This window comes from Sphingomonas sp. ABOLE (genome assembly GCF_003950455.1).
Classification (GTDB): domain Bacteria; phylum Pseudomonadota; class Alphaproteobacteria; order Sphingomonadales; family Sphingomonadaceae; genus Sphingomonas; species Sphingomonas trueperi.
The window spans coordinates 112,663-155,541 of sequence record NZ_QQWY01000007.1 but is presented as its reverse complement, the minus strand read 5'-3'; the positions used below and the strand labels follow the sequence as shown (position 1 = coordinate 155,541).

At 65.3% G+C, this 42,879-nt stretch carries 34 protein-coding genes, 1 tRNA gene, 3 pseudogenes and 1 other annotated feature (1 of these 39 only partly in view); of the genes and pseudogenes, 26 read left to right on the top strand and 12 right to left on the bottom strand.

Features of this window, described 5'->3' with window-relative positions; all coding sequences use genetic code 11:
- Nucleotides 1–117: 117 nt before the first annotated feature.
- A pseudogene (locus tag CA234_RS06655) lies at nucleotides 118–1,020 on the top strand (IS3 family transposase); the annotation flags it as partial.
- A 167-nt stretch (nucleotides 1,021–1,187) separates the two neighbouring features.
- On the opposite strand, the pseudogene CA234_RS06650 reads toward CA234_RS06655, so the two are convergent.
- Both CA234_RS06650 and CA234_RS24570 read right to left on the bottom strand, forming a co-directional pair.
- Nucleotides 1,188–1,301, bottom strand: a pseudogene (locus tag CA234_RS06650) (transposase domain-containing protein); the annotation flags it as partial.
- Nucleotides 1,302–2,077: 776 nt separating this feature from the next.
- Nucleotides 2,078–2,419 carry a hypothetical protein gene (locus CA234_RS24570; RefSeq protein WP_125976787.1) on the bottom strand — a complete coding sequence of 114 codons (342 nt, stop codon included), beginning with the start codon at nucleotides 2,417–2,419 and terminating at the stop codon, nucleotides 2,078–2,080.
- Between the two features lie 239 nt (nucleotides 2,420–2,658).
- Between CA234_RS24570 and CA234_RS06640 the strand changes: the two genes are divergently transcribed.
- From CA234_RS06640 to CA234_RS06605, 8 genes are all read left to right on the top strand, one after another.
- Complete coding sequence (locus tag CA234_RS06640; RefSeq protein WP_241213311.1) at nucleotides 2,659–3,171, top strand: sigma-70 family RNA polymerase sigma factor; 513 nt, start codon at nucleotides 2,659–2,661, stop codon at nucleotides 3,169–3,171.
- Between the two features lie 110 nt (nucleotides 3,172–3,281).
- Nucleotides 3,282–4,283 carry a FecR domain-containing protein gene (locus CA234_RS06635; protein ID WP_125976785.1) on the top strand — a complete coding sequence of 334 codons (1,002 nt, stop codon included), beginning with the start codon at nucleotides 3,282–3,284 and terminating at the stop codon, nucleotides 4,281–4,283.
- A 166-nt stretch (nucleotides 4,284–4,449) separates the two neighbouring features.
- Entirely contained in the window at nucleotides 4,450–7,497 is a 3,048-nt protein-coding gene (locus CA234_RS06630; protein WP_241213310.1) for a TonB-dependent receptor, read from the top strand.
- A 118-nt stretch (nucleotides 7,498–7,615) separates the two neighbouring features.
- A complete protein-coding gene (locus CA234_RS06625; protein WP_125976784.1) occupies nucleotides 7,616–8,380 on the top strand; it encodes a Slam-dependent surface lipoprotein in 765 nt (254 codons plus the stop codon).
- 158 nt (nucleotides 8,381–8,538) lie between these two features.
- Nucleotides 8,539–9,999, top strand: a complete 1,461-nt coding sequence (locus tag CA234_RS06620) for a surface lipoprotein assembly modifier (protein ID WP_241213308.1) — start codon at nucleotides 8,539–8,541, stop codon at nucleotides 9,997–9,999.
- A 34-nt stretch (nucleotides 10,000–10,033) separates the two neighbouring features.
- Nucleotides 10,034–10,816 (top strand): energy transducer TonB, encoded by a 783-nt coding sequence (locus CA234_RS06615; protein WP_164521731.1) that lies wholly within the window; start codon nucleotides 10,034–10,036, stop codon nucleotides 10,814–10,816.
- Between the two features lie 26 nt (nucleotides 10,817–10,842).
- On the top strand, nucleotides 10,843–11,451 hold the full coding sequence (locus tag CA234_RS06610; RefSeq protein WP_125976782.1) for a biliverdin-producing heme oxygenase: 609 nt from the start codon (nucleotides 10,843–10,845) through the stop codon (nucleotides 11,449–11,451).
- A gap of 51 nt (nucleotides 11,452–11,502) precedes the next feature.
- A complete protein-coding gene (locus CA234_RS06605; protein WP_125976781.1) occupies nucleotides 11,503–11,847 on the top strand; it encodes a YbaN family protein in 345 nt (114 codons plus the stop codon).
- 209 nt (nucleotides 11,848–12,056) lie between these two features.
- Here the strand turns inward: CA234_RS06605 and CA234_RS06600 are convergent, their stop codons facing one another.
- From CA234_RS06600 to CA234_RS06590, 3 genes are read right to left on the bottom strand one after another with little or no spacing between them, the layout of a single operon-like run.
- Nucleotides 12,057–12,383 carry a DUF3325 family protein gene (locus tag CA234_RS06600; RefSeq protein ID WP_164521730.1) on the bottom strand — a complete coding sequence of 109 codons (327 nt, stop codon included), beginning with the start codon at nucleotides 12,381–12,383 and terminating at the stop codon, nucleotides 12,057–12,059.
- Nucleotides 12,373–13,953, bottom strand: a complete 1,581-nt coding sequence (locus CA234_RS06595) for a PepSY-associated TM helix domain-containing protein (RefSeq protein ID WP_126001179.1) — start codon at nucleotides 13,951–13,953, stop codon at nucleotides 12,373–12,375. Before CA234_RS06595 ends, CA234_RS06600 begins: the two co-directional genes overlap by 11 nt.
- Entirely contained in the window at nucleotides 13,950–14,252 is a 303-nt protein-coding gene (locus CA234_RS06590; protein ID WP_206431103.1) for an iron transporter, read from the bottom strand. Before CA234_RS06590 ends, CA234_RS06595 begins: the two co-directional genes overlap by 4 nt.
- Nucleotides 14,253–14,343: 91 nt before the next feature.
- Here CA234_RS06590 and CA234_RS06585 point away from each other — a divergent pair, with 91 nt between their 5' ends.
- The 8 genes and pseudogenes from CA234_RS06585 (at nucleotide 14,344) to CA234_RS06555 (ending at nucleotide 26,535) form a co-directional block, all read left to right on the top strand.
- The gene (locus CA234_RS06585; RefSeq protein ID WP_164521729.1) at nucleotides 14,344–16,665 is read left to right on the top strand and encodes a TonB-dependent siderophore receptor; all 2,322 of its coding nucleotides are present in this window, start codon (nucleotides 14,344–14,346) and stop codon (nucleotides 16,663–16,665) included.
- 798 nt (nucleotides 16,666–17,463) lie between these two features.
- Nucleotides 17,464–18,117, top strand: coding sequence for an ArdC-like ssDNA-binding domain-containing protein (locus tag CA234_RS06580; RefSeq protein ID WP_346962887.1), 654 nt, complete (start codon nucleotides 17,464–17,466; stop codon nucleotides 18,115–18,117).
- The gene (locus CA234_RS25325; protein WP_346962886.1) at nucleotides 18,023–18,364 is read left to right on the top strand and encodes a zincin-like metallopeptidase domain-containing protein; all 342 of its coding nucleotides are present in this window, start codon (nucleotides 18,023–18,025) and stop codon (nucleotides 18,362–18,364) included. The genes CA234_RS06580 and CA234_RS25325 overlap by 95 nt, the downstream gene beginning before the upstream one ends.
- Nucleotides 18,365–18,639: 275 nt before the next feature.
- A pseudogene (locus CA234_RS06575) lies at nucleotides 18,640–19,169 on the top strand (nucleotidyltransferase domain-containing protein); the annotation flags it as partial.
- Between the two features lie 65 nt (nucleotides 19,170–19,234).
- Nucleotides 19,235–21,619: a Ti-type conjugative transfer relaxase TraA gene (gene traA / locus CA234_RS06570; protein ID WP_126001176.1), complete on the top strand. Its 2,385-nt coding sequence runs from the start codon at nucleotides 19,235–19,237 to the stop codon at nucleotides 21,617–21,619.
- A gap of 79 nt (nucleotides 21,620–21,698) precedes the next feature.
- Nucleotides 21,699–22,331, top strand: a complete 633-nt coding sequence (locus tag CA234_RS06565; RefSeq protein ID WP_125976775.1) for a DUF6118 family protein — start codon at nucleotides 21,699–21,701, stop codon at nucleotides 22,329–22,331.
- Nucleotides 22,332–22,707: 376 nt separating this feature from the next.
- Complete coding sequence (locus tag CA234_RS06560; RefSeq protein ID WP_206431102.1) at nucleotides 22,708–24,036, top strand: hypothetical protein; 1,329 nt, start codon at nucleotides 22,708–22,710, stop codon at nucleotides 24,034–24,036.
- 192 nt (nucleotides 24,037–24,228) lie between these two features.
- Nucleotides 24,229–26,535: a hypothetical protein gene (locus CA234_RS06555; RefSeq protein WP_206431101.1), complete on the top strand. Its 2,307-nt coding sequence runs from the start codon at nucleotides 24,229–24,231 to the stop codon at nucleotides 26,533–26,535.
- A 276-nt stretch (nucleotides 26,536–26,811) separates the two neighbouring features.
- On the opposite strand, the gene CA234_RS06550 is transcribed toward CA234_RS06555, so the two are convergent.
- Together CA234_RS06550 and CA234_RS06545 are read right to left on the bottom strand one after the other, a co-directional pair.
- Nucleotides 26,812–27,396 (bottom strand): class I SAM-dependent methyltransferase, encoded by a 585-nt coding sequence (locus tag CA234_RS06550; protein WP_241213305.1) that lies wholly within the window; start codon nucleotides 27,394–27,396, stop codon nucleotides 26,812–26,814.
- 17 nt (nucleotides 27,397–27,413) lie between these two features.
- Complete coding sequence (locus tag CA234_RS06545; protein WP_126001173.1) at nucleotides 27,414–28,241, bottom strand: methyltransferase domain-containing protein; 828 nt, start codon at nucleotides 28,239–28,241, stop codon at nucleotides 27,414–27,416.
- Nucleotides 28,242–28,283: 42 nt separating this feature from the next.
- On the opposite strand from CA234_RS06545, the gene CA234_RS06540 reads away from it, so the two are divergent.
- The 9 genes from CA234_RS06540 (at nucleotide 28,284) to CA234_RS06500 (ending at nucleotide 35,485) form a co-directional block, all read left to right on the top strand.
- Entirely contained in the window at nucleotides 28,284–29,015 is a 732-nt protein-coding gene (locus tag CA234_RS06540; protein WP_126001172.1) for a ComF family protein, read from the top strand.
- Nucleotides 29,016–29,050: 35 nt separating this feature from the next.
- Nucleotides 29,051–29,308: a glutaredoxin 3 gene (gene grxC / locus CA234_RS06535; RefSeq protein WP_126001171.1), complete on the top strand. Its 258-nt coding sequence runs from the start codon at nucleotides 29,051–29,053 to the stop codon at nucleotides 29,306–29,308.
- On the top strand, nucleotides 29,305–30,129 hold the full coding sequence (locus tag CA234_RS06530; protein ID WP_126001170.1) for a carbon-nitrogen hydrolase family protein: 825 nt from the start codon (nucleotides 29,305–29,307) through the stop codon (nucleotides 30,127–30,129). Before grxC ends, CA234_RS06530 begins: the two co-directional genes overlap by 4 nt.
- Nucleotides 30,126–30,563, top strand: a complete 438-nt coding sequence (locus CA234_RS06525) for a DUF1178 family protein (RefSeq protein ID WP_125973521.1) — start codon at nucleotides 30,126–30,128, stop codon at nucleotides 30,561–30,563. The genes CA234_RS06530 and CA234_RS06525 overlap by 4 nt, the downstream gene beginning before the upstream one ends.
- 34 nt (nucleotides 30,564–30,597) lie before the next feature.
- Nucleotides 30,598–30,674 (top strand) — tRNA-Arg (locus CA234_RS06520).
- Between the two features lie 373 nt (nucleotides 30,675–31,047).
- Nucleotides 31,048–31,338 carry a hypothetical protein gene (locus CA234_RS06515; RefSeq protein WP_125973519.1) on the top strand — a complete coding sequence of 97 codons (291 nt, stop codon included), beginning with the start codon at nucleotides 31,048–31,050 and terminating at the stop codon, nucleotides 31,336–31,338.
- 158 nt (nucleotides 31,339–31,496) lie between these two features.
- On the top strand, nucleotides 31,497–32,609 hold the full coding sequence (locus CA234_RS06510) for a serine hydrolase (protein WP_241213301.1): 1,113 nt from the start codon (nucleotides 31,497–31,499) through the stop codon (nucleotides 32,607–32,609).
- Nucleotides 32,610–32,681: 72 nt separating this feature from the next.
- Nucleotides 32,682–34,247: a DUF389 domain-containing protein gene (locus tag CA234_RS06505; RefSeq protein ID WP_206431100.1), complete on the top strand. Its 1,566-nt coding sequence runs from the start codon at nucleotides 32,682–32,684 to the stop codon at nucleotides 34,245–34,247.
- 38 nt (nucleotides 34,248–34,285) lie between these two features.
- Nucleotides 34,286–35,485 carry a cation:proton antiporter gene (locus CA234_RS06500; protein ID WP_126001169.1) on the top strand — a complete coding sequence of 400 codons (1,200 nt, stop codon included), beginning with the start codon at nucleotides 34,286–34,288 and terminating at the stop codon, nucleotides 35,483–35,485.
- A gap of 1 nt (nucleotide 35,486) precedes the next feature.
- Here the strand turns inward: CA234_RS06500 and CA234_RS06495 are convergent, their stop codons facing one another.
- From CA234_RS06495 to CA234_RS06475, 5 genes are all read right to left on the bottom strand, one after another.
- Nucleotides 35,487–37,046, bottom strand: a complete 1,560-nt coding sequence (locus CA234_RS06495; protein WP_241213299.1) for a L,D-transpeptidase family protein — start codon at nucleotides 37,044–37,046, stop codon at nucleotides 35,487–35,489.
- 37 nt (nucleotides 37,047–37,083) lie between these two features.
- Nucleotides 37,084–38,991 (bottom strand): BCCT family transporter, encoded by a 1,908-nt coding sequence (locus CA234_RS06490; RefSeq protein ID WP_126001168.1) that lies wholly within the window; start codon nucleotides 38,989–38,991, stop codon nucleotides 37,084–37,086.
- Nucleotides 38,992–39,060: 69 nt separating this feature from the next.
- Nucleotides 39,061–40,557: a SulP family inorganic anion transporter gene (locus tag CA234_RS06485; protein ID WP_126001167.1), complete on the bottom strand. Its 1,497-nt coding sequence runs from the start codon at nucleotides 40,555–40,557 to the stop codon at nucleotides 39,061–39,063.
- 57 nt (nucleotides 40,558–40,614) lie between these two features.
- Nucleotides 40,615–40,670 (bottom strand) — a sequence feature (sul1 is cis-regulatory element that is thought to sense ions involved in sulfur or methionine metabolism; They are found in Alphaproteobacteria).
- Between the two features lie 243 nt (nucleotides 40,671–40,913).
- Complete coding sequence (locus CA234_RS06480; RefSeq protein WP_241213296.1) at nucleotides 40,914–41,996, bottom strand: putative sulfate exporter family transporter; 1,083 nt, start codon at nucleotides 41,994–41,996, stop codon at nucleotides 40,914–40,916.
- Nucleotides 41,997–42,201: 205 nt separating this feature from the next.
- On the bottom strand, nucleotides 42,202–42,879 hold the 3' portion of the coding sequence (locus CA234_RS06475) for a LysR substrate-binding domain-containing protein (protein WP_125973513.1). 213 nt of this gene lie beyond the right edge of the window; the window shows 678 of its 891 coding nt (coding positions 214–891); its start codon lies off the right edge, out of view; the stop codon is at nucleotides 42,202–42,204.

Sequence of the window (42,879 nt, the reverse complement as noted above, 5' to 3'; positions counted from 1 at the left end):
AATCGTCTCTTTATGGACATCGAGACCGACAAACTTGCTGATCGACATTGTCCTTCTCCTTCCTGACAAGCTGAGCTTACGCCCCACCTGCCTCGAAGCGCGAGGCGAATGACGGTCATTGGGTCTAAGATCGGCGAACTGACGCTGGCGAATGATTTTTGGCCGGTGCGCTCGGTAAGGCAGGTCTGTTGCCGAGCGCAAAGCGATGATCGACCGTGGTCATGCGCTGCCGCTGACGGCTCAGGCGGGCAGCTCGGGATCAGCCGGGGCAGCATCTACTATAAGCCGCGGGCGGTATCCGCAGCCGACCTGGCGATCATGCGACGGATCGACGAGTTGCACCTGCTCTACCCGTTTGCCGGCAGCCGGATGCTGCGCGATCTGCTTCGGCAGGAGGGCGTTGCGGCGGGGCGGCTCCACGTGGTGAAGCGGATGGGGCTGGAGGCGCTCTACCGGTGCCCGAACACGTCGAAGCCGGCACCCGAGCACAAGGTCTATCCCTATCTGCTGCGCAATGTGGCGGTGATCCGGCCCAACCAGGTCTGGGCAACCGACATTACCTATGTGCCGATGGCACGCGGCTTCGTCTACCTCGTCGCCATCGTCGACTGGTTCAGCCGGCGGGTGCTGGCGTGGCGGGTATCGATCTCGCTCGATGCAGCGTTCTGCATCGAGGCGCTGGAGGAGGCGCTGGCGCGCCATGGCAAGCCGGCAATCTTCAACAGCGATCAGGGTTCGCAGTTCACCAGCTCCGCGTTCACCGCCGTCTTGCACCGCGAGAAGATCGCCATCAGCATGGACGGAAAGGGGCGCTGGCGTGACAATGTGTTCGTGGAGCGCCTCTGGCGCTCGGTGAAATACGAGGAGGTTTACCTCAACGCCTATGCCTCCGTCCCCGAGGCTCGCGCCGGCATCGGCCACTATCTCGGCTTCTACAATGCCGTCAGACCGCACTCCGCGCTTGGCGGCCGCACGCCTGACCAGATATACCTCGACCAGCCGCTACTCGCAGCGGCATGAACAACCAGCGGTGGTCCACTTATCCAAGCCGCGAGCATGTGCAGACAAACCGAGCCACCTCTGTCACTCCCAGTGGCAGTGCGACGAAGGCGGGCCAAGCATTTATCCGTTCATGGTAAGCGTACGCCGAAGGCCGCGGCGTAGTGGGATCAAGCGAAGATTTCGCGCTAAACAGCGCGCCCGTGCCACGGGAGCAGTTCGTCGAGGCGGCTGTTAGAGCCCTCGGCGATGCGGGCGAGGACGTCGACGAACCATGCGTGCGGGTCGACATGGTTTTCCTGCCCCTTTTCTTCGAAACCGGCCTTTCCTGAGCACACAAGGATGGTCGCGTATGGGGGTGCAGATATGTTTCGCTCGGAATGAGCGCTTTGGGCCGAACTCCCCATTTAAGGAAGGCCGCTCGAATGGCGGAAATGTCCCGGTCCCAGTCATGAGCGGACTGGCCGCTCATAGGCGAGTTGCTTTTCCAATTGAACGACATGGATGGGCGCATAGCCGATCGGCAGCTGTCAAAATTAGGAGTGAGCAGTTCGATGTAAGCCGACGTACGCGCGGTCGTGCCGGAATGGCGGCAGGTGGTCGCCAGCTGCCGGGAGCGAGCCCATTGGCGATGGCCCGCGACTGCATCGAAGAAAGGTGGAAAGGTTGAGCTTTCGGTGCGAATCAGACGCTCGCCAGCGCTTCACCAAGTTCGGATGCAAACGCCACTGACCCTAGAACAATCCGTGAAGTCCGCCGATTTCCAGCTACGGTTTTGCAGTAAATTTGCAGTCAATTGCACGTTTGTGCAACTATTCGGCAGCTAAGCGATTGAAATCGCTGGTGACCCCTACGGTTGCCGAGAAACGTATGTATCTATCTGTAGAAAAAGTATAATATTCTTATGGAGTTGCTTGATGCCATCAAAAGTACCATCATCATTCATATCATGTTCTGCCATCCGATGGGGCAGGGAGGGAGCCCAAAGGTTGGGCGGGACACAGGCCTGCACGCCTGACCTACTTGCCCCGGCTGCCCAGGTCGGCCCGTATCGCAGGGTACTCCGAGGGCGGCAGGTCTACCATCTTGGGCGCAGTGCGCATCCTGCGATGGCCAGCAGCAGGATGCCGACAAGATGCCAAGCGGCGGTTCGGTGTGAATCGGTGGCGGGTAGTGTGCGCATCGAATTTGCGGTCGTCAGCTCATAACCGGAGATCCGGTTTCCGGCGGCAAGGCGCCCCATTGCAGTCATGCCTCGGCCCGGCCCCCTGCCTGGCGAGCCGTTCCGCAGGCTCTGCGCGTTTGAGGTTTGGGAAACCTTTGATCCCCGTTGCAGCACCGCTGGACGGTCCAGCCGTTCGAGTTTCTCGCGGGTCGCGGCGTCCGCGTGCCAGTCGCCGCGATCGATTGCGTTCAGCATCGTCCGGATAAGGTTGATTCGCGCCGCCGGATTGTTGCGCGCGAAGAACCGGTCCAGGCGGGGTGGTTTGCACTTCCATGACCGACTCAAACCTCGACAGCCGCCGGGACCTCCACCGGTGTGCAATGGCTTGCCTCTGCGACTATCCGGCAGTATTTGCGAATCGATCGCAGGAGTCGCGGGCGCTTACCTCCCAGGCAGATAACCAGGGGCATCAATAGCGACATATGGTGGTAGGCTTGTCCCAACAGTCCGAGACCCTGCAACTCTTTCTTTCCTACCGATCCGAACTTCTGCGGCAGGCGAATCGTATCACGCGCGATCGCGCGCAGGCCGAGGATGTGCTTCAAGAAGCATGGCTGCGCTTTCGTGCCGCTCTTGCCGAGCGCCAGATGGATGAACCGCTCGGCTATCTCTCGCGGATCGTGCGCAACTTAGCGCTCGACAGCGCACGCCGCAGCGGTCTGGAGAGTCGGCTTTTCCAAACTGAAGGCGACGCGGATCCGCTGCAGGTGCCGAGCGAAACGCCATCGCAGGAAGCCGCCGTCATCTCCGGATTCGAGTTGCGCGCCGTGGAGAATGCGCTGGCGCGGATGCCCGAACGCATGCGGGCCGCGGTCCGGATGCACCGGATCGAGGGCATCAAGCTCAAGGACATCGCGAAGCAACTCGGGATATCGGTGACAAGCGCCCATGGCTTGGTCGCCGAGGGCGTTACCCGCTGCCGCGCAGCGCTCCGCGACAGGCAATAGGTGGTGGCGCCTGTCACCCACTCGAAAAAACCGACATCCGGATCGTCGAGCAGGTAAGAACCCTTCGATCGTGCGACGGGCGATTGGCCGCGGGCAATGAGGACGAGCTAATGGACAGCCGCAAGGAGGGCGAAGCACGGGAGGGCGACGCCATCGAGCAGGCCCGTGCCTACCGCGAGGCAACAGACTGGCTCATTCGTCTCGACGAGGAACCGGAATCGCCCGCGTTGCGGATCGCCTTCGCAGCGTGGCTCGCAGCCAGTCCCGCCAACGCGCAGGCCTGGGGCGATACCGCGCACGCGTCGGATGTCCTCTCGCTCGCGTTCGCGCCGTCTCCCAGGGTCGTACCAATCGAGCACGCTCTCGATCGCCGGCGCCAGCGGCACCGTCTCGTCCGAGGCCTGTTTGCGGGCGGCGCGGTGGCCGCCGCCGCGTGCATTCTGCTCTGGGCCGGACCAAGCCTCCTCACCAATTTGCGCGCCGACCATGTTGCGCCGACCGGCGAGGTGCGGACAATCCACCTCGCCGATGGCACGCTGGTCAAGCTGGCGCCGGGCGGTGCGCTGGCGGTCGACTATTCGGACGGGCAGCGCCATGTGCGACTGCTGCGCGGCAAGGCTTTTTTCGACGTCGTGCATGACCGGTCCCGGCCTTTCCGGATGGGCGCATCGGGCGCCACCGTCACTGTTCTGGGGACTGCCTTCGAGGTGCAGGCCCGGGAGGATGGCGTGGGCGTGGCGGTACGGCGGGGGAGGGTGCGTGTCGCCTGCGCTACTGCGGCACCCGACGCGATCCTGTCGGTCGGCCAATCGGCTGACATGGCGTGCGACGCCGGCAAGGCGCTGCGCGCCGATACCCCGCCCGAGCGGATCGCGAGCTGGATCGATGGCCAATATGTTGCGACTGACCGTCCGATCCGTGACGTCGTCGATGCGCTGCGGCCCTGGTACCGTGGGATCATCGTCGCGCGCGGCGAAGGCCTGGAGACGCGGCGCGTCACCGGCGTCTATGATCTCCGCCACCCCCAGGAGGCCCTCGCCGCGCTTGCTGCCGCCCATATGGTGCGCGTGACGCAGGTTACGCCCTGGATCACCATCGTCACCTCGGACTGAGCCCCCAAGCCTCCTCGAAAAAAACTCCGAAAAAACCTGAAGCCGATCCGTTGACTAAACAGAGGAATGCAAATGACTCGCATTTGCATTCCTCATAGGCAGAAGGATAGGGGTCAGCTTGGTGGTTTCCGGGGGTTCGTGGGCGCGGTCAAGGCGCCGGTCGATTATGGGGAGCGTCCTTCTGGCAGGCGCGGCGACGACCCTGTCGCCGGCTGCCGCCATGGGGCAGGCGCAGGTCGAGACACCGTCGCGCAGCTTCGACATCCCGGCGACGTCGTTGGCCGACGCGCTAGCAAGTTTCGGGCAGCAGTCGGGTCTCCAGATCAGTGTCGATGCCGCCATCGTGCGCGGCCTAAGCTCGCCCGGCGTGCGCGGCCGGCTTTCGATCGCCGAAGCGCTGCAGCGGCTGCTCGCGGGCAGTGGGTGCAGCTGGCATCTGTCGGGCAATCTCGTCACGCTCGAGCGCATTCAGGCCGCCGACGGCGGCGATGGACAGCAGTCCCCAATCGTCACCGAAGCGCTCAAGATCGAAGGCGCCGCCGGCGCGCAGGATACGGGCGCGGAGCGCGATGCCCGGCGGCACGACGCGGTTTTCGACCGCGACCTCTCTTCGGCATTCGCCGGCAAGGACGAGGTCGAGCGCTACAAGGGTGTCAACCCGGCCGACATTCTCAAGGGCATGGTCAACGTGTTCAGCGGCGACTCCCGCAACAGCGGTGCGCTCGATCCGAGCATTCGCGGCATTCAGGGCCCCGGCCGCGTGCCGGTCATCATCGACGGCACCGAACAGGCGTTGACAGTGTGGCGCGGCTATAACGGCGCCAGCAACCGCAACTATATCGATCCCAGCCTGATCGCCGGCGTCGAGGTGCTGAAGGGGCCGGTCTCGGCGCGCGGCGTCAACGCCTCGACCGGCGGCGCGGTGGTGATCAACACGCTCGACGTGGCCGACATCCTCAAGCCGGGGCGGAAATTCGGCATCGAGCTGCACCTTGAGGGCGGCAACAATGCGGTGTCGCCGCAGCTGCCGACCCTGCGCACCGGGCAGGACTATCGGACCATTGCGGGTTTCCCCGGCAGTCCGGGCACGCCGGGCCTGCCCAACTTTCCCTATAACGATCCCACCGTCCGCGTGCCGATCCACAAGGCGGCCGACAATGACGCCTTCTCGATGGGCGACAAGGCGGTGCGGCTCGCGGCGGCCGGGCGCCTCGGCGATTTCGACCTGATCGCCGCCTATGCCTATCGTCAGCGCGGCAACTATTATTCGGGCGAAAACGGCGCGGGCTATTATCAGCAATCCGGGCTCGAGCTGGCGCCGGACACCTATGTCCGGCTGCTGGGGCTGAACTACAAGCCCGGTGAAGAGGTGCCCAACACCTCCAGCGAAATGGAGTCCTGGCTGGCCAAGGGCACCTGGCACATCGCCGCCGACCAATATCTCCAGCTGGGCTTCCGCGACAGCAAGTCGACCTATGGCGAGATCATCCCCTCGCGGATCATCTCTACCTCGACCTCCACCTTCGGCAACATCCAATGGCCGCTGAGCAAGGTCCACGCCCAGGCCTATAATGCTGAGTACAAGTGGCAGCCGGACAGCAAATGGATCGACCTGAAGGCTAGCCTGTGGGGGACGCACACCGTCAGCGACACCTATAGCGCCGGCGGCTTCCCCAACGCCGCTTCCACGGTCGATCCCATCCTCATCAACACGGCGCTGGGCAACAGCCACAATGATCGCATCGGCTTTACCGCCAGCAATCAGGTGAAGCTCAGCCGCCGCCTCGACGTGATGCTCGAGGGGAGCTGGCAGCACGAGAAGCTCAGCTCGGAGGACCAGTATAGCGACGCGATCGCCAATGGCTGGCGGCAATATCCCCGGGCCGGGCGGCGCGAGGAATATCGCCTCCATCTGCGCGGCGACTGGCGCCCGACCAGCTTCCTGAAGCTCAATGCCGGCGTTACCTATTCGGGCTATTGGGCCCATGACGATTTCCTCGACGACCTGCTGCAGATTCGCGGCGGTTCCATCGGGCAGTCGATCATCTCGGGCTACAATGCGAGCTATCAGACTACCGAGACGGGGGCGGCGGCGTACGAGGCCTGGCTGCGAACCCAGTTCACCAATCAGAACATCATCCAGCGTCGACTGGCGGCCTATATCGCCAATCCGGTGCCGTTCACCGTCACCCACAATGCCGTCTGGTCGCCCGATGCGCAGGGCGATTTCCGGCGCGCCGACAATCCTTGCATCAACGGCTCGCTGACTGCGATGTCCAATTATGTCGCGGGTTCGTGCGCGATGACGCCGGTCATGACAGACGCCGCCGTGACGCAGTCCGCCGACAAGCGCGCCCACGACTGGGCGCCGAACGCCTCGGCCACCGTCTATTTCAGCGGCGCGAGCAGGGCCTATCTCCGCTACGCCGAGGCGTATCGATTCCCCAGCATCTTCGAGAGCACGATCGGCTTCTCGGCGTCGCTCAACCCGACCCAGGTGCTGAAGCCCGAGCATATGTATGCGATCGAGGCGGGGTTCGTGCAGGATCTGAAGAGGGTCTTCGGCCTCAACGACGCCGACCAGCGCGCCGATATCAAGCTCACCTGGTATAACAACCTCACCAGGGACGTGATCGAGCGCTCGACGCAGCTCCTGTTCTTCAATCTCGACCGGCAGGAGATCCAGGGTCTCGAGCTGCAGGCCCGCTATGACAATGGCCGGTTCTTCACCGAACTGGGCGCGGCGCACATGACGAAGAACAAGGTGTGCGACGAAAGCTTCGCCATCGAGCAGGATCCGGTGCAGGGCCGCGTTCCCAACTGCGTCAAATACGGCTTCGTCTCGAGCTACCTGCTCACCCAGGCGACGCCCGAGGACCAGATCAACTGGAGCCTGGGCGGACGCTTCCTCCGGAAGCGGCTGGAGGTCGGCAGCCGCCTGACCTGGTACAGCGGCTACGATAATCCGCAGCTCGACGCGTTCATCAGCGGCCCGGTCGCCGATCGCATCAGCGGCTATGGTCTCAACGTCCCCTATAGCTGGGGCGAGATCCTGACCGTCGACGCCTATGTGAAGTTTCGGCTCAATGATCGCTACTCGGCCGAGCTGGTCGCGACCAACCTCAACGACCGCTATTATCTCGACCCGCTGTCGCGGTCCCTCATGCCGGCCCCAGGCCGGACAGTCCGGCTCAGCCTCACGGGCCGGTTCTGATGACGGAGATTCAGGGCCGCCGCCCATCCCGACAAACCCTGCAAGACCTGTGGGATGGCGACGCGCCCTGGAAGAAGGCGCCTGAAGGTTCAGGCGCTCCAACTGCAGGAGCACTATCATGAAGATCGTACATCGCAAGGCGCTTGCGGCCGCCGCCGTCGCATCGCTTGCCTGGTGCAGCGCTGCCAATGCGCAGATCGTCGGGGTATCGACCGACACGAGCAAGGTCGTGGTCGGCACCAGCACGGTCAATGGCGGTCCGCACGCCTCGGGCCGTCCGGGCATCGCCGTCCCGTCGACGGGCCTCGGCCGCCTCGTCGACTTCCAGGGCCTCCAGTCCTCGGTAAGCGTCGACGCCAACGCGGTCTCGACCGTAAACGCGCCATCGGACGCACCATCGAACCACAGCAGCCTGGGCGTGTTCCACTTCGCCAAGGTCGGCACCGCCAACCTCTATTTCGGCGAATGGGCGCAGACGTCGAGCGTCGGCGACGGCACGCACACCGTCTATTATGCCGGTGACAGCGCCGGTACGACCGTACCCACCAGTGGCACGGCAACCTACTCGGTCAAGGGCATCAGCGATTATGCGAACAAGGGCCTGCTGACCGGCACGTTCACCGCGAATTTCGGCGCGGCGACGCTCACCGGCAGCATCGCCAATGCCGGCACCGGCTTCGGCGTGAACATTGGTACCGCCGACATCGATGGCACCAACATCATCGGTGGCGGCGACGCGACCGCAACCCAGTCCGGGGTGCAGGTTGCCTCGGGAGGCCAGGTCAGCGGCCGCTTCTACGGCAGCAACGCCGCGGCGCTTGCTGGCGTCGTCGCGTTCGGTAGCCGCCAGTATGACACGGCCTTCGGTGGCACCAAGAACTGACCTTCCCCGTCGGTTCCGCCATTCGGGCGAGGGGATCTTCGGATCCCCTCGTTTCCCTTCGCTTGCAACGAGCGTTCCTTCGACCGCCAACGGAAAGCCTTTCGGCCGTGCAGCGCGTACCTTCGCTTCTTCGACAGCGCCTTGCCGGTGCGCTGCTCGTGACTAGTGCGGCCATCGCGGCGGGAGGAACTGCCCGCGCCCAGACCATCGGTGGTGACGACACGCGCCTGCGCCTCGACCAGAGCATTGATCGACGCTCCGACGCTGCCGAGCTACAGCTGCTGGAAGGTGTCGAGGATCTCGGCACCGGACCGACAACGATTAGCATCGACGGGCGAACCTACACAGTCGCTCGCAATGCCAGCGAAATGGGGGAGGCGCTCTATATCGCGGTGGCACGGCGGCAATGGGCCGACGCGCGCCGGTTTCTCAAGGCCTATCTGGCTCTGCCCGAGCGCGATCGCATGCTGGTCTTCTATGCCGAGGGCGCGCTGGCGCGGCAGGCCCGGGATCTCGCCTCTGCGGAGCGCTACTACCGCGCGTTGCTGGCACTTCAGCCCGATTTTCTGCCCGGTCTGCTCGAACTGGCCCGTGTCCTGTTCGAAAACCGCAAGGATGGGGCAGCACTCGCCGAGTTCCGGCAAGCCCAGGCCATGCTAGAATCGCAGGGCGACAAGGCCGCCGGCATCCGCCAAACGGTCGATACCTTCGTAAAGGTGCTGCGGCGGCGGAGCGCATGGCAGGGATCTCTCGCGATCGGCCCGGGCTACAGCAGCAATCTCAACCAGAGTTCGGCGAGCTATGCCTGCCTCCTAAAGGGCGACGATGGCACGTGCCTGATCGATCGCAAGGTGCCCGACGCGATCCAAGCTGCCGGTATCAACTTCGAAGGCATGCTCAGCCGCCGCGTGCCGATCGGCGGCAATGGCGGGATCGCCGGCCGCGCCCTGCTCTATGGCGATATCTATCCAGGGAACGTCAGCTATAGTCAGGCAACGCTCTCCACCCAGATCGGCTATGACCACCAATCGGCGCGCGGTAGCTTCGCCCTGGCCCCCACCTTCGACATCGGAAGCCTGGGATCGGCGACGCTTTATACCGCCTGGGGCGTGCGGGGCGAGGCGGTGGTCAACGCGAACGACCATACGGCGCTCCGCATCGAGCTGAGCCGCAAGATTCTCGACTATCGGCTGCCGGCATATCGCAATTTCGACGGTGCCCAGACGGAAGCCTATCTAACCGGCTGGTATGGCGTGTCGCGTGGCCTGTCACTGTTCGGCGGACCCGATTTCGTCGACAAGACGGCGAGCAATGCCGCCAATGCCTATCGGCAACTCGGCTTCCGTCTCGGCATGAACAAGTCCTTCGGCAAGGCCGTTGGTCTGCTTATCTTCACGTCGCTCCGCTGGCGCGACTACCGCGCGTACAGCGAACTCCTCGAGGCGAAGCGCCACGATCGCGAGCAGAACATCGTCGCGATCGTCAAGCTGCCAGCGCTGCGCTTCGCAGGGCTGACCCCGAACTTCCTCGTCCAGCGAAACCGGGTCGAGAGCAATGTCGACTGGCTCTACTCCTACAAGCGCACCACCGCCGCACTGAGGCTTGAATATGCCTTCTAACCCTCGCCCGTCGCGGCTTGGCCGCGCGCCGCTGTTGCTCGACCCGCGCTGTTTCCACCCGTCGCTGGCAACCGTCGAGGTGGCGTGGCAGCGGTCCCGCTACGAAGTACCGCCTGCCTGCCGCGGGCTCGGTGTCTCCGGCACGGCTTTTGTCTTCGGTGCCGTGCTCGCGATCCTCGCCTGGGTACCCCAAGCACCGTTGGTTCCAATCGCGCCATCGTCGCGAATGGCCGTCACGTTTGAACTCGCCCCAATGGCTGCCGCACCACCCGCGCCGCCGGTCGAGGTAGCTCCGGGCCCGCGCCAACAGGAACGGGAAGCCGCCAGCGTCAGCCGGTCGGTAACCCCGCAGCAGCAGCGCGTGTTGACGCCGGTGCCTAGCGAACTGCCTGCTGCGGCAGCGGTTTCAGCAGAAGAGGCATCGAGCCCGACGCGGCGTGTCGATCAGACCACCGCGCCGCCGGTGATCGCGAACCAGGCTTCGACCGCCGCCGCGCACGTAAACAGCGCGTCGAACGCGCAGGCTGCGCTCGCCAATTGGGAGAGCGAATTACTCGGGCATCTCAAGCGGTTCCTGCGGTATCCGCGCCCCTCGCAGAGTGCCCGCGAGGAAGGAATCGCACAGGTGACGATCACCGTGGACCGCCAGGGCCATGTGCTCGGCGCCCGTATCGCGCGCGGCAGCGGCTATCCGATGCTCGACAGCGAAGCGGCGGCGATGACCCGTCGGGGATCGCCGGTGCCGCCACCCACCGCCGACATTCCCGGAGACCCGGTGATGGTCACGATTCCCATCCTGTTCTCGCTCCGACACTGACACCTCCTCTAAAGAAAGGGCGTTGCATGACCACCACCATCCTAAACAATCCCGCGGCGGCCGAGTTGAGCCGCGCGAAGCGGTTGAAGGCCGCCACCAGTCCGGTCCACGCAACGCTGGATCATCGGATCATGGCGGCAGAGCCGTTTCGGGATCGCGATCGGTACGGCCGCTTTCTGCACATGCAGTATCGGTTCCACCGCGACATCGATGCGCTTTACCAGCACCCGGTGCTCGATGCCCTGCTGCCGGATCTTGCGGGTCGCCGCCGGCTTCAAGCCATCGCCCGGGATCTTGATCATCTGGCGATACCGATCCCCGATCATAATGAAGCCCCGGCCTTTGGGTCCGCACCGATCGACCTGCCGACCGCCTTCGGTTGGCTCTACGTGGCCGAAGGGTCAAATCTCGGCGCGGCCTTCCTCTACAAGGCGGCCGCAGCATTGGGATTGGATGCCAGCCACGGCGCGCGGCATCTTGCCGGCCATCCGGACGGCCGCGCGCAGCATTGGCGGGAGTTCACCGCCGCCCTCGACACGCTCGATCTTTCGGAAGAGGAGGATGCGCGCGTAATCGCTGGAGCGCGGGCCGCGTTTTCCCGAGTCCACGAACTCGCCGGAGCTACCTTTGGCTGAGCCGCGTCATCGCCGAGTTGTCGCCCATCTGTCGCGGGGGCCTGGGCGGCAATCGGCTTCTTGTTCGTGACGCTGGGTTTCATCGGCGCGCTGCTTCCGCTGATGCCCACCACGATTTTCCTGATCCTGGTGACGGGCTGCTTCGCGCGCTCCTCGCGGAGGCTGGAGGCGTGGCTGCTCCGCCATCCGCGGTTCGGGCCGACGCTCCGTGCTTGGCGGGAAGACGGCGCGATCGGCGCCCGCGCCAAGGGCATGGCGTGCGCAGGCATTGTGCTAGGCTATGCGCTGTTCTGGTGGGGCGCGCGGCCGACGCTCCTGCTCGACCTTGTCGTCGGTCTTGGATTGGTGGAGTGCGCGGCATTCATCATCAGCCGACCGGCGCCACGCAGGCCGTAGGATCGGTAAGTACCCAGTGCTGTGGCCCCGACAGGTAGCCGCGCACCTTCAAGAATCACCTAGCCACGGAACGGCAGCGCCAGATCATGTATGGGGCATCCTTCAATGAGCAAGGGGCGCGAGCGCAAGGTCCGCAGAAGCGGGCATGCTGCCATCGTAGGTCCGCGGGGCGCCTGCCCCGGCCGCCAAGGCAATGGGGCCTGTTCGGCTCAGGAATTGGGCACGATCGATAAAGCGATGCCAGCCGCGATACAGGCTGCACCTAAAGCGAGTGCTGCCCGCGAACTTTTCGATAGCGCCAGCACGAGCAGGATGCCCATAACGCTCGCAATACCCAGCATGGCGACCGTCCCCAGCGCAACGCCGTAGCGCGTCGACGCTCGCGTCCAGGCGAGCACCAGCAGGAGGATAGCCGCCCGGCGCCATCGCATCCGCCAGAAAGGGGCGGACCATGGCGCGCTCAACGCGTGCTTCCGGGTGGAGAAGGCAAGCGCGGCAAGGCCCGCATAGGATAGTGCGACGACATCAACCGGCATGGGCGAGGGCATTCTGCGCTTCGGCACGACGCGTGGGAGATGCCGATACCGTTCGCCTCGCCTTTCCCGTCTTGCGGGCGGCGAAGAAGAGAAGGGCGGCCAGCGCAAGGCACGCCAAGTCGAAGGATGCGAACAGGCGGTCGCCCGCCGCCAGCGCGTGCGGCAGGCCCCGATCGGTCGTCAGGGCGTTCACCACCGGAATTGCTGCCCAGGCAGTGCCTGCGATGGCGAAGGACTCGCGCCATGCCCGCCAGGCCGGGCGCAGGCATCCGAGCAGGGCGAGGCCAAACCAAGTGTAGAACATTGCGGCGACCTCCAGGTCGGCGCGTCCCGGAAGGTCGGCGGGAAGTAGCCGGTTGGCGAGGAGATAGGCGGCCATGCCTGCGGGCAGGCATGCGATCACCGCGACATTGAGCCGCTCGACCAGCCTTTGCCCCCATACGCCGCTGCGCGCCTCGACCCGCTTCCTGCTCCACAAGACCAGCCCGGTGCCGACCATTGCCGCACCGCTCGCGCCCAGCAGGAAATAGATCCAGCGCAGGCCGGTATCGGCGAACCAGCCCAGATGCAGCCCCAGCAGCACCGCCGCCGTTCGCGCTGCGGGACCGGGGGGCGGGGAGGATGCGATCGTGTGGCCGTCGACGCCGGAGAAGGTGATCGCACCGCCCCGCGCGCTCAGCCGGTCGGTGGCGGTGCGGAACAGGGTGATGCGGGCGTTCGCGTCATTGGGGTTGGTCACCACGATCTGCGCTGGCGGGCTGCCGTCCCAGGCCCGGGTCGCGGTTGCCACCAGCGGCGCGACCGGAGTGAGCGGCGCGGGGGTACCGCTGCGGGGCGCCTCGGGCGCGGCGCCGACCGCCTCGCTCGCGAACAGGGCGGGCTTGGCGTAATTGGCGACGATCGGCCAGGGCATGTACATCACCATCAGCGTGACCAGCCCGGTATAGGTGATCATCGCGTGAAACGGCAGTGCGACGACCGCCGATACGTTGTGCGCGTCCAGCCAGCTGCGCTGCCCCTTGCCCCAGCGCAGCGTGAAGAAGTCGACGAAGATGCGCTTGTGGGTGATCACGCCCGAGAGGATCGCGCCGAGCATGCACATCGCGCAGGCGCCCGCGAGCCAGCGCCCCCAGGGATGCGGCAGCTGCAAGTGGAAATGAAAGCGGTAGAAATGTTCGCCGCCGCGGGTGTCGCGGGCGTGGAGCGGTGTGCCCTGCACCGGATCCAGTCGCACCTCGCGGCGCGGGGGGCGCTTGGCGCGGGGCTTGGCTTTGACGACATCGCCGTCGCGGACGAAGACACGGGTCGCGATCGTCCGCTGGTCCGGCAGGTACAAGGTCCATCGCGCGGCCTGCGGGGCGGTGCGCTGGAGATAGGCGAACGCGCTGCCTGCCGCGACCGGCGGTGTCGCCGGCGTCGCGCGCACCTCTGGTTGCATCCAGCGCGTGATTTCCGGCCGGAAATAGCTGGCGGTGCCGGTGAGGAACATCGCGAACAGGATCCAGCCGGCGATCAGGCCCATCCAGCCATGGATCCGGGCCATGGATTGGCGGAACGACGGCGTCCTCATGGCCGCACGCCCAGCAGGAAGAGCGCGGCGGTGCAGGCTGCCGCTAGGCCCCAGACCAATGCCATCGCCCGACCCGGGCTGCGTGTATGAAACGCCCATAGTGCCAGCGCTGCATAGACGGGGAAGGAAGCCAGCATCGCCCACAAGGTCGCTTCGACGCGGGGCAGGGGAAGGATGCGCGCGGCGAGGGCGCAGCCTGCGGCCGCCGCCGCATAACCGCCGATCGCCGCCGTGACGCCCCGGCCGGCCAGCGCCATGCTTCCCCGTGGAGGGCGTGTCCTGTCATGTTCGTCGTGCATCCACGCTTGCTCCCCGCATCGCTTGCCATCGCCGCGGAACGTCATTAACCGCAACTGCGAATCGGTATCAATAACAAAACGGGGAACCCTCATGCGCATTTCGGCCAGCCGCCTTCGCGGCCGCCTCTCTCTGCTCGCACTCACCGCTGCCGCGCTCACCTCCCCGGTCGGCGTGCTGGCGCGCACCGCTGCGGACGAAACCAAGGAGGAGGATGCGCAGCAGCGTGCGGGCGAAGCGATCGTCGTCACCGGGGTGGCAGCGAAGGGCACGGCTTCCGGCACCAAGACCGATACGCCGCTGATCGAGACGCCGCAGACGATCACGGTGATCACCGAAGAAGAGCTGACCCTGCGCAACGCGCTGTCGATCAACCAGGCGCTCGGCTATGTCGCAGGCGTCGCCGTCAACCAGCGTGGCGGCACCGTCAGCCGGTACGACCAGCTGCTGCTGCGCGGCTTCACGCCGGGCGTCTTCCTCGACGGGATGCGCCTGCTCGCCGGTCCCTATTCGATGCCGCAAACCGACTTCAACCGCATCGACCGGATCGATATCGTCAAGGGGCCGGCATCGGTGCTCTATGGCAATTCCACACCGGGGGGGCTGGTGAACCTGACCAGCAAGACACCAGAGGCGTCGGCATTCGGGCGCGTCGAGCTGCAGGCGGGCAATTATGGCGCGCTGCGCGCCGTGGCCGACGTGAACCAGCCCCTGACCAAGGATGGCAAGCTGCTGTTCCGTCTAGTCGGCGGCTGGCAGAAAGCCGATGGGTTCACGCGCTACACGGAGAGCGAGCGCTACCATGTCAGCCCCTCGCTGACCTTCGCGCCCGATGCCGCGACGAGCCTGACGCTGATTGCCGCCTATCAGCATGCGCCCAGCGGCGGCGGCTATTCCGGGGTGCCGGCGTATGGCGCGGCGCTGCCCAGCTCGGCAGGCGCATTGCCGCTTCACGTCAATACCGGCGATCCGAACTACGAGCGCTACAATCACAAGCAGAAGGCCATCACCGCGCTGTTCCGGCACGATTTCGACGCGCATCTGACCTTTCGTTCGAACCTGCGCTACCAGAATAACACGCTCAGCTATCGCCAGCTCTATGTGGCGGGCTTCGCCACCACCGGCACGGGCGCCAGCCGCAACACCGATTTCACCACCCTGATCCGCGGCGGCGGCGGCGCCGACGAGGATTTCGACACGCTGACGATGGACAACCAGCTGAATGCGAAGTTCGCCACCGGACCGCTGCGGCACAATGTACTGGCCGGCATCGACTATCAGTTCATCTCCGGCGAGAATTTCCAGCAGTTCAACACCGGCCAGACCAGCAATCCGCTGACCAGCATTCCCAATCTCGATCCGTATCGGCCGGTCTATGGCGGCACCCTGCCGACGCTGGACCTGACCCAGCTTTCGTCCGGCTACGTCAATACCTACAGCAAGCGCGACCAGGTGGGCGTCTATCTGCAGGACCAGGTGGCGATCGGCCGTCTGCAACTGATCGCCAGCGGCCGTTGGGACTGGTACGAGCAGGCGACGATCAACAAGAAGCTGGCGGCCAACAACCTGACGCGTCTTTCGCAGACGGCGTTCACGATGCGGCTGGGTGCGCTGTACGAGCTGGCCGACGGCCTCTCGCCCTATGTCAGCTATTCGGAATCGTTCGAGCCGCAGACCGGCACCACCTATCTGGGCGTGCCGTTCGATCCCGTGACCGGCAAGATGATCGAAGGCGGCGTGAAGTGGCAGCCGCGCGGCACCAACGCGCTGCTGACGCTGTCGGTCTACGACCTGCGGCGGCAGAAGGTGCCGGTCACCGACCCGCGGGCCGGGACGGCCGGCATTCCCGCCAATGCGCAGATCCAGATCGGCGAGGTGCGGGTGCGCGGCGTGGAAGTGGAGGGCCGGGGCGAACTGGCGCGCGGGCTCGATCTGATCCTCGCCGCCAGCTACACCGATGCAATCATCACCCAGGGCGCGCCGGCCGTCGCCGCCACCGCCACCAACAGCGGTACGCCTACGACCACCGGCACGCGCCAGCTCGGCACGCCGGAATGGCAGGCGTCGAGCTTCCTTTCCTATGATTTCGGCAAGGGCGGACGATCGGGGCCGCTGGGCGGGCTCACGATCGGCGGCGGCGTGCGCACTGTCGGCGGCTCGGACGGCACGACGACCTATCTGGTGCGCAACGGCGTCACCACCTTCCAGCGGTTCACGACCGAGGATTTCACGCTGGTCGACGCGCTGCTCGGCTACGATCTGGGCTTTGCCACATCGCGCCTGCGGGGATGGAGCCTGGCGGTCAACGCCGCCAACCTGCTGGACAAGCGCTACATCAGCGCCTGCCCCTTCTCGAACTCCTGCTATTTCGGGGCGTCGCGTACGGTCACCGGATCGGTTCGGCTGCGCTGGTGAGCGTGGTCGGTTCCCCGACCTGCGCAGGCGGGGGCGGGACCCGCCTGATCGGGATTGAGCGGGGTGCCTCGAATATCATCGCTCTCGACGCATTGGTTGTGCGATGAGGAACGACGTGAAGACCTTAGCGAGGCGAAGGCGGGACCTGCCGCCCGCTTCTGGCTGGAAGCTGCATTCGCGGAACACGACCAGAATGTCGGGTAGTTAAGGTCGTCTCGGCGTGACCGCGCTCGCACGCCGCTGGTGCGGCGCCGAATCGGTATGCCGTCTCGGCCCTTCGGGTTTTGATCGCGGACGCGGAGCCGATCCGGCGGATCAGCGGTCGGCAGGTGCCGGCAGCGGAACGCGGGTGCGGTGCGCGAGCTGGCGCACGCCTTCAGCGACACCAGGGCGCGCGGGTTGTTGGTGCACGCGTGGCACACTTGCCCGGGCGGGAGGCACGGGCGGCGGCTGGCGCACGTGCTGGCGCGCGCACGCTGCCCGCGCGGCCCGCCCGGTTGCAAGAGTGCGGTTCTTGGCCGGGCGCGGGTGGCCCCCGGCAGCGCGGTTGCGCTGACAGGATGGTCGCCGCGCTGGGCGCGGCGGCGTTGTGCAGCCGGCACGCGGACGGGCGGGGGGGAGCGTCGCTTCCCTGTAGTCCTGCCGCGACATGCCGCAAGCCGGGCGGTGCCCGACTCCTCCACGCTGTTTCGGCCCTGCGGGTGCAGCCTGCCTCCCTCGGCAGGACTATCGGTTCGCTCCTGCCGCTCCCCCCGCCCTTCCGGCGCCGGTTGCGGTGTTTTGGAAGGAGCAAGGATCATGGGTGTTGGACACGAGAACCGGGCGAGCCCCTATGCCGAGGTGACTGGACGGGTGATTGCCGAGCTGGAGCAGGGGCGGCTGCCCTGGGTGCAGCCTCGGGATGCTGCGGCGTGTGGCTGTGCGATGCCGGCCAATGCCGCGACCGGGCGGCGCTATTCGGGGATCAATGTGCTGATCCTCTGGGCGGCGGTGATCGAGGGGCGGCATGTCTCGCAGCGGTGGCTGACCTTTCGACAGGCGCAGGCGGCGGGGGGAAGCGTGCGGCGCGGCGAGCGGGGAACGACGATCTGCTATGCGGATCGCTTTACCCCGAAGGACGAGGCCGAGCGGGCCCGTGACGAGGATCGCGAGGCGCGGCAGCTGGTCTTTCTGAAGCGGTTCACCGTGTTCAATGTCGACCAGTGCGAAGGCTTGTCCGAGTGGCTGACGGTGACGAAGCAGCGCGCGCCGGTGGCGGAAGCCGACCGCATTCCGGCCGCGCACGCACTGATGGAAGCGTGTGGGGCCGATATCCGGATTGGAAGCGGCGAGGCCTATTATAGTCCGGCGGGAGACTATGTCGCAGTGCCGCGCAGCTCGCCTTCTACGACCGCATCAATTGGTATCGCACCGTGCTGCACGAGCTGGGGCACTGGACCGGGCCCGCCTTGACCGCGACCAGTCAGGGGCTTTTGGCAGCGCCGCCTATAGCCGGGAGGAGCTGGTCGCCGAAGTGGCAAGCGCCTTCACTTGCGCGTCGCTGGCGATCCGGCCGACCGTGCGGCACGCCGATTATGTCGGCAGCTGGCTGGCGGTGTTGCGCGAGGATGAAAAGGCGATCTTCCGGGCGGCGAGCGCTGCTAGCAAGGCGGCGGACTTTCTGCTTAGCTTCGTCTCGGACGAGGAGGTGGGGCAATGATGCGCTGGCTTCGTCTGCGGCGGATGCGCCGCGCCTTTCGTGCACTGCCCGAGCGCGATCAGGCAATCTTCGGATCGGTTAGGTCGACGATTTGGACTACGTCGAAACGGCCAGGCGGCATGGCTGCACGGTAGCGGAGGTGGAAGAGACCATCACCCGCGTGCTGATCGCGCTCGGTCGAGCAGAGCGGGGCGAACAGCCATGAGCGATGCGACACCTCGCCCGAGAAGTCGGGCGAGGTGTACGCCGCGGCATCAGCGCGTTAGGATCGATCCATGAGGACCAGCCTCGACCATCTGCCCCCAGCCAAGCAACGCGAGCTGGAGCGTGTCGTCCAGATCCTGTTCGAGGAGTTTGGCGACGCGATCGCCATCGCCACGTCGGACTGGAAGAAGCCGGCGCGCATCTGAAGGTCCTTCTCTACGGCAGCTATGCGCGCGGCGGCTGGGTCGACGAGCCACATACCGCCAAGGGCTATCAGTCGGACTTCGATCTGCTCGTGATCGTCAACAGCCCGAAGTTGACCGACCGAGTGGATTTCTGGGCAACCGCAGAGGATCGACTCAACCGTGAACTCGGGATCACCAAGACGCTGCGCACGCCGGTGAATTTCATCGTGCACACCATGCAGGAAGTGAGCGATGGGCTGGCGCATGGCCGCTATTTCTTCATGGACGTCGCCCGCGACGGCATCGCGCTGTACGAGAGCGAACCCACCGAGCTGCACCAGCCGAAGCCGAAGACCCCACCCCAGGCGCTCGCAATGGCCAGGGAATATTTCGACGAGTGGTTTCCCTCTGCGATGAAGCCTTTCGAGATTGCCGGATTGGACCTGTCAAAAGGCTTCTTGAAAGCCCGGCAGCGGCCCGGATGGCCGAACAGGGCCTAACCTCCGAGCGGCTGGAAGAGCATCACCAGATCACGCGCGCCAACGGCGAGAAGCTGCTTGCCAACCCTGCGCTCGCGCTGGATGCAATTACCCGCACCCAGGCGACCTTCACCACGCGAGATCTGGTGATGTTCGTGCATCGCCACAGCGAAGGGAAGGAGCAGTTCGACCACGTGATGGCGGCAGTGCGCGCGTCACCTGAACTGGTGAAGCTGGGGAAGGATGGACGCGGCGAAGAACGCTTCACCAGCCGTGAGATGATCGAGACAGAAGCGCGGCTGGAGTGCGCGACCGTGAAGCTCGATGCCCGTCGTGGGCATGGCGTGGACGAGCAGCGTCGCAAACTGGCTCTGGTGCGCGCGGAAATACGCGGGCTCGTTCTGTCGAGCGAGCAGCGCAGTGCGTTTGATCATGTCACCAGCGGCAGGGATCTGGGCGTGGTGGTCGGATATGCCGGTACCGGCAAATCGGCGATTCTCGGCGTCGCCCGCGAAGCATGGGAGAGCGCCGGCTATCAGATGCAGGGACTGGCGCTGTCCGGCATCGCTGCCGAGAATCTCGAAAGCGGTTCGGGCATCGCGTTGCGCACCATCGCCAGCATCGAGCATCAATGGGGGCAGGGGCGCGAACTGCTGACCGACCGGTCGATCCTCGTCATCGACGAAGCGGGCCTGATCGGCACCCGCCAGATGGAGCGGGTGATCGCCCAAGCCGAGAAGCGCCGCGCCAAGGTGGTGCTGGTCGGCGACCCCGAGCAGCTTCAGGCGATTGAATCAGGTGCGGCGTTCCGTTCGGTCGCCGAGCGGCATGTTGCGATCAAGATCACCGACATTCGCCGGCAGCGCGAAGACTGGCAGCGACTGGCGACGCGCCAGCTCGCCACCGGCCGCATCGCCGAGGCGCTGGATGCCTATGGCCAGGCCGGCATGGTCGTCGACTTGGACACGCGAGTCGAGGCGCGATCGGCGCTGATCGATCGTTGGGATCGCGAGCGGATCGCCGATCCGGCGACATCGCGCATGATTCTCACCCACACCAACCAGGAATGCGATGAACTGAATGCACTTGCCCGGGATGTGATGACGCGCAGTGGGGCATTAGATACTGATATTGCGGTCGAAACCACCCGCGGAGAACGCTTGTTCGGGGCCGGTGACAGGGTCATGTTCCTGCGCAACGAACGCAGCCTGGGTGTGAAGAATGGCAGTCTCGGCACCATCGAACAGGTCGATCACGCCCGCATGGCCGTGCGGCTCGACGATGGCCGCCAGGTCGCCTTCGACCACAAGAATTACGGCGACATCACCCATGGCTATGCCGCTACGATCCATAAGGCGCAGGGCGTCACCGTTGACCGCGTCCATGTGTTGGCGACGCCGGGGCTCGACCGGCACGCTGCCTATGTCGCGCTGTCCCGGCACCGCGATGCGGTGGAGCTCCATTATGGCCGTGACGACTTCGCCGACCAGGGCAAGCTGGCCCGCGCCCTGTCGCGTGACCGGCCGAAGGACAATGCGCTCGACTATGATGCTGCTGCCGACCGCTTCGCTTCGCGGCGCGGCGTCGAGCGGTCGCGCATCCTCGATACGCTTGCCAAAGAGCCACTCGCCGAACCCGAGCGCAGCGCGCCTGCACCTGCCCGGCGGCAGGGCATGTTCGACGGGTTGCGGCTGTCCATCCCCGAGCCCGAACGGGTCCAAACCAAGCTGCGCTTCGATGGGCTCAAACTGTCGGTGTCAGCGGCAGCGCCGGAGGTGTCCGCTACCCGGAAGCTGGAGCGGGCGGTCGAAGGCTATGCGCGTGCGGTGCAGGATGCAGGCCGCATGACCGGTCAGGGTCGTGCGCCGCTCGAAGTTCAGAAGGCGGCGCTTGCGCGCACTGCCGAGGCGGTGAACGCGCTGCATCCCCACGGTGCCCACGATCTCGACATGGCCTTCGAGCGGACGCCGGGTCTGGTCAGCGAAGCGGCCAATGATCGCACCGCAAACGCGATTCGCCAGATGCAGCTGGAGGCGGAGGTGCGCGCCAATCCCGAGCTGCGCGCGGACCGGTTTGTTCAAGCCTGGCAGCAGCTTCAGGCGCGTCGGGGCAAGCTCAGCGGATGGGAGAATGAAGAGAAGCGCGCCGGTGTCGAAAGCGCCATGCGATCGATGGCGAAGGGGCTGGAGAAAGACCCGGCGCTAGGCGCCGCGCTCAGCCGCCGGGGCAGCGAGCTGATCGGCCTACAATGGTCGCCGGAATGGTCGCCGGGCAGCCGCGATGGCGGTGTCGGTCGGGCGCTTGGCGATGATGCCCGCACCCGTTCGATCATCCGTCAGCTCACCTTCTCGATCGATCGCGACCGAGGCCTTGGGATTGGAATGTAGCCATGGGTATCCACGAACCTCCCGTAGAAGCAGACCAGACCGTCCAGGCGTTCAACGACATGTCACGCAAGCTGGGGGGGTGACTGCTGCGGTCGACGGCTTTGCCGCGCGGCAGCAAGAATTGCATGCGCGTGACTATGGACCAGACCTGGAGAAGATCCGCGACGGCTACGATAAGGTGTGCGGTGCAATCAACATCCTAGCCAAGCGCCCGGCGATGACGTTGACACCCCAGGATGTCGCGAAGCAGATCGAGGCAGCTGGCACGCAGTGGCGTGCGGACGGTCATCGGGCGTGGACCGCCGCCAGCCATGCCCTTGCTGGCACAGTCCAGGAATTGAAGGGGATGGTTGCGTCGGCGCATTCCGCGGAGACCCAGCAGCTTTGGATCGCGGGGGCAGCCGTTTTAGCACTAGTGGTAGGCTTCGCTTCCGGCACTTTCGTTCCATCGCTAGTCGCTCAACTCGCGCCCGAGAGCTGGCATTGGCCAGAGGAGCGGGCCGCCGCATTGCTCAGGCGCACGCCTTGGGACGCGGGCATGCGGCTTTTAGAGATTGCTGACCCGCAGGAGGCGCAAGCGCTGGCCGATGCGGTGCGACTTTCGAAGGACAATGCAGATGTGCTTGCGACGTGCCGGAAACGGTCCGAGCAGCTCAATACCCCAGTGAAGTGCTCAATCTCGAATATGCCCGTGGCGAACGGCCATTCATAAAACTGTCCCTCCGGGGAAGCTAACCACGATAGACTTGAAGGGCTGGCTTTGGGACATTCCTGCCGTTCCGGTAGGTCATGCCGAACGGCAGCTCATTTCAGAAGGCGACATTCAACCTCAAGTCGCGGGCTGCAGGCAGATAACCATGGGTCGTGATGTGCTATGCCGCGTTGAGGCCCGAGCATGCCGGGTGTGGCCCGCCCCCGGCTCACCCTCGCATTATTCCGCAAGATCAGGTTGGCCGATGGTCCCAAAAGAAATTCGTCACGCAGCGTGAGTGTTGCATCTCCACGCTTTTCCTCGACCCCTCTTGAGCTCGACACCTTGACGGAGGCGATCCGATTGCTGACGAGTAAGCCCCGAAGAGGAGTGAACATTGGCAACCCGGCCCTACGAGCTAACCCGCTTAGATCCAGACACCTTCGAACACATGGCGAACATGCTCGCGCTGCGTGTGCTAGGGGCAGGGCATACCGGCTTCGGCCCAGGCTCCGATGGCGGCCGAGACGGCTATTTCGAGGGACGAGCACCTTATCCCTCGGCGGTGGATTGCTGGTCCGGATCCTGGGTGATTCAATCAAAATTTCATGCTCCTCATTTGTCCACCAATCCTCAAAAGTGGCTGTTAGCGGCAATCAGTGCCGAACTAGAGGCGTTTGACGACGAGGAAAAAAACCGAGACTGGCCAGATAACTGGATTGTCATCACAAACGTTGAGCCGAGTGGTCATCCTAAAACCGGATGCTTTGACGCAGCTAAAGAGCTTGTCAGGAAAAAGCGGCCTGAATTAGCCGAACGATTCGATATCTGGGGCGGCCAAAAGGTTTTAGATCTGCTCGTGTCCCACGAGGACGTTGCATCTCATTACGCTGGATTTCTGACGTCTGGAGACCTTATATCATCGATGAAGCGCGCTATCGAAGATCAAAACGCATCATTGAAAGATATATTACACTATTTTATAGTTACTCAGTTCGGCGAGCAACAGTTTACTAAGCTCGAGCAGGCCGGCTCAAGTTCCGACAGTAGGACAGGGATACATAAGCTTTACGTTGATTTGCCATTTATTTACGAGGGCGATCGTAGCCCGGTAAAGGCGCTCAGGGCTCTTACAGCAACATCAGCAGAAAATCAACAGTTGCGACCGCAACTCGCACCTCTGCCGGGCCTTGAGGCTTGGATTATGCAGCCGAAACGCTCAAGGACTTGGTTCGTGAAAGGAGGGCCGGGTCAGGGTAAATCGACGCTGACGCAATATATCTGTCAAATCCAAAGAGCGAGCTTTATCGTTAAGGGGGATTTCAACGTTCATCCAACATTGGCTACTCTGGCTAGCGAAGTGGTAGAATGTGCAAAGAATATTGAGTGCCACCCTATTCGGCCCCGTATTCCCGTGCTACTTGAGCTAAGAGCTTACGCTCAGTGGTTTGGTGAACAAAATGCCGATCAGCCTAACGGTCTATTGACGTACATCGCTAGTATACTTTCTCGAAAGATCGAGCACTCCGTTGCAATTGGAACATTAAAGCGCGCCTTCTCAAGTGGCGCCTGGCTGTTTATTTTCGACGGCTTGGATGAGGTTCCCGGTGATGTGAAGGATGAAGTAGCTTCCCAGGTCAGGTTGCTATGTGACGACGTGCTTGTTCAGGCAAATTGTGACTCGTTGATCGTTTGCACTTCCAGGCCACAGGGCTATTCAGGTTAATTTGACTCATTGGCGGCTTCGCTTATTGAGCTGGCTCCTCTTGAACCAGAGGAGGCCCTGGCCTGCGCAAAGACTGTTCTAGATCATGATCGCTCGCATGAGGAGGCTGCGAACCATTTTGCCATACTTCAAGAGGCAATAGGCTCGCCGGCGGTGCGGGAAATAATGACAACTCCACTCCAGTCGCACATCATGGCTGTCGTTGTTCGTGATGGAGGGCCGCCACCGGAACGGAAATGGGCACTCTTCTCGAATTTTTATCAAGTGATAAAAAAGCGGGAAGCAAACCGGAACCTTCCTGATAAACGTATCGCGCAGTTACTCAGGGAGGGTGACAAGCTTATTAAGGAGTTACACAATAAGCTTGGATTTGAACTTCATTATAGGGCGGAGCGGAGCTCTGGCGCATCTACATCGCTTTCGAAAGAGGAGCTGCATAAGGTTATTGCAACTGTGGTTGAATCTCTTCAGGAGGAGAAGGTAGAGGAGACTATAGAGCTTCTCATGGAAGCAACGACAGAGCGCCTAGTATTGGTGAACACTCCTGAGAGCGGCTCCTTTGTTCGTTTTGATATCCGTCCTCTACAGGAATTCTTCGCGGCAGAATATTTATATGAGTCGGCGAGCGATGAGGGGTTTCTCGAGCGGATTCGCACAATCGTGGCGGACTCGCATTGGCGGGAGGTGATGCACTTTCTTATAAGTGCGCTAGTAGAGCAGCAGCGGCGTTCGCACCTAGCAATGGTGCTTCAAGTCCTGTACGAGATTGATAATCCTGAGAACGAAGAGGTTCGCCTTCTGAGTCGGCGTCTTGCGATCGGCGGAATAATTAGTGCTAGAATTCTCCGTGAAGGAGTTCTCGAGTCTGACAAAAGAACTAGGCTTATTTTTCGCTCATTATTCTCGGCTCTACTTGCTTCGACCGACGCCAGGTTATTGTTGCCTGATGTGGAGCCGTCGCATTCTCGTAAATGGTTTTTATCTCTTTTGCATTCTGTGGTAGTCGAGCAGTCGCCTTCTGAAAGTATCGGGGCGGTATCAATTGCGTTCGATTTACCTTATCTCGTGGATGAGGTTCAGCGGGAGCTGATCGATATCATAAAGCGGCAGGGTTCAGATTACTTCTCGTGCTTGATCGAGCATTCTGCAGTTCAATATGCCCCCGAAGATGCCCCGCGCTGGATTTTTGACCTCACGTTAAACTGGCTCATGCAGAATGATTGGTGGTCGCTAAGCCACGGAGCTCTGGTAGGCCTTTACCGGCTTGTAGCCTCACAAAAGAGTTGGTTCACAGAGTTTGCGGTCTCGTCAGGGCTTACTGATATCCAAGCTGCTATGGCCCACGCAATATTCACGGGCTTCGAGGGCAATGAGGGTTCAGGCCGAACGGTGGTTGGAACACTTTACGGTTTGCTTGAGGTTTCGGAGATACGATGTACTGAACTACTTGATGCTAAACACTGGGACGCTGACAACGCGCTAGCTATTGCGAAGTTGGGCGGGGCCTTTGAGGCTGCCGTCGGCGTTATTGCATCTGCGTACCAAATTGATTTACCGGAGATAGGCAATGCAGCAGGCCTGACTGAGCGGAACAAGCTGCCCTCTTCACTGCTCCCGTTCTTCGAGAAAGCTGACTTGTGCAGTTTTTCGGTGAATCCCGGAAGTCTACTGAATTTTCGCTACCTTGATGAACCTGAAGAACACCAGGATTGGGCAGGGCTCATTTTGCGTTTTCCATCGGTGGTGCAGGCTCAAGCTTTCGGGCCCAATATCAAAAGCGCGCGCAAGGGCTTAGATGAGTTTATGATGACGCCTGAAGGCGCGCGCTCTTACGTCGATGCTTTACGGAACGCGCCACAGCATTTTAGTGCTTTGGTAGGTGATCTATCTCGCTTGATTTCGAAGTACCCCCTTATAAACGAAGGCGTTATTGACCTAGCATCAAGCATCGAACCCCAACTTCAGCGTAGCAATGGACGGGTTCGCTCTGAACCTTTTGCGGTTAAACTACCATCATGCGCAGCATTATTACCCCACATTGTCTCACATGTCGTGATGGCGAGAAGGGACAGGCATGTCTTCTACGGATGGTCGCGCCCGCGGGATACGAGTGAGGAAATAAAGAAATACTGTTCTGATTTGGATGCGCTCTTAGAAGTATTGCACGGTGATTGTTTCCCCTCTTACGTCAGAGCGGCAGCCGGCCTTTTCGTCCTCAGTCTAAGCGCCGACGCCCATGTCGTCGAGCAAGTGATAGGTCAGCTGGCGGCAATGAAAAGTGCCGTCAACGAGAAATGGCTTGCAATCGGCATAGTCGCGTTCTCCGGGCCACTTATTCGTAGAAGGAATCGCGCAGCGGAAACGTTCGTCGATCAGATACTGCGCGATTCCAGGGACGAGTACGCGGTGCGTGCAGCAATGGAGTTGTACATCCGAGAGTGGCGAGAGTTCACCCGTTCTCCTGTATCAGAGTCGATTGATTCAAATATTTGGTTGTAATCAGTGGTAAATGAGCAACGTGCCTCGGTCATAGTTCAAGTGCTTTAGCCCTTATAAGTGATGATCCGACGAGGAGGAGCCTGTTGTTGTGAGAGGCAGTTACCGTGTGGTTGGCCGCCAAGCGGCGATCGACATCGCCCTTCAATTTCGGCATTCTGCAGCCTTAGCTGAGCCGTGCTGATGGTAGGTGTCGTCCTGAGCGGTCAATTCACACAGTTGTGGCGAACGACGCATGCTGGTCGAAAACGGAAGGTTACACATCCGTGACCGCGAACCTCACGCCTCGCCTGCCGCGGCTTCGAAATAGTCGTTGCCCCCAGCATCCCGACGGCACCCCACCATCTCCAACCCCGCCCGCCCCAGCAACGCACCGTACCCCGCTTCCCCCAGCGACCACGAACGCCGCCCGGTCAGGCTGTCCTCCCAGTCGCAGCGCTCGCGGGGCGCGCTGAACAGGAAGCGGCCGCCGGGGTGCAGCGCGCGGCCTACCTGCGCGATCACCGCCGCCTGCGCCGCCTCCGGCAGCAGGAACAGCAGCCCGATCGCGACCACGCCGTCGAAGCGACGGTCGAAGAAGCGGCTGGTTTCCGCCGGCTCGCAGGCTGCGGTCGCCTCGGGCACGTTGGCGCGGAAGGCGGCGATCATCTTCGGCGCCGGGTCGATGCCGAACAGCGTGAAGCCCTGCGCCGCCAGGCAGGTGCCGATCGGCACGCCGGTGCCGCAGCCGATGTCGAGCACCGCGCCGCCGCGCGGAAGCTGGCGGGACCAGTGGAGGACGATGTCGGTGCCGACCTCCGAGCGGAGCGCCGCGAACCGCTCGGCGACCGCGTCCCAGCCGGCCGAGGCGTCGTCGCTGGTCACCGACGCCCCGCCACCGCCTAGCCCTTGGGCTTGAGCGCGTCGGCCAGCGAGGCGGTCGCGCTGCCCGGGCGGGCGGGCTTGGGCTGCGAGGGATCGGGGGCCCAGCCGGTGAGATAGACGATCGAATATTTTTCGGGCGTGCGGCCGTCGGGATCGGCGCGCTCGGCAAAGGCGGCGGCGGTGCCGAGCAGCGTTTCGCGGCGGAGCGGCGGTGTGTTCGGCAGCAGGTTGGTCGCCGCCATGCCGCGCAGGTCGCGGATCAGACCGCCCAGGCCGCCATAGCGCACCGTCAGCGTCTCGACATCGGCCACCGGCAGGGTGAAGCCGGCGCGCGACAACAGGTCGCCCGCGGCGCGCACGTCGATCTGCGGGTGGAAGCGCGCCACCGGCCGGTCGGCCTCGGCGGCGAGCAGGCAGGCGCGCAGCGTCGCCAGGCTGCCCGCGCCCAGGAACGCGCCGAGGAACAGCCCGTCGGGCTTGAGCGCGCGGCGGGCGAGGGCGAGCGCGCCGGGCACGTCGTTGACCGTGTCGAGCACGCCGGCGGAGATCACCAGGTCGAAGCGCGCCTCGGGGAAGGGGTGCATGTCCTCGTCGGCATGGATCGCGCCGCTGGCCGCGGCGAAGGCCGCGCCGGCCTCCAGCCGGGTAATGGTGGCGCCGGGCCAGACGAAGCTGCCGTCGGCGCTGCCCAGGTCGAGCACGTTGTGGAACTCGCGCTTCACGCCCTCCAGCCGTTCGTACAGCCCGTCGAGCATATGATCGCGCAGAAAGCTTTCATAGCTGCGGGCGGCGCGATCCCGGCGCTTGCGGCGCAGCGCGCGGTCGAAGATTTCGGAGTCGGACACGGCGCGCTTGTGCAGCGGCGCGGGGCTTGGAACAAGAGGGGCGTGGATCCGCGCGCGCCTTTCCTCCGCATCCTCGACCTGGCGCTGCCGCCGCGCTGCCCGGGCTGCGGCGCGATCGTCGAGGCCGATCATCGCTTCTGCGCAAGCTGCTGGGACAGCCTGCAATTCCTGGGGCCACCCTGGTGCGCGACCTGCCATCTGCCGTTCGAATACGACCGCGGGGCGGGGGCGCAGTGCGGCGACTGCCTCGCCCATCCGCCGCCGCATGACGGGGTGCGCGCGGCGGTGGCCTATGGCGAGGTCGCGCGGCGGCTGGCGCTCAAGCTCAAATATGGCGGGCGGCTGGCGGTGGCGGAGACGATGGCGCGGGCGATGGCGCGGCTGGTGCCTGAGGGCGCCGATCTGGTGGTGCCGGTGCCGCTCCATCGCTGGCGGCTCTGGTCGCGCGGGTTCAACCAGGCGGTGCTGATCGCGCGGGGCGTGGCGAAGCGGCACGGGCTGCCGGTCGAGACCGATCTGCTGCGCCGGGTGAAGGCGACGCCCAAGCTCCAGGGGCTGGGCCGGCGCGCGCGGGCCAAGGCGGTCGCGGGCGCCTTCGCGCTGGCGCCTGGGGCGCGGGCGCGGCTCGCGGGGCGGACGGTGCTGCTGGTCGACGACGTCCATACCAGCGGTGCGACGGGCGATGCCTGCGCCCGGCTGCTCAAACGCGGCGGGGCTTCGCGCGTTGTGGTTCTTTGCTGGGCACGCGTCCTCGCCGAGGACGCCATGGATTGACAAGCCGGGGGCCCGCGCACACCTCAGGAGGCATTATGGCAAAGGTCGAAATCTACACCAAGGCGTTCTGCCCCTATTGCACGCGCGCCAAGCAGCTCCTCACCACCAAGGGCGCGGAATATGAGGAGTATGACATCACCATGGGCGGGCCCAAGCGCGCCGAGATGCTGGAGCGCGCGCCGGGCCGCACGACGGTGCCGCAGATCTTCATCGACGGCCAGCATATCGGCGGCTCGGACGATCTCGCCGCGCTCGATCGCAAGGGCGGACTGGACCCGCTGCTCGCCGCATGAACCGCGCCGCGCTGCTCCAGATGACCAGCGGGATCGATCCCGCTGCGAATGCGGCCAAGCTGGTCGAGGCGGTGGCGCAGGCCAAGGCGGGCGGGGCGGCGATGCTGTTCACCCCCGAAATGTCCGGCCTGGTCGACGGCAACCGCGAGCGCGCGCAACGCCACTATGCGCATGAGCGCGACGATCGTGTACTTTCCGCCGTGCGCGAGGCAGCGGCGCGACACGGCATGTGGGTGCATCTGGGCAGCCTCGCGGTGCTGCGCGAGGACGGCAAGCTCGCCAACCGCGCCTTCGTGATCGACGACGTCGGCGCGATCCGCGCGCGCTACGACAAGATGCATCTGTTCGACGTCGATCTGCCGACCGGCGAGAGCTGGCGCGAATCGAACAGCTATACGGCAGGGGCGGGGCCGGTGGTGGTCGACACGCCGCTGGGCAAGCTCGGCCTCGCCATCTGCTACGACCTGCGATTCCCGGACCTGTTCCGCACGATGAGCGACGCGGGCGCGACGATCCTCGCGGTGCCGGCGGCGTTCACGCGGCCCACCGGCGCGGCGCACTGGCACGTGCTGCTGCGCGCCCGCGCGATCGAGGCGGCGGCGTTCGTCATTGCCGCGGCGCAGACCGGCGAGCATCAGGACGGTCGCGCCACCTATGGCCACAGCCTCGCCACCGATCCCTGGGGCGACGTGCTGCTGGACATGGGGGAGGCGGCGGGGCTCGGCTTCACCGAGCTCGACGCCGCGCGGGTGGACGATGTGCGGACCCGGGTGCCCGTGCTGCGCCATCGCCGCGCCATTCCGGAGGCGATCGTCGCGTGATCGTCTTCGACCTGAAGTGCGGTGCGGAGCATGTATTCGAGGCGTGGTTCAAGTCCAGCAGCGCTTATGAGGAACAGCGTGCGCAAGGGCTGATCGCCTGCCCGTTCTGCGGCGACGTTACGGTGACCAAGGCGGTGATGGCGCCGGCGGTGGGTGCCAAGGGCAACCAGTCGCCGGAAACGTCGCCGGTCACCCCGGCGGCGTTCAAGGCCGCGCTTGCAGCCGTGGCGCAGCTCCAGGCCAAGCAGCTCGAGACTTCGACCTGGGTAGGCGGGGCGTTTGCGGAAAAAGCGCGAGCGATGCATCTTGGAGACGCGCCGGAGGCACCGATCCACGGCCAGGCGACGCTTGCGGAGGCGAAGGCGCTGGTCGACGAAGGCGTGCCGGTCGCGCCGCTGCTGGTACCCGTGGTGCCGCCCGAGGCGCGCAATTGATTTCGCGCGATCGGGTCGGTACGAGCGACCGCGTGGCCCGGTAGCTCAGCAGGATAGAGCAAGCGATTCCTAATCGAGAGGTCGGAGGTTCGAATCCTCTCCGGGTCACCACATTTCGTGCTGTTGATCGTCTTTGGATAGGGACGATCTCGCGCGTCTGTCGGGCGGCGGCACTCTTGGTCGGTCGGGCGTCGTGGTGCAGAGTTGTGCGAGCGGGAAATCCTGTTTTCAGCGCAGTAGACGTTCCGTCCTGCTTCTCGCGCGAGAGGGTTTGTCCCGCCTCGCCCGCTGGACCAGGTTGCTTGGCGGGTGGCTGAACTCTGCGCGGGTGCTGACTTCCGCAGGGTGCACCCGGGATTTATCTTCCTGCAATGGCATCAACTGGTTGTCGGGCGTATCTTTGGTTCGGCCCGGCATGTGAGGAATGCCATTCCCGCAAGTGGCGGGCCGCACGATCATCCACGGCAGAGAACCGGGAAGCGCCATGGCAGAGGATTCCAAGACCGAATTGCACCACTCGCTCAATCTTGCGGGTTTCCGCGCGCTGGCGACGGCCGCCGGGCTGTTGCAGCTGTGCCGGGAACTCGAAGCGGCGAATCTTCTCCCTTCCGCCGCGATCGACCGCGTGCGCGACGCGATGTTCGACGAGCTGATGGAGCAGGCCGCACCTGCGCGCCGACACGATGCTGCATTCGCAGCGCATCTCCGACGCAGGCTCGAAGGCCTCTTTTCTGGCGCGGAGCGGCTCGGCGACACACCCATCTTGCCGTCCTGACGCTGCGCGGCGGAAGCCCACAGCCCGTGGGGTGCCCGTCACCGCACGGCTGCGCGCGACCGGCGACGACGAATGACGGCTCTTGGACGACGAACCGAGGCGCTTCGTCCTGCATCTCGCAGCCATCCCCTGTAAGCGGTTGGCAAAGGGAGAGTTGTTTGCCGTTTATCGCCACCGCCGCCCGTCTCGGCGCATCCATCGTGCCGGTCGTCCTGCTCGCCGCCTGCGTCCCCGCGGCACCATCCGCCACCGTGAAGGCGCCGCCGCCCCCGCCGCTGCCACGCCCTACGCTCGTCGCGCCGCCGATCGACGCGACCGCTGCGAAGCCAAGGCCCAGGCGGTCCGACGAGCCCCCAGCGGCGTTGCTCAATGCGGTGCAGGCCCTCGGCGCAGGGTTCCACGGCCAGGTGGCGATCTCGGTACGGGATGTCGATCGTGGCTGGATGGTCGCATGGAACGGAGACCGACCGCATCCGCAGCAGAGCGTCAGCAAGCTGTGGGTGGCCATCGCGGTGTTCGACGCGATCGATCACGCTCGGATGACGCTCGCCACGCCGGTGACGGTGACGCGCAGCGACCTCACCGTCTTCCACCAGCCGATACGCCCGCTGGTCGGACCGAACGGCTATCGCACCACGGTCGGCGCGCTGCTCGAGTGCGCGCTGACCCGTAGCGATAACACCTGCAACGACGTGCTGCTGTGGAAGGTCGGCGGTCCCACCGCCATCCGCCGCATGCTGAAGGAGAAAGGCGTCGACGGCGTCGGCTTCGGCCCCGGCGAGCGTGAGCTGCAGGCGAAGACCGCCGGGCTGGTCTGGCGGAAGGAATGGGCAGGCGGCTGGGGCTTTCTCAAGGCCCGCGCGGCGATGCCGGCGGCCGAGCGCCGCAGGGCACTCGATCGCTATCTGGCCGCGCCCTATGACGGCGCGACCGCAAACGGCGTGACGCTGGGCCTGTCGCTGCTCGCACAAGGCAAGCTGCTCGGCCGCACCTCCACCGATCGCCTGTTCCGGATCATGCTGGCGAGCAAGACGGGCCCGTTGCGGCTGAAGTCCGGCCTGCAGCCCGGCTGGAAAATGGCGCACAAGACGGGGACGGGGCAGGAGCTGGGCAAGCTCGCCACCGGCTATAACGATGTCGGCCTGCTCACCGCGCCCAACGGGCACCGCTACGCGGTGGCGGTGATGATCGCCAGCACGCGCCAGCCGATCCCGGTTCGGATGCGGCTGATGGGCGACGTGACGCGCGCGGTGATCCGCACGGCGGAATAGGACGCGTCTTCGCTTTCCGGGTAAAGTTCGCCTAGCCTGCGCGCAACCAACAGAAAAGGGACGAGGACCGCCTTGGACGACGCCATCGAAGCACAGGATCGCCGCGCCCGGCTTCGCGAGCGCCTGTTACACCTCGCCCTGTACCGTTGGTGGCGCCAGTCGATCGTCGCGCCAATTGACCATCAAGCGGTCGTCGCCCGGATCGTGGAGGACAGCGGCTGGTCGGGGCGCTTCGCCTTCATGACGATGATGTCGGCCGGCATCGCGGTGCTGGGGCTGCTGCTGTCGTCGCCGGCGGTGGTGATCGGCGCGATGCTGATCTCGCCGTTGATGAACCCCATCTTGGGCTTTGGCTTTAGCCTGGCGCTGTTCGATTTCGTCGAGCTGCGACGGTCGCTCAAGGCGCTGGCGATCGGCGCCTTCGCGGCGGTCGCATTCACCGCGCTGATCGTCACCATCTCGCCGCTGCAGGCGCCGACCTCGGAGATTGTCGCGCGCACCCGGCCCAATCTGTTCGATCTTGCCGTCGCGCTGTTCGCGGCGCTGGCGGGCACCTACGCCATCATCCGCGGGCGGGGTGAAACCATTGTCGGCGTGGCCATCGCCACCGCATTGATGCCGCCGCTGGCGGTGGTCGGCTATGGCATCGCGACCTGGAACGCGCCGGTGGGGATGGGTGCGCTGGCGTTGTTCGTGACCAATTTCATCACCATTGCGCTCTCCGCCACGGCGATGGCGCGTTTCTACGGCTTCGGCCATCATCTCTCGAGCCGCCAGACCTGGACCCAGACGGCGATCCTGATCCTCGTCTTCGTCGCGCTGGCGATCCCGCTCGGCATCTCGCTCAACCGCATCGGTCGCGAGGCGGTGGCGGTCACCCAGGCGCGAACGCTGCTGGCGGAGCGGTTCGGCGCCAAGGCGCGGGTCACCCAGCTCGACCTCGACTTCACCCGCGAGCCGCTGGTCGTCCGCGCCGTGGTGATTACCCCGCAGGACGCGATGCAGAAGACCGTGACCATCCAGAAGGCGCTGGCGACGCAACTCGGTCGGCCCGTTCGCCTCAATCTCGACCAGGTGCTGCTAGGCGCCGGTGCGGATGCGCTGGCGGCACAGCGTGAGGAACTGCGGCGGGCAGGGGAGGCGTCCAATCAGGAGACGCAGCGCGTGACCGAGATCGCGCAGATGGTGGCGCTGATCGCGGGCCTGAAGCCTGACGACGTCACCGTCGACCGCGACCATCACCGTGCCACCGCCGCCGCGACGCCGCTGCCGGGGGCAGGGATCGAGACCTACCGCATGCTCGAGACGCGGGCCGCACAGCGCGCGGGCGACTGGACGGTGGCGATCGTTCCGCCGCAGGGGCCGCTGCCGGAGATCGGCTTCGCGGACGATGTCGATACCCTCGACGCGCGGGCGACCGAGGCCGTCGCTGCGTCGATCTGGGCGGCGAGGCGCTGGAACATCGGTGCGCTCGGCGTGCCGGGGCTGCCCGAGGGCGCCCCGCCAGCGAAACCCACCCTCACGCAGCGACGCGCGCTCGCCATTGCGGTGCAATTGCGCCGTGCCGGTATCGCTCCGAGCGCGGCCCCGCCTGCCGGGCAGCGCTTTGCGCTCGTCCCGGCGCCGGTTCTGCCCTAGGGATTTTTACCCGCCCAGTCGCTTCAGGAGTGCCCGCGTTGAACGAAATCGGTCTTCCCGAACTCGGCACGTTGCTGATCGTCGCGTCGCTGGTGGCGATGATCTCGCGGCGGATCGGGCTGCCTTATACCGCCGGGCTGGTGCTGGCCGGCATCGCGCTCGCCTTCCTGCCGGTGGGCGCCAACCTGCCGCTGTCGCGGGAACTGATCTTCAACATATTTCTGCCGCCGCTGATCTTCGAGGCCGCCTTGCAACTGCGCTGGCAGCGTTTTCGCGAGGAATTGCCGCTCACCGTCGTGCTGGCGTTCCTTGGCGTCGCAATTTCGGCGCTGCTGGTTACGGCGGGCATGCACTGGCTGTTTGGCTGGAGCTGGCTGGGCGCGGCCTTCTTCGGCGTGCTGATCGCCGCGACCGACCCGGTATCGGTGATCGCGGCGTTCAAGGAAATGAAGGCGGAGCCGCGGCTGAGCATGGTGGTGGAGTCGGAAAGCCTGCTCAACGACGGCGTCGCCGCCGTGGGCTTCGCGATTCTGTTCGCGGTGGCCGAGGGCGGCGGGCTCAGCGTCGGCGGCGTCGCTACGTCGCTGCTCTGGACGGTGTTCGGCGGGGTTGCGGTCGGCGGCGCGATCGCCTTCGTCGTGCTGACGGTGGCCGGGCGAACCGAGGACCATCTGGTCGAGGTGACGCTGACCACGGTGATCGCCTGGGCCAGCTTCCTGCTGGCCGAGCATGTCCATGCCTCGGGCGTGTTCGCGGCGCTGGCCGCCGGTATCATCGTCGGCGCGATCGGGCCGCGCGGGTCGATCTCGGTCGCCGGACGCCAGCATGTCCAGGACTTCTGGGCCTATGCCGCCTTCCTCGCCAATTCCTGCCTGTTCCTGCTGATCGGCAGCCATGAGGCGCACCAGCCGATCGCGCTGGTGAGCGGCGCGCTGGTCGCGGGGATCCTGCTGACGCTGCTCGGCCGCGCGGCGGCGGTCTATCCGCTGGCGGCTTTGTTCGCGCGCACCGGGCTGCGGCTGCCCGCCACCTACCAGCATGTCCTCGTGTGGGGCGGGCTGCGCGGGGCGGTGGGCCTTGCGTTGGCGCTGGCGGTGCCGGCGAACGTGGCCGAGCGCGGCGCGATCGTCGTGGTCACCTTCGGCGTCGTCGCCTTCTCGATCTTCGCACAGGGCCTCACCATGCCGCCGCTGCTCCGTCGCTGGAAGCTGACCGGTGCGGCCGATGCCGAGCATTGAATCAGGGGCCGATGTCGATCGCGTCGGCCTGCGTCCTGGTGTGCGCACCGTCGTCGAAGCCGAGCGCCCGCGCCACCGGGCCGTTCCAGTCATAGGGGTCGGTGCGGACCGTCACGCGGCCCGTCTCGTCGACAAAGGCGTTCTGGTAGAGCAGCCGCACCGGAATGCGCACCGGCAGCGGCACGAAGGTCTGCGCGCCGCTGGCGCTCGCCGCCTGCCAGCGATCGGCCACGCCTTCGTCCCCGGCGAGCAGTTGCGCAAAGCCCAGCGCGTCCTCCACGCGCACGCAGCCATGGCTGAGATGCCGCTGGCTGCGCTCGAACAGGCCCGGCGCACTGGTATCGTGGAGGTAGATGGCCTGATCGTTGATCATGTCGAACTTGACCAGGCCCAGCGCATTGTCCGGTCCCGGCTGCTGGACGATATAGCCGCCCCGCCGCACCATGTTGTGGCTGGCGAGATAGTCGGCGCCGACATGCGCCAGTTCGCTGTTCTCGATGGACTTGGGAATGGTCCAGGTCGGGTTGGCGACCAGGCGGTAGATCGGCGAGGATAGGAGCGGCGTCTCCCGGCCCGGCTTGCCGACGATCACCTTGCGGCTGTCGACCAGCACGCCGTTGCGGTAATAAGAGAGGCGCGCGGCCGCGATGTTGACGTCGATGCGCGTCCCCGGCGGATTGCGCGCCAGCCAGCGCAGCCGCTCCAGCGCGACGGCGATCGCGCGGGCCCGGTCTGCGGGGCCGAGGTTTAGCACCTCGAAGGTCCGGGGCCCGAGCACGCCGTCCTCCGCCAGACCATAGTCGCGCTGGAGCGATCGCACCGCATCGGCGATTGCGTCGGTGTAGAGGTTGGGAGCGGCGGTCGCCTGCGGCTGCCCGGCCATCGGGTCGAGCAGATAGCCTTCGACGGCCAGTTGCCGCGCGATGGCCGGCACCTGATCGTCGCGGTCGCCCGGGCGGACCAGTCCCGTAGCGGTGATGGGCGCTGCGCGCCCACCGGCGGCGTGCTGATCGGCGACCGCGGCGCGATACGCCTCGGACAAGCGTGCATAGTCCGGGTCGGCGGGTGCGAGCCCGGCCAGCCAGCCTTGCAGATGTCGCCGGTCGAGCGCCTTCGCCAGCCCCTCGGTCAGGTCGATGTCGGGACGGGGCAGCGTGTAGACAGCATGCAGCGACGTGGGATCCACCACCCCCTTGGCCAGCGCACCGGCGTAGAGCAGCGCGGCGCGGGTGAACGCGACGTCGCGCGCCGCCGGGGTTTCGGCCGAGCTGGGCTCGGGCAGGAACTGCAGCCGGTCCAGCCCATGGTCGGCGCGCCGTGCGATGGCCTCCTGCAGCGCTTGCGCGGCCGCATCGGTCCAGACCAGGTGCCAGCCGACGCGCGCATAGAAGCGTTGCATGTCCGGCGCCGTCGCCAGCGCACGCAGCGAGGCTTCCGTGGCAGCGGGGGCGGGCTGTGCCGCGTCGCGCTGATTGGCCTGCGCGGCGGTGGCGGGAGCGGCAAAGGACAGGGCGGTGCAAGCCGCAAGCAGGCAACGGAAACGCGGTCTCTCGAAGTTCATGTCCTTGCCAACGCCTGGCGCCTTGCGATCGCTCCGCTCAGCTTGTCCGCCAGCGCTCCAGTTCGTTGAGCAGATCGCCGGTGATCTGTTCGGTGGAGAAACCGGTGATATCGCGCATGCGGGCGCCCTGGCTGGTCTGCACTGCCAGCGTCCAGGCGACGCTGCGCCGCGCTTCCGAGGCTTCCAGCGCGGTATAGGCGGCGAGCGGGCGGGAGCGGGGGAAGATGCGATAGGTAAACGGCTTGTCGCTCTGCTGACCGACGGTGAGCGCCAGCTGCGTCTCCTCGATCTCCAGTCTAAGATCCGTCCAGCCTTCCGCCTGCATGCCTTCGTATACGGCGCGCAAGGCCGGCTTGCCCTTGCTGTTCATCTGGCCGAGGATCTCAGCGCGCCGTGCGGGGGCGACCAGCCGTTTCAGCCGCTCGCTGATTGCCGGCATATCGTCCGAAAGTGCCACGCCGGCCAGATCGGCATTGGTCTGGCGCACCAGCCCATACGCCAACAGCAGCATGATGAAGCAGAAGGGCAGCGCCGCCAGCAGGGTCGCCGCCTGGAGCGCGCCGAGGCCGCCCGCCACGAGCAGCAGCGTCGCTGTCGCGCCCAGCAGCACGCACCAGTACATCCGCTGCCAGCGCGGCGTATCTTCCTTGCCGCCGGAGGCCAGGGTGTCGATCACCAACGCGCCGGAGTCGGCGGAGGTGACGAAGAACACCGCCACGAGCAGGATGGCGAGGGTGGAGGTGACGCTCGCCGCCGGCAGATATTCCAGGAACTTGAACAGCGCGGTGGAGAGATTGGCCTGCACCGCCTGGGCGATCCCGCCCGATGCCACGCCCAGGTCGAGCGAGATCGCGGTGTTGCCGAACACGGTCATCCACAGGAAGGTGAAGGCGGTGGGCACGAACAGCACGCCGATCACGAACTCGCGGATCGTCCGCCCGCGCGAGATGCGCGCGATGAACATCCCGACGAAGGGCGACCAGGCGATCCACCAGGCCCAGTAGAACAGCGTCCAGTCCGCCATCCAGGCGCGCGGCTCATAGGCGTAGAGCGTGAACGTGCGCATCACGAAGTGATCGAGATACAGGCCGAAATTCTGCACCAGCGCGCGCAGCAGGAAGAGCGTGGGGCCGAGTACCAGCACGAACAGCATCAGCAGCACGGCTACGGTGAGATTCAGTTCGGACAATCGCCGGATGCCGCGATCCGCCCCGCTCAGCACCGACAGCGTCGCCGCCCCCATGACCAGCATAATCACGACGATCTTGGCGGTCAGCGTATCGGGGAGCGCGTAGATATAGGACAGCCCTGCGGTCATCTGCGAGACGCCGAAGCCCAGCGAGGTGGCGACCCCGAACACTGTGCCGCACACCGCAAAGATGTCGATCGCGTCGCCGAGCGGCCCGTGGATGCGCTTGCCGAGGATCGGCGCCAGCCCCGAGCGCAGGGTGAGCGGCAGATCCTTGCGATAGGTGAAATAGGCAAGGCTCAGCCCGACCAGTGCGTAGATCGCCCAGGCATGGACGCCGTAATGGTGGAAGGTGATCGCCATCGCCTCGCGCGCCGCGGCGATCGTGCCGCTCTTGGCTTCCGGGGGCGAGATATAGTGCTGGATCGGCTCGGCGACGGCAAAATACATCAGCCCGATGCCCATCCCAGCGGCGAACAGCATCGCCAGCCAGGAGAGATAGGGGAAGTCCGGCTCGGCATCGTCCGGCCCCAGCTTCAGCTTGCCTGCCGGCCCGAAGCCGAGGGCGAGGACGACGACGAGGAACACCGCGACGGCGGCGATGTAGAACCAGCCGAACGTGTCGATGGTCCAGGCCTGTGCCGCCTTGAAGGCGAGATCGGCACTGCCGGGCATGGCGATGGTGACGCCGAGTAGCGCCAGGATGAGCGCCGAGGCGCCCCAGAACACGCGAGGGTTGATTGCACTTTTCAGCATAATTGCACGGCTGAACGCCCATCGGGCGAAAAGGTGGCCGCAACTGCCGTCGCGCGCCACCCGGGGGGCTCAATGCGGCGCCAGCCCCAGTTCGACGCCGGTCTTGTCGTGGAGTGCGAAGCGATCGACGATGTCTGCGCTCGCACGGTTATAGCCGACCACCTCGACGTCGCGGCCGTCGCGACGGAGCCGCGCGACGATCTTGTCGAGCGCGCCGACGCCGGAGATGTCCCAGAAATGGGCCGCCGTCACGTCGATCACCACTTGGCCCGCGCGATCCTCCGCCTGGAAGGCGCGGGTGAAGCGATTGACCGAGGCGAAGAAGATTTCGCCCGAGACCCGGTAGACGGCGCGCGTCCCGTCTGCGGAGAGATCCCGCTCCACCGAGAACATGCGCTGCACCTTGCCGGCGAAGAAGATGCCGGAAAGCAGGACGCCAGCGAGGACGCCCAGCGACAGATCGTGCGTCGCGACGACCACCGCGACCGTGGTGAGCATCACGATGGAGGAGGTCGGCGGGTGGCGGCGAAGGTTCGGAATCGAATTCCAGCTGAAGGTGCCGATCGAGACCATGATCATCACCGCCACCAGCGCCGGCATTGGCACACGCCCGACATAGGGACCCAGCACGGCGAGGAGGAAGAGCAGGAAGGCGCCCGCCACGAAGGTGGACAGGCGCCCACGCCCCCCGGACGTGACGTTGATGACGGATTGGCCGATCATCGCGCAGCCCCCCATGCCGCCGAACAGGGCCGCGACGATGTTCGCGCCGCCTTGCCCTGCGCATTCCCGGCGCTTGTCGCTGTCGGTGTCGGTCATGTCGTCCACGATCTGCGCGGTGAGCAGCGATTCGAGCAATCCCACCGCCGCCATGGTCAGCGCATAGGGCAGGATGATCCGCAGCGTCTCCAGGGTCAGCGGCACCTGCGGCAGGGCGAAGCTCGGCAATCCCTGGGGTAGCTTGCCCATGTCGCCCACCGTATGGACCGGCAGCGCGAGAGCGATGCTGATCGCGCTCAGGACGAGAATGGCGATCAGCGGCGACGGCACCGCTTTGGTGATGCGCGGGAGGCCGTAGAGGATCGCGAGACCGGCGGCGACCATCGCATAGGTCTCCCAGCCGACACCCGTGAGCTGCGGTAGCTGCGCCAGGAAAATCAGAATGGCGAGGGCGTTGACGAAGCCGGTGATGACCGAGCGCGAGACGAACTGCATGACCAGATCGAGCCGCAGCATGCCGGCCGCGACCTGGATCAGGCCCATCAGGATCGTCGCCGCAAAGAGGTATTCGACGCCGTGGTTCCGCACGAGCGGCCCGACGAGAACGGCGATCGCCGCCGTCGCGGCCGAGATCATGCCGGGACGCCCGCCGATGAGCGCGATGGTCATTGCGATCGAGACGGAAGCGTAGAGTCCCACGCGCGGGTCGACGCCGGCGATGATGGAGAAGCCGATCGCTTCCGGGATCAGCGCCAGGGCGACGACGATGCCGGCAAGCAGGTCTTGGCGAGCGGAAATGCCGTCAGTGAACCACTGGCGGCGGTACGCGGTAAAATCGAAGGTCATTGAAAATCCACAACAGGGCACAGGGCGCAATGCAGCGCCGACGGAAATGGTGCTTGTTGTTATCCGGCGGATCGGCGGCCGGAATAGCCACCCGGAATCGCACCGGGTCCTTGCGAATGCGACGGCCCATACGTGCTCGGCGCGATGGACGCAACAGGCCCGCGACAGGAAAGCCTCCTCGACGCAGGTGGCAGCCGCCGCGGTGAACGACGCTTCAGGGCAGATAGGGGTGCTTCGACCACCCCGCGCCTGGCGTCTGCCGAGTGCCGATGATCGACGCCTCGATATCCGCTTCCAGTGCCGCGCTGCCGATACGGTCGGTGAACAGCAAGAAGCTTGCCCGCAGCGCGGCGGATTCAGGCCAGTCCGAGCAAGTGGATCAGACCGAGACTGATCGCCCCGAGCACGAGGAGCGAGAGGACCACCGCGGCGGTCACGCGGCCGCCGGCATGGGCCACCGTGCGGACATCGACTCCCAGGCCCAGCGCTGCCATCGAGACGACGGTGAGCAGCGTCGCGGCCTCGTTCGCCGGGGCCAGGGCCGCATGCGGGATGAGGCCGAAGGACCGGAGGCCGACCAGGCCGAGGAAGCCGAGGATGAACCAGGGCACCAGATGGTGCAGCGCCGGCCGCCCGGCCGCCGGGCGTTCGCCGGTGGTGACATGCGGGGGCAGTTCATCGGCTTCCTCGCGCAGCTTGGGCGCGATCAGCGAAAGGATCAGGCAGACCGGGCCGAGCATCAGCACGCGCACCAGCTTGATCAGCGTACCCATCTGGACGGCGGTGGCACCACCGGGCGCAGCGGCGGCGATCACCTGCGGCACGGCATAGACGGTGAGGCCGGCAAGCGCGCCGAACTGGTGGCCGCTCAGGTGGAGGCCGAAGGCGAGCAGCGGCAGCGAGAGCACGACCACCACGCCCAGCACGGCGGTGAAGCCGATCGAGGCCGCGACGTCGTCGCCGTCCGCGCCGATCACCGGCGCCACCGCCGCAATGGCCGAGTTGCCGCAGATCGAGTTGCCGCAGGCGACGAGCAGTGCCATGCGCTTCGGCAGCCGCAGCATCCGGCCGATCAGATAGCTGCTGGCGATCGCCACGCAGACGACGCCCGCGATGCCGAGCAGCAGGCCCGGCCCGGCGGCGAGGATCGTCGCGGCGCTCACCGAGGCGCCGAGCAGGACGACGGCGAGTTCGAGCAGGAACTTGGCACTGAACGTGATGCCGGGGAACCAGCGCTTGTCCGGCGTCCAGGCGGTCCGCACGGCGGTGCCGATCAGGATCGCGAGAACCAGTGCTTCCAGCCAGGCGCGTCCGAACACCGATTCCTCGATCCGCTGCAGCACGAACGCGCCGCCGGTGACGGTCAGGCACAGCGCCAGGCCGGGCAGCAGCGTGCTGCCGGGCAGCGATGGGCGGCGGGACAGGCTCTGCGTCGTCACATTGTGTCTCCTTGCTGAGACACAGATGCGGCGCCACAACCGATCATTCCAACGATTAGTTCATATGGTTTTGATCGTCTTTGGTTGTTGGTCCGGCTAATTTGGCAGTCACGCTGGGCAGAGTTGCACCAGTTTACACGCGGCAGTCAGAGAATGTCGTTCAGTGACGAAGGGCTGCGGCGATCAGCCCGATCGCCTTTCGCGATCAGATCACCCAGTCCTGCTGCGCGTCGAAGCTTGCAATGACGTCCAGCAATGCATCGGCGGCCTTGCTGCGATACCGTTCTTTCTGCCGCAGGCCATGGAAGCGGCGCGGCGGCAGCGCGAAGGGCAGGGCGAACAAGGCGCGTGCTTCCAGGAGCGGCAGGACGACGAGCTGCGACAGCATCGCGGCGCCAACCCCTGCGCGCACAGCGGCGAGGACCGATTCATTGGAAGGCAGGGTCAGCACGACATTGAGGTGGTGCGGGTCCAGCCCGCGATCGCGGATCGCGGTTTCGAAGGTCGAGCGGGTGCCGGAGCCGGGCTCGCGCATCACCCAGGGCGCGGCCGCCAGCCAGGCGTTGGTGATCGCCTCGGCAGGATTGCTGCTGACCAGCAGCATGCGATCCTCGCCGACCTCCCAGTGGGCCAGCGACGGATCGTCGACCATGCCTTCGACGAAACCCAGTTCGGCCTCGCCATCGCGGACGCTGCGCGCGGCGCCTTCGGTATTGGCGATCGCGACCGACAATTCGATATCGGGATAGCGGCGGTGGAAAGCGGCCAGCCGCGCGGGCAGCCAATAGGCGGCGATGGTCTGGCTGGCGACGAGCCGGAGATGGCCGCGCTTCAGCCCGGCATATTCGCCGAGCGCCAGCGTTGCTTCTGCCGCCCGCGCGAG

Coding starts and splice junctions, on each gene's coding strand:
- CA234_RS24570 (WP_125976787.1), bottom strand. CDS start 2,419: ATGCTGAACGCAATCGATCGCGGCGACTGGCACGCGGACGCCGCGACC.
- grxC (WP_126001171.1), top strand. CDS start 29,051: ATGGCAAAGGTCGAAATCTACACCAAGGCGTTCTGCCCCTATTGCACG.
- CA234_RS06595 (WP_126001179.1), bottom strand. CDS start 13,953: ATGAGGACGCCGTCGTTCCGCCAATCCATGGCCCGGATCCATGGCTGG.
- traA (WP_126001176.1), top strand. CDS start 19,235: ATGGCCGAACAGGGCCTAACCTCCGAGCGGCTGGAAGAGCATCACCAG.
- CA234_RS06600 (WP_164521730.1), bottom strand. CDS start 12,383: ATGCCGGTTGATGTCGTCGCACTATCCTATGCGGGCCTTGCCGCGCTT.
- CA234_RS06515 (WP_125973519.1), top strand. CDS start 31,048: ATGGCAGAGGATTCCAAGACCGAATTGCACCACTCGCTCAATCTTGCG.
- CA234_RS06555 (WP_206431101.1), top strand. CDS start 24,229: ATGGCTGTCGTTGTTCGTGATGGAGGGCCGCCACCGGAACGGAAATGG.
- CA234_RS25325 (WP_346962886.1), top strand. CDS start 18,023: ATGTCGCAGTGCCGCGCAGCTCGCCTTCTACGACCGCATCAATTGGTA.
- CA234_RS06580 (WP_346962887.1), top strand. CDS start 17,464: ATGGGTGTTGGACACGAGAACCGGGCGAGCCCCTATGCCGAGGTGACT.
- CA234_RS06490 (WP_126001168.1), bottom strand. CDS start 38,991: ATGCTGAAAAGTGCAATCAACCCTCGCGTGTTCTGGGGCGCCTCGGCG.
- CA234_RS06630 (WP_241213310.1), top strand. CDS start 4,450: ATGGGGAGCGTCCTTCTGGCAGGCGCGGCGACGACCCTGTCGCCGGCT.
- CA234_RS06625 (WP_125976784.1), top strand. CDS start 7,616: ATGAAGATCGTACATCGCAAGGCGCTTGCGGCCGCCGCCGTCGCATCG.
- CA234_RS06495 (WP_241213299.1), bottom strand. CDS start 37,046: ATGAACTTCGAGAGACCGCGTTTCCGTTGCCTGCTTGCGGCTTGCACC.
- CA234_RS06610 (WP_125976782.1), top strand. CDS start 10,843: ATGACCACCACCATCCTAAACAATCCCGCGGCGGCCGAGTTGAGCCGC.
- CA234_RS06585 (WP_164521729.1), top strand. CDS start 14,344: ATGCGCATTTCGGCCAGCCGCCTTCGCGGCCGCCTCTCTCTGCTCGCA.
- CA234_RS06635 (WP_125976785.1), top strand. CDS start 3,282: ATGGACAGCCGCAAGGAGGGCGAAGCACGGGAGGGCGACGCCATCGAG.
- CA234_RS06530 (WP_126001170.1), top strand. CDS start 29,305: ATGAACCGCGCCGCGCTGCTCCAGATGACCAGCGGGATCGATCCCGCT.
- CA234_RS06590 (WP_206431103.1), bottom strand. CDS start 14,252: ATGCACGACGAACATGACAGGACACGCCCTCCACGGGGAAGCATGGCG.
- CA234_RS06485 (WP_126001167.1), bottom strand. CDS start 40,557: ATGACCTTCGATTTTACCGCGTACCGCCGCCAGTGGTTCACTGACGGC.